This window comes from Halorubrum salipaludis (assembly GCF_002286985.1).
GTDB lineage: Archaea > Halobacteriota > Halobacteria > Halobacteriales > Haloferacaceae > Halorubrum > Halorubrum salipaludis.
Genome location: NZ_NSKC01000004.1, coordinates 57,672 through 114,678, shown reverse-complemented (window position 1 = coordinate 114,678; position 57,007 = coordinate 57,672). Strand labels below are relative to the sequence as shown.

Annotated in this window: 52 protein-coding genes and 1 other RNA gene (2 of these 53 only partly in view); 29 read left to right on the top strand and 24 right to left on the bottom strand. The window is 67.7% G+C overall.

The annotated features are described in order from the left end of the window. From CK500_RS08545 to CK500_RS17730, 3 genes are all read left to right on the top strand, one after another. A protein-coding gene (locus CK500_RS08545) for a bifunctional N(6)-L-threonylcarbamoyladenine synthase/serine/threonine protein kinase (RefSeq protein WP_095636822.1) crosses the window boundary here: on the top strand, positions 1-1,089 show its 3' portion. The gene continues 672 nt to the left of window position 1, outside the view; 1,089 of the gene's 1,761 nt are visible here — the last part of the coding sequence; the start codon falls outside the window, past its left edge; it ends in the stop codon at positions 1,087-1,089. 88 nt (positions 1,090-1,177) lie between these two features. Next, a complete protein-coding gene (locus tag CK500_RS08540; RefSeq protein ID WP_095636821.1) occupies positions 1,178-1,471 on the top strand; it encodes a DUF5808 domain-containing protein in 294 nt (97 codons plus the stop codon). 151 nt (positions 1,472-1,622) lie between these two features. Further along, positions 1,623-1,757 (top strand): hypothetical protein, encoded by a 135-nt coding sequence (locus tag CK500_RS17730; protein WP_006114415.1) that lies wholly within the window; start codon positions 1,623-1,625, stop codon positions 1,755-1,757. A gap of 62 nt (positions 1,758-1,819) precedes the next feature. Here CK500_RS17730 and CK500_RS08535 read toward each other — a convergent pair whose 3' ends face one another. The 4 genes from CK500_RS08535 to pyrH all read right to left on the bottom strand — a co-directional run bounded on the left by CK500_RS08535 (position 1,820) and on the right by pyrH (position 5,720). Continuing rightward, on the bottom strand, positions 1,820-2,839 hold the full coding sequence (locus CK500_RS08535; RefSeq protein WP_095636820.1) for a sensor histidine kinase: 1,020 nt from the start codon (positions 2,837-2,839) through the stop codon (positions 1,820-1,822). Between the two features lie 77 nt (positions 2,840-2,916). After that, a complete protein-coding gene (locus CK500_RS08530; RefSeq protein ID WP_095636819.1) occupies positions 2,917-3,249 on the bottom strand; it encodes a DUF7573 domain-containing protein in 333 nt (110 codons plus the stop codon). After that, complete coding sequence (lysS, locus tag CK500_RS08525; RefSeq protein ID WP_095636818.1) at positions 3,250-4,998, bottom strand: lysine--tRNA ligase; 1,749 nt, start codon at positions 4,996-4,998, stop codon at positions 3,250-3,252. Next, positions 4,995-5,720, bottom strand: coding sequence for a UMP kinase (pyrH, locus tag CK500_RS08520; RefSeq protein WP_095636817.1), 726 nt, complete (start codon positions 5,718-5,720; stop codon positions 4,995-4,997). The genes lysS and pyrH overlap by 4 nt, the downstream gene beginning before the upstream one ends. 112 nt (positions 5,721-5,832) lie before the next feature. On the opposite strand from pyrH, the gene CK500_RS08515 reads away from it, so the two are divergent. The 3 genes from CK500_RS08515 (at position 5,833) to CK500_RS08505 (ending at position 8,758) form a co-directional block, all read left to right on the top strand. Further along, positions 5,833-6,720 (top strand): molybdopterin synthase, encoded by an 888-nt coding sequence (locus CK500_RS08515; protein WP_095636816.1) that lies wholly within the window; start codon positions 5,833-5,835, stop codon positions 6,718-6,720. Positions 6,721-7,047: 327 nt separating this feature from the next. After that, the gene (locus CK500_RS08510) at positions 7,048-7,308 is read left to right on the top strand and encodes a DUF7123 family protein (RefSeq protein WP_095636815.1); all 261 of its coding nucleotides are present in this window, start codon (positions 7,048-7,050) and stop codon (positions 7,306-7,308) included. A 295-nt stretch (positions 7,309-7,603) separates the two neighbouring features. Then, positions 7,604-8,758, top strand: a complete 1,155-nt coding sequence (locus CK500_RS08505; protein WP_095636814.1) for a site-2 protease family protein — start codon at positions 7,604-7,606, stop codon at positions 8,756-8,758. Positions 8,759-8,776: 18 nt separating this feature from the next. On the opposite strand, the gene CK500_RS08500 is transcribed toward CK500_RS08505, so the two are convergent. The 3 genes from CK500_RS08500 to CK500_RS08490 form a co-directional block, all read right to left on the bottom strand. Beyond that, on the bottom strand, positions 8,777-10,450 hold the full coding sequence (locus tag CK500_RS08500) for an ABC1 kinase family protein (RefSeq protein WP_095636813.1): 1,674 nt from the start codon (positions 10,448-10,450) through the stop codon (positions 8,777-8,779). 3 nt (positions 10,451-10,453) lie between these two features. After that, positions 10,454-10,900 (bottom strand): Hsp20/alpha crystallin family protein, encoded by a 447-nt coding sequence (locus CK500_RS08495; RefSeq protein WP_095636812.1) that lies wholly within the window; start codon positions 10,898-10,900, stop codon positions 10,454-10,456. A 377-nt stretch (positions 10,901-11,277) separates the two neighbouring features. Beyond that, positions 11,278-12,111 carry an alpha/beta fold hydrolase gene (locus CK500_RS08490; RefSeq protein ID WP_095636811.1) on the bottom strand — a complete coding sequence of 278 codons (834 nt, stop codon included), beginning with the start codon at positions 12,109-12,111 and terminating at the stop codon, positions 11,278-11,280. Between the two features lie 198 nt (positions 12,112-12,309). Here CK500_RS08490 and CK500_RS08485 point away from each other — a divergent pair, with 198 nt between their 5' ends. Next, positions 12,310-12,561 carry a DUF7127 family protein gene (locus tag CK500_RS08485; RefSeq protein WP_095636810.1) on the top strand — a complete coding sequence of 84 codons (252 nt, stop codon included), beginning with the start codon at positions 12,310-12,312 and terminating at the stop codon, positions 12,559-12,561. Then, positions 12,558-14,825 (top strand): CDC48 family AAA ATPase, encoded by a 2,268-nt coding sequence (locus CK500_RS08480; protein ID WP_095636809.1) that lies wholly within the window; start codon positions 12,558-12,560, stop codon positions 14,823-14,825. Before CK500_RS08485 ends, CK500_RS08480 begins: the two co-directional genes overlap by 4 nt. Positions 14,826-14,895: 70 nt before the next feature. Here the strand turns inward: CK500_RS08480 and CK500_RS08475 are convergent, their stop codons facing one another. Next, positions 14,896-15,135 carry a hypothetical protein gene (locus CK500_RS08475; protein WP_095636808.1) on the bottom strand — a complete coding sequence of 80 codons (240 nt, stop codon included), beginning with the start codon at positions 15,133-15,135 and terminating at the stop codon, positions 14,896-14,898. A 442-nt stretch (positions 15,136-15,577) separates the two neighbouring features. On the opposite strand from CK500_RS08475, the gene CK500_RS08470 reads away from it, so the two are divergent. Further along, positions 15,578-18,724: an adenosylcobalamin-dependent ribonucleoside-diphosphate reductase gene (locus tag CK500_RS08470; protein WP_095636807.1), complete on the top strand. Its 3,147-nt coding sequence runs from the start codon at positions 15,578-15,580 to the stop codon at positions 18,722-18,724. 784 nt (positions 18,725-19,508) lie between these two features. After that, positions 19,509-20,342: an aldo/keto reductase gene (locus CK500_RS08465; protein WP_095636806.1), complete on the top strand. Its 834-nt coding sequence runs from the start codon at positions 19,509-19,511 to the stop codon at positions 20,340-20,342. 13 nt (positions 20,343-20,355) lie between these two features. Here CK500_RS08465 and gfo6 read toward each other — a convergent pair whose 3' ends face one another. Beyond that, the gene (gene gfo6, locus CK500_RS08460) at positions 20,356-21,459 is read right to left on the bottom strand and encodes a D-xylose 1-dehydrogenase Gfo6 (protein ID WP_095636805.1); all 1,104 of its coding nucleotides are present in this window, start codon (positions 21,457-21,459) and stop codon (positions 20,356-20,358) included. Between the two features lie 85 nt (positions 21,460-21,544). Further along, the gene (locus CK500_RS08455; RefSeq protein WP_095636804.1) at positions 21,545-22,072 is read right to left on the bottom strand and encodes a redoxin domain-containing protein; all 528 of its coding nucleotides are present in this window, start codon (positions 22,070-22,072) and stop codon (positions 21,545-21,547) included. A 172-nt stretch (positions 22,073-22,244) separates the two neighbouring features. Between CK500_RS08455 and CK500_RS08450 the strand changes: the two genes are divergently transcribed. Continuing rightward, complete coding sequence (locus tag CK500_RS08450) at positions 22,245-22,802, top strand: DedA family protein (protein ID WP_095636803.1); 558 nt, start codon at positions 22,245-22,247, stop codon at positions 22,800-22,802. 13 nt (positions 22,803-22,815) lie between these two features. Here the strand turns inward: CK500_RS08450 and CK500_RS08445 are convergent, their stop codons facing one another. Further along, the gene (locus tag CK500_RS08445) at positions 22,816-24,651 is read right to left on the bottom strand and encodes an acyl-CoA carboxylase subunit beta (protein ID WP_095636802.1); all 1,836 of its coding nucleotides are present in this window, start codon (positions 24,649-24,651) and stop codon (positions 22,816-22,818) included. A 279-nt stretch (positions 24,652-24,930) separates the two neighbouring features. On the opposite strand from CK500_RS08445, the gene CK500_RS08440 reads away from it, so the two are divergent. Further along, complete coding sequence (locus tag CK500_RS08440; protein ID WP_233138986.1) at positions 24,931-25,758, top strand: hypothetical protein; 828 nt, start codon at positions 24,931-24,933, stop codon at positions 25,756-25,758. Positions 25,759-26,006: 248 nt separating this feature from the next. On the opposite strand, the gene CK500_RS08435 is transcribed toward CK500_RS08440, so the two are convergent. Further along, positions 26,007-26,939 (bottom strand): class 1 fructose-bisphosphatase, encoded by a 933-nt coding sequence (locus tag CK500_RS08435; protein ID WP_095636801.1) that lies wholly within the window; start codon positions 26,937-26,939, stop codon positions 26,007-26,009. Then, a complete protein-coding gene (locus tag CK500_RS08430) occupies positions 26,939-27,742 on the bottom strand; it encodes a class I fructose-bisphosphate aldolase (protein ID WP_095636800.1) in 804 nt (267 codons plus the stop codon). The genes CK500_RS08435 and CK500_RS08430 overlap by 1 nt, the downstream gene beginning before the upstream one ends. A 244-nt stretch (positions 27,743-27,986) precedes the next feature. On the opposite strand from CK500_RS08430, the gene CK500_RS08425 reads away from it, so the two are divergent. After that, the gene (locus tag CK500_RS08425; protein WP_095636799.1) at positions 27,987-28,844 is read left to right on the top strand and encodes a 3-hydroxyacyl-CoA dehydrogenase family protein; all 858 of its coding nucleotides are present in this window, start codon (positions 27,987-27,989) and stop codon (positions 28,842-28,844) included. A 33-nt stretch (positions 28,845-28,877) separates the two neighbouring features. Here the strand turns inward: CK500_RS08425 and CK500_RS08420 are convergent, their stop codons facing one another. The 4 genes from CK500_RS08420 to CK500_RS08405 all read right to left on the bottom strand — a co-directional run bounded on the left by CK500_RS08420 (position 28,878) and on the right by CK500_RS08405 (position 33,218). Continuing rightward, the gene (locus CK500_RS08420) at positions 28,878-29,558 is read right to left on the bottom strand and encodes a phosphate ABC transporter permease (RefSeq protein WP_095636798.1); all 681 of its coding nucleotides are present in this window, start codon (positions 29,556-29,558) and stop codon (positions 28,878-28,880) included. 101 nt (positions 29,559-29,659) lie between these two features. Further along, on the bottom strand, positions 29,660-29,938 hold the full coding sequence (locus CK500_RS08415; protein ID WP_095636797.1) for a zinc ribbon domain-containing protein: 279 nt from the start codon (positions 29,936-29,938) through the stop codon (positions 29,660-29,662). A gap of 84 nt (positions 29,939-30,022) precedes the next feature. Continuing rightward, positions 30,023-31,339: an MFS transporter gene (locus CK500_RS08410; protein WP_095636796.1), complete on the bottom strand. Its 1,317-nt coding sequence runs from the start codon at positions 31,337-31,339 to the stop codon at positions 30,023-30,025. 106 nt (positions 31,340-31,445) lie between these two features. Continuing rightward, complete coding sequence (locus tag CK500_RS08405) at positions 31,446-33,218, bottom strand: PAS domain-containing protein (RefSeq protein ID WP_095636795.1); 1,773 nt, start codon at positions 33,216-33,218, stop codon at positions 31,446-31,448. Between the two features lie 525 nt (positions 33,219-33,743). Between CK500_RS08405 and CK500_RS16845 the strand changes: the two genes are divergently transcribed. Beyond that, positions 33,744-34,310, top strand: a complete 567-nt coding sequence (locus CK500_RS16845) for a hypothetical protein (protein WP_144049539.1) — start codon at positions 33,744-33,746, stop codon at positions 34,308-34,310. A gap of 166 nt (positions 34,311-34,476) precedes the next feature. After that, entirely contained in the window at positions 34,477-35,100 is a 624-nt protein-coding gene (locus CK500_RS08400) for a tyrosine-type recombinase/integrase (RefSeq protein WP_095637059.1), read from the top strand. A gap of 74 nt (positions 35,101-35,174) precedes the next feature. On the opposite strand, the gene CK500_RS08395 is transcribed toward CK500_RS08400, so the two are convergent. After that, on the bottom strand, positions 35,175-35,879 hold the full coding sequence (locus CK500_RS08395; protein ID WP_144049538.1) for a hypothetical protein: 705 nt from the start codon (positions 35,877-35,879) through the stop codon (positions 35,175-35,177). Positions 35,880-36,504: 625 nt separating this feature from the next. On the opposite strand from CK500_RS08395, the gene CK500_RS17200 reads away from it, so the two are divergent. The 6 genes from CK500_RS17200 to CK500_RS16835 all read left to right on the top strand — a co-directional run bounded on the left by CK500_RS17200 (position 36,505) and on the right by CK500_RS16835 (position 40,302). Further along, positions 36,505-36,678 carry a hypothetical protein gene (locus CK500_RS17200; protein WP_158224036.1) on the top strand — a complete coding sequence of 58 codons (174 nt, stop codon included), beginning with the start codon at positions 36,505-36,507 and terminating at the stop codon, positions 36,676-36,678. Between the two features lie 165 nt (positions 36,679-36,843). Next, positions 36,844-37,119, top strand: a complete 276-nt coding sequence (locus CK500_RS08390) for a hypothetical protein (protein ID WP_144049537.1) — start codon at positions 36,844-36,846, stop codon at positions 37,117-37,119. Continuing rightward, positions 37,119-37,826 (top strand): hypothetical protein, encoded by a 708-nt coding sequence (locus CK500_RS08385; protein WP_095636792.1) that lies wholly within the window; start codon positions 37,119-37,121, stop codon positions 37,824-37,826. The genes CK500_RS08390 and CK500_RS08385 overlap by 1 nt, the downstream gene beginning before the upstream one ends. A gap of 68 nt (positions 37,827-37,894) precedes the next feature. After that, a complete protein-coding gene (locus CK500_RS16840; protein ID WP_144049536.1) occupies positions 37,895-38,713 on the top strand; it encodes a hypothetical protein in 819 nt (272 codons plus the stop codon). Then, on the top strand, positions 38,710-39,021 hold the full coding sequence (locus CK500_RS08375) for a hypothetical protein (protein ID WP_144049535.1): 312 nt from the start codon (positions 38,710-38,712) through the stop codon (positions 39,019-39,021). The genes CK500_RS16840 and CK500_RS08375 overlap by 4 nt, the downstream gene beginning before the upstream one ends. A gap of 831 nt (positions 39,022-39,852) precedes the next feature. Beyond that, the gene (locus tag CK500_RS16835) at positions 39,853-40,302 is read left to right on the top strand and encodes a hypothetical protein (protein WP_144049534.1); all 450 of its coding nucleotides are present in this window, start codon (positions 39,853-39,855) and stop codon (positions 40,300-40,302) included. Positions 40,303-40,307: 5 nt separating this feature from the next. Here the strand turns inward: CK500_RS16835 and CK500_RS08370 are convergent, their stop codons facing one another. After that, positions 40,308-41,396, bottom strand: a complete 1,089-nt coding sequence (locus tag CK500_RS08370) for a tyrosine-type recombinase/integrase (RefSeq protein ID WP_158224035.1) — start codon at positions 41,394-41,396, stop codon at positions 40,308-40,310. A 63-nt stretch (positions 41,397-41,459) separates the two neighbouring features. Between CK500_RS08370 and CK500_RS08365 the strand changes: the two genes are divergently transcribed. From CK500_RS08365 to CK500_RS08350, 4 genes are all read left to right on the top strand, one after another. Beyond that, complete coding sequence (locus CK500_RS08365) at positions 41,460-42,860, top strand: DNA polymerase Y family protein (RefSeq protein ID WP_095636788.1); 1,401 nt, start codon at positions 41,460-41,462, stop codon at positions 42,858-42,860. 85 nt (positions 42,861-42,945) lie between these two features. Further along, entirely contained in the window at positions 42,946-43,374 is a 429-nt protein-coding gene (locus CK500_RS08360; protein ID WP_095636787.1) for a hypothetical protein, read from the top strand. Between the two features lie 104 nt (positions 43,375-43,478). Further along, positions 43,479-44,042 (top strand): NUDIX hydrolase, encoded by a 564-nt coding sequence (locus tag CK500_RS08355; RefSeq protein WP_095636786.1) that lies wholly within the window; start codon positions 43,479-43,481, stop codon positions 44,040-44,042. 41 nt (positions 44,043-44,083) lie between these two features. Next, a complete protein-coding gene (locus CK500_RS08350; RefSeq protein ID WP_095636785.1) occupies positions 44,084-45,025 on the top strand; it encodes a CPBP family intramembrane glutamic endopeptidase in 942 nt (313 codons plus the stop codon). Between the two features lie 414 nt (positions 45,026-45,439). Here CK500_RS08350 and rnpB read toward each other — a convergent pair. After that, an RNA gene (gene rnpB / locus CK500_RS08345) (RNase P RNA component) lies at positions 45,440-45,752 on the bottom strand. 227 nt (positions 45,753-45,979) lie between these two features. On the opposite strand from rnpB, the gene CK500_RS08340 reads away from it, so the two are divergent. Further along, positions 45,980-46,582, top strand: a complete 603-nt coding sequence (locus CK500_RS08340; RefSeq protein ID WP_095636784.1) for a TIGR00296 family protein — start codon at positions 45,980-45,982, stop codon at positions 46,580-46,582. A 110-nt stretch (positions 46,583-46,692) separates the two neighbouring features. Here CK500_RS08340 and CK500_RS08335 read toward each other — a convergent pair whose 3' ends face one another. Beyond that, positions 46,693-47,757, bottom strand: a complete 1,065-nt coding sequence (locus CK500_RS08335; RefSeq protein ID WP_095636783.1) for a Brp/Blh family beta-carotene 15,15'-dioxygenase — start codon at positions 47,755-47,757, stop codon at positions 46,693-46,695. A gap of 102 nt (positions 47,758-47,859) precedes the next feature. On the opposite strand from CK500_RS08335, the gene CK500_RS08330 reads away from it, so the two are divergent. Further along, on the top strand, positions 47,860-49,398 hold the full coding sequence (locus tag CK500_RS08330; RefSeq protein ID WP_095636782.1) for a phytoene desaturase family protein: 1,539 nt from the start codon (positions 47,860-47,862) through the stop codon (positions 49,396-49,398). 30 nt (positions 49,399-49,428) lie between these two features. On the opposite strand, the gene CK500_RS08325 is transcribed toward CK500_RS08330, so the two are convergent. After that, positions 49,429-50,604, bottom strand: a complete 1,176-nt coding sequence (locus CK500_RS08325; RefSeq protein ID WP_095636781.1) for a nicotinate phosphoribosyltransferase — start codon at positions 50,602-50,604, stop codon at positions 49,429-49,431. Positions 50,605-50,732: 128 nt separating this feature from the next. Continuing rightward, the gene (locus CK500_RS08320; protein ID WP_095636780.1) at positions 50,733-52,493 is read right to left on the bottom strand and encodes an Hvo_1808 family surface protein; all 1,761 of its coding nucleotides are present in this window, start codon (positions 52,491-52,493) and stop codon (positions 50,733-50,735) included. A 619-nt stretch (positions 52,494-53,112) separates the two neighbouring features. Between CK500_RS08320 and CK500_RS08315 the strand changes: the two genes are divergently transcribed. Both CK500_RS08315 and CK500_RS08310 read left to right on the top strand, forming a co-directional pair. Then, complete coding sequence (locus CK500_RS08315) at positions 53,113-55,161, top strand: DUF460 domain-containing protein (RefSeq protein ID WP_095636779.1); 2,049 nt, start codon at positions 53,113-53,115, stop codon at positions 55,159-55,161. Positions 55,162-55,248: 87 nt separating this feature from the next. Then, positions 55,249-56,235, top strand: coding sequence for a tyrosine--tRNA ligase (locus CK500_RS08310; protein WP_095636778.1), 987 nt, complete (start codon positions 55,249-55,251; stop codon positions 56,233-56,235). 45 nt (positions 56,236-56,280) lie between these two features. Here CK500_RS08310 and CK500_RS08305 read toward each other — a convergent pair whose 3' ends face one another. Further along, positions 56,281-57,007: the 3' portion of a topoisomerase DNA-binding C4 zinc finger domain-containing protein gene (locus tag CK500_RS08305; RefSeq protein WP_095636777.1), read on the bottom strand. 29 nt of this gene lie beyond the right edge of the window; only the last 727 of its 756 coding nucleotides appear in the window; the start codon falls outside the window, past its right edge — the gene reads right to left on this strand; it ends in the stop codon at positions 56,281-56,283.

Sequence of the window (57,007 nt, the reverse complement as noted above, 5' to 3'; positions counted from 1 at the left end):
GTTCCGGTCGACGAGATCTGCTTTTCGCTGCAGGAGCACGTGTTCGCGATGCTGACGGAGGTCTCGGAGCGCGCCCTCTCGCTCACGGGCGCCGACGAGCTCGTGTTGGGCGGCGGGGTCGCGCAGAACGACCGGCTCCGCGAGATGCTGGCGTCGATGTGCGACGCCCGCGGCGCGCGGTTCCACGCTCCGGAGCCGCGGTTCCTCCGCGACAACGCCGGGATGATCGCCGTGCTGGGCGCGAAGATGGCGGCGGCCGGCGACACGCTCCCCGTCCGGGAGTCCGCGATCGACCCGAACTTCCGCCCGGATCAGGTGCCCGTGACGTGGCGGCACGGCGAGTCGGTCGCTCGCGGGCGCGCTCCCGGGAGCGACGACGGGACGGACGCCGACCGGCGAGGCGCCGAGGCGACGGTGGAGATCGTCGCGGCGGGGGGAGACAGCGGCGAGGCCGGGGCCGGCGCCGAGGACGGTGACGCCGCCGACCGCCGCGTGATCAAGCGCCGCGTCCCCAAGGAGTACCGCCACCCCGAGCTCGACCGGACGCTCAGGCGCGACCGGACCGTCGCGGAGGCCCGGCTGACGAGCGAGGCGCGCCGGGCGGGGGTGCCGACCCCGCTGGTGTACGACGCCGACGTGCCGAACGCGACGCTGACCCTCCAGCACGTCGGGGACTGCGACCTCGCCGCCGCGCTCGACGACGGGACGGAGCGCGCCGCCGCGGTCGGCCGGCACCTCGCGCGGCTCCACGACACGGGGATCGTTCACGGCGATCCGACGACGCGGAACGCGCGGGTGTGGACCGACGCGCTTGGGGAGAGATCGACGACCGAGGAGAGGGCGACGACCGGGGAGGAGGTGTCCGCCCCCGACGACCGGGCCGCGCTCATCGACTTCGGCCTCGCCTACCACACGGGTCACGTCGAGGACCACGCGATGGACCTCCACGTGTTCGAGGGGTCCGTTCGGGCGACCGCGACCGATCCAGACCCGCTGATAGAGGCGTTCGAGGCCGGCTACGCCGAACTCGGCGACGACGATGTTCTCGACCGGCTCCGCGACGTGCAGGGCCGCGGACGGTATCGGTGAGCGGTCGGCGGGGGAGCTGGGTGGCCGGCCCTCCCGACCGGCGCGGTGTTGCGCCACGCTTTATATGCCCGGCGGGCGATGTGCCGGTATGGCAGACAAACCGTCTTCGGGGGAGATCCTCGGGATCCCGTACAACTTCGAGCGGCCGAGCCTCGGTCGGCTGCTCTCGTCGTACTGGCAGCCCGGCAAGGGGATGTTGGTGGAGAAGCCGTTCGGCATCGGCTACACGCTGAACCTCGCGAACTGGCGGTCGTGGATCGTCCTCGCCGTCGCCGGCGGGCTCTACTACCAGCAGACGCAGTCGGCCGGAGCGGGCGGCGCGTCCGACGACGACGCGGCCGCGGACGACGAGCCGGTCGAAGTGATCGTCGACGACGACTGAGCGTCACCGACCAATCGCTACCGCCAACTGATCGCCGCCACCGGGCGATCGCCGTCGGTCTCCGGCGATCGGATCCGGTCGCGCCACACCGATTTTCAGACGCGATTTTGAGACGGGTTCTTTTAAATACTAGTACGCGCTATTGGAAGTAATGAAAGTTCAGTTCGAGTGTTCGTGCTCGGAGGAGATCTCCGAGTTCACCCGCGGCGAGACGAGCCGCGGGGTTCACGTCGAATGCGGGAACTGCGGCGCGGTGTACGCGGTGACGATCACGGAGCTCGACTAGCGTCGCGGCTCGCCCTCCCCCGTCTCACCGTCCCTCCGTCTTGGCCCGACTGCGTTTCCTCCTCAGTCGTCGTCGGCTGCCCCTTTACCGATTCCGTCCGCGACGGCGTCGCCCTCGGGGGTTCCGCTCGCTCGCGATCCCTCTCGCCCACTCTCTCTCGCAGGCGCGCTGTCGGCTCCCGCCCCCGTCGGACCGTCGAACGACTCGAACCGGAGGCGGACCGTCGTCCCGCCGTCGCTCGTCTCGAACCCGACGGTGCCGCCCTGCGTCTCGCACATCCACTTGACGAGCCACAGCCCGATGCTGCTCGCGTGCGACAGCGGCGTCTCCTCCTCGGCACGCAACACTGCCCGCTCGTCCTCGGGGATCCCCGGTCCGTTGTCGCGGACCTCCAGACAGACCGTCGACCCGGTCTCGGTGATCCGGACGTCGACCCGACGCACCGACTCGTCGTTGTGCGTGACGGCGTTCTCGAACACCTCGCGGACCGGGTACTCGATCGACTCGTCCGCGTGGACCCACGCCTCGGCGGGCGCGTCGACGGTGAGCGCGACGTCGGCGCGGTCGATCTCCGCGGCCGCCTCGTTGACCGTGTCGACGAGGTCGACCCGCCCCTCCGGTGCGGCGGGCGACGCGTCCTCGATGACGCGCAGCTTCTCGCTGATCTCGACCACATCGTCGGTCGTCTCCCGGATCGTCTCCAGGCACTCTCGACTCCGCTCGTCGTCGACCCGGTCGACGAGCAGGTCCGTGTACCCCTGAATGATGTTGAGGTCGTTCCGCACGTTGTGTCGGAACACCCGGCTCAACACCTGGAGCTGCTGGTTCGACGTCTCGAGATTGCTCCGGGCGGTCGCCGCTCGCCGTCGGTGATGCGCGGTCGCGCCGTAGACGACGAGCGACGAGGCGGCGACGACCGTCCACCCGCCGACGGCGCGGACCGGCGTCCACGCCGACAGCGTCCCGACCGCCGACGCCACCGCGAGATCGGCTGCGACGACGAACGACGCCCCGAGACACAGGTAGGCGACGGCGATCTCTCGCGGGGAGCGGTCGAAGACGAGAGCGGATTCTAGTTTCATTTATATTTCACTAATCCTCGGCCGATTTTTAGCGTACGTAACGGCAGTCTCCGAGACGTATTAAACTTTGACAGGAATCACCACGACTTGCAGTCGGGGCAGACGCGGTCCCCGTCGTCGAGCCAGCGCCGCTCGACGCGGTCGCCGCACCGCTCGCAGTCGGCGCCCCCGGCGGTCCACGTCGCGGTCGCGGTCGCGGGCGTCACCTCGTCGCCGTCGCCGCCCTCGTGGCGGTCACTACCGTCGTCTCCATCACCGCCCTCGACCGCGTCGCCGTCGGACTCCGCGGCCGCCGAGTCGTCGTCCGCGGGTTCGGTTTCGCCGGGATCGGTCTCCGCGGGTTCGGTTTCGACGCGATCGGTCGCCGCGTCCGACCCCCCGAACTCGTCGAGTGAGCGGTCCTCGGGCATCTACGCCTCCCGACGGAGCCGGGCCACGACGTAGTCGCGCTCCAGTTCGCCGAGGAACTCGCCGAGCCGCGGCCCCTGCGTGTCGTCGAAGAAGAGCCGGTAGCCCGCGGCGAAGAAGTCGCTCACCTCCACGTCGTGCGCGCGCGCCGTCTCGTACATCTCCGACTGGATCGCGTCGCCGTCGTGGCCGGCCGCGACGAAGTCGGCGAGGTCGTCGAGCGCGGCCGCAATGTCGTCGTCGAAGTCCGCGTCGGGCAGCTCCGTTTGGAGCCGGTAGTCGTACTCGTTGCCGGTTCGCTCCGCCCAGCTGCGCGCCTTCTCGACGCGGGCCAGGGCGGCCTCGACGACCTCGTCCGAGGCGTCCTCGGGGATGTGCCCCTCGTCGCGGGCGAGCCGCTCGCGGAAGTCGGGGTCGTCGACCATCCCGAGCACGGCCGCGAAGGTGTACGGGAGCCGCACGGGCTTCTCCTCGGGCGGGTCGTCGGCGCGGCCGACGACGAACGGGTAGGCGCGCTCGGCGAAGGCGGTCAGATCCTCGTCGTCGACCTCGCCGAAGTACGCGCGCTCGAACCGGTCGAACCGGTCGACGAGCTGGTCGAGCCGCTCGATGTCCAGGTCGCGGGCCTTCTTCGGGTGGAGCGCGAAGAAGTACCGGAGCACCGCGGGTTCGAGCAGCTCCAGGAGTTCGGGGACCGTGACGATGTTCCCCGCGGACGAGGAGAGCGGCTCGCCGTTGAGCGTGAACCACTCGTACACCATCGGCACCGGCGGCTCGGTCCCGAAGACCCTCCGCGCCACATCGACGCCGGAGGGCCACGAGCCCTCGGCGTGGTCCTTCCCGAACGGCTCGAAGTCGACGCCGAGCACGTCCCACTGGCCGGGCCACTCCAGCCGCCACGGGAGCTTCCCCTCGCGGAACGTGGCCGTGCCCTCGTGGCCGCAGCCCTCGATGGTGTTGTCGCCGACGTCCATGTCGGTACAGACGTACTCGACGGTCTCGGCGTCGAGGTCGACGCTCGTCACCGTCTCTGTGATCTTTCCGCACTCGGAACACACCGGGTTGAACGGGACGTACTCGCCGTCGACCTTGTCCTGGTACTCCGAGAGCACCTCGCGGACGCCGTCGAGGTCAGCGAGGACGGTCCGGGTCACCTCGTCGAAGGCGCCGTCGGCGTACAGCTCCGTGTTCGAGACCATCTCGACCGGAATCGACAGCCGGTCGGCGTCGGCCTTCAGCAGGGCGGCGAAGTGGGCGGCGTACGACTCGCGCTCCCCGAACGGGTCCGGGATCGCGGTGTACGGCTTCCCGAGGTTCCGGCCGAGCGCGCCGGCGTCGACCTCGCCGAGGCCGACGATCTCGCCGTCGGCGTTCGCCAGCTTCCGCGGGAGCTTGCGGAGCGGGTCCTTGTCGTCGGAGGTGAACACCTGCCGGACCTCGTGGCCGCGCTCGCGCAGCACCGCCGCGACGAAGTAGCCGCGGATGATCTCGTTGAAGTTCCCGAGGTGCGCGACCCCGGAGGGGGAGACGCCGCCCTTGATCACGATCGGCTCGTCGGGGTCGCGGGCCTCGATCTCGTCGGCGACCACGTCGGCCCAGAAGGCGTGGAATCCCTTACCGCCGCCGTCGCCGGTCTCGTCTCCGGCGCCCACCTCGCCGTCGGCCCCGCGCGCCTGCTCGGAGAGGATGTGGGGCGAGTCGGCGGGCGTCGAGTCCGCTTCCGCGTCCGGGGCGTCGTCGTCGGCGCTCACGCGTCGCTCGCCCCCGTCCAGTAGGTCGGCTCGTCCGTGCCGGTCGGAATCACGTCGGTCCCGGTGTGTTCCCCGCGGAGCACGGCGTCGACGACCGCGCTCGGGTCGGTGCCGTCGAGGACGATCGAGCGGATCCCGGCGCGGTCGATCAGCTTGGCCGCGAGCAGGTCGACGGGCGCCGACGACCCCGCGTCCCGACTCATCGGGAGCACGATGTCGACGAGCTCCGACGGCGACAGCGATTCGAACTGGGTCGCGTCCGGATCGGCGTTGGGGTCGGCGTCGTACACGCCGTCGGCGCTCGTGGCGTAGACGAGCAGATCGGCGTCGATCGACTCCGCGAGGGCGGCGGCGACCGCGTCCGTGGTCTGGCCGGGAGTCACGCCCCCCATCACCGACACCTCTCCGCGGCGGAGGGCGGCGGCCGCCTCGTCGTACCCCGTCGCCGGCGAGAGGTTCGCGGCCCCGTCGAGCGCGGCGATCAGCAGCCGGGCGTTGAGCCGGGTCGTCCCGATGCCGAGCTGGTCGAGCTCGACCTCGTTCGCCCCCAGTTCGCGCGCCGTTCCGATGTACTCGCGCGCGACGCCGCCCCCGCCCACGACGACGCCGAGCTCGCAGCCGTCCGCCGCCAGCCGCTCGATCGCCTCGGCGTACGCGGCCACCCGGCCGGAGTCCAGATCGGGCGCGAGCACGCTCCCGCCGACAGAAACGACGACTCTCATTACGGTCGAATACCCCTGTCGCGCTCTTAAGGATTATCAAGCGGAACCGGGCTCTCCCGGCTGCCCGCGGCACCCGGGAAACGCCTAAGCCCCTCGCAGCCCGCGTTCGGGTATGCAACCGATATCGATCGTCGGCCCGGGGGCGACGGACCTCGCGGGACCCCTCGCGGACCGGCTCGACGGGCGGGTGGCGGTCGTCGACTGCGAGGCGGCCGGCGCGGGAGACGGAGCCGCCGGCCGCACGGCCGATTCCGAGGCGACCGACGGGGGCGTCGCGCTGGAACGAGACCCCGACGGCGAGGAGCGAACGGGGCGGACGGCGACGGCCGCCGACACGACGCTCGCGCTCGGCCCCGACGGCTCGTGGACGGGTCGGGGGCGCGTCGACGGGCTCGACGACCTCCTCGACGGGCTCGCGCCCGAGCACGACTACCTCGTCGCTGTCGGCGAGTCGCGTCTGCGCGTCCCGACGGTCCTGCTCGGCGCGGACGCGGAGCCGTCGGACGTTCCCGGGTCGGTCCTCGCCGCCGCCGACGCGCCCGACGGGGTCGAGCTCGACCGGCTCGTCGCGGACTTGGCCGACGCGGAGCCGTGGATCACCCGGGAGACGCTCGTGCGGCGCGTCGAGGCGTCGGCGGACGCGGACCGGTCGGGTGCGATAGCCAGCTTCACCGGCCGCGTTCGCGCGCGGGACGCGCCCGACGACGACCCGACGACGCACCTCGCGTTCGAGAAGTACGAGGGCGTCGCCGAGGACCGGCTGAACGCCATCGCCGACGAGATCACCGACCGCGACGGGGTGTTCGACGTGCGGATGCACCACCGGACCGGCGTGATCGAGGCCGGCGAGGACATCGTGTTCGTCGTCGTGCTCGCGGGGCACCGCCGGGAGGCGTTCCGCGCCGTCGAAGACGGAATCGACCGCCTGAAAGACGAGGTGCCGATCTTCAAAAAGGAGGCGACGGAATCGGAGACGTTCTGGGTCCATCGCCGGGACTGAGGAGCCGCGATCCGTTGGCGCGCGAGACGAGATTCTCGGCCGCGGGGGCGGCGTCGTCGCGTGCGGATGCGCGCGACTCCGACATGATTGTGTCAAAAATTGCCGGATCAATGGGCTGACCGTCGGTGACCGTTCGAAGATTCGACGCCATCCAGAAACTCTTTAGAATCAATTATAAAACGTCTAGCGGTTTCTGAGGGTTCTATGAAACGTCTGTCAGACATGTTTTAGCCCGCCGACCGACCGTGAAACGCCCTGAAACCCCCTGAACGTCACCCAACGGTGGTACCTTTATAACACCCTCCGGCGGCAAGCGGTGAGTGTACCATGAGCGCGACTGCGAACCCCTCCACGACCGCGACACCGACCGACGACCTCAGCAAGGAAGAGCGGCTGAAGCGGTACCTGCTCGACCGCGCGGAGGACGGCGAGATGTACTTCAAAGGGAAGTTCATCTCCGAGGACGTCGACCTCTCGCCGAAGGAGATCGGCGCCCTGATGGTGAAGCTCCGCGACTCCGCCACGGAACTCACCGTCGAGAAGTGGTCGTACACGGGCGCGACGACCTGGCGCGTCGAGCCCGCCTGACCGCCCGAAGCGCCGCTAGCCCCCCTGACCGCCCGAAGAACCGCCGCTTGACGACGCGCTCGCGCGTGTCCCCGCACCGCTCCGCCGACTCCCGCTTGCATCGGCCCACGACTCCCACTCGAACCGGCCCACGACTGCCCTCCGGTCCCCTTCTCTCCGCTGACGACCGGCCCCTCCGTCCGGTCTCGCTGACGGACAATACCTTGCGATCCGCGGGTCGGGCTCTCGTCCGACGCGATCCGCGGGCGCTTCGCCCGACGCGGGGTTTATACTCGCCGACCAGCTACGACCGACGATGCCAGAACACGAGGACGGGGAGCTGTCGGGGGGATCCGACGTTCCGCGTCCGGAGCCGCTCCGGACGTTCTTCCGGATCGACGAGGTCCGCCGGGAGAACGGCCGCGTTCGGTACGTCGGGGAGTCGTACGTCCCGGAGCGCACGCTGTTGCGGAAGCTGGTCCCGAAGTTCCGCGACGCCGGGTACGACGTCGACGTGGAGACGGTCGAAGACGGCCACGTCGTCGTCGCGACGCCCTTCGACCGCGGGCGCGAGGGGATCCCGTGGGTCAACGCCGCCATGTTCGCGGCGACGGTCCTGTCGACGCTGTTCGTGGGCGCGTACGGGTGGTACTACATCGGCTGGGAGGAGATCGCGGCGAACCCGCTGGTCATGCTGCGGGCGTGGCCGTTCACGGCCGCGGTGTTGGGCGTCCTGATGACCCACGAGCTCGGCCACTACGCCGCCGGCCGGTACCACGGGGTCGACGTCTCCCTGCCGTACGTCATCCCGTTCGTCTTCCCGTTCGGGACGCTCGGGGCGATCATCCGGATGCGTGGGCGGATGCCCTCCCGGCGGGCGCTGTTCGACATCGGCGTCGCCGGCCCGATCGCGGGGCTGGTCGCGACCGTCGCCGTCACCGCGATCGGGCTCTCGCTCGACCCGCTCCGGGTTCCGGCCGAGATCGCGAACGCGTCGGGGGGGACGATGATCCGGTTCAACAACCCGCCGCTTCTCGGGATCATCGCCGATCTCCTCGGTCAGCCGACGGCGTACGACGACCCGAGCCTCACCGCGCATCCGGTGGTGATCGGCGGCTGGGTGGGGATGTTCTTCACCCTGCTCAACCTCCTGCCGGTCGGCCAGCTCGACGGGGGGCACATGGTCCGGGCGATGGTCGGTCCGCGACAGGAGACGATCGCGGCGCTGGTCCCGGGCGCGCTCCTCTCGATCGCCGGGTACCTCTACTTCTGGCGCGGCTTCGGGCTCGACCAGTCGGTGGGGCTGTGGGCGTTCTGGGGCGTGTTCGCGCTCGTGATCGCGTTCAACGGCCCCGCGGACCCGGCCGACGAGGAGCGGCTCGGCTGGCCGCGGCTCGCGATTGGGCTCGGGACGTTCGCCGTCGGCGCGCTCTGTTTCCTCCTCGTTCCGATCGAGGTCGTCTCGGCGTGAGCGGTGCTGACAGCAGCGTCAGTCCTCGCGCCGCTTTTTCATCCCCTGTCTGGTGAACTGGGGCGTCGCCCGGATCCCGCGCTTCTTCCGGAACGACCGGTAGAGCGCGACGGCGAGCGGGGCGGCGAGCAGGAGCACGATCGCCGCGAGCCGCCACGACTGGGCGAACGAGTAGAGGATCGTCGCGGAGAGCACGCCGACGGCGAGCAGCACCGAGTAGGCGATCCGCATCGCGAGCTTATCGAGGACGTTCGAGCCGTCGTCGATCGTGACGTCGACGTGGAGGTCGCCGCGGTTCGCCCGCTCGAGGAAGTCGTCGGCCTTCGGCGGGACCGTGAACAGCGCCTCCGCGGTCTTCTGGGCCTGCCGTCCGGCGTCCTCGGCGAGGTTGCGGGCGGTCCGCTCGTAGTACCCCTCCTCCTTGAGGTACTCCGTCGCGGTCGAGATGAAGTCGAACTCGGGGTCTAAGGTGACACAGACCCCCTCGACGACGGTGGCGACGCGCAACACGAGCGCGAGGTTCGGCGGGAGCCGGAGAGGGAACTCGTAGATGGTTGACTCCACCTGCTCGATGATCTGGTTCACCTGGTACTGCTCGATGTCCTCGCCGCTGGCGTCCGCGATGGCCAGCTCCATCACGTTGCCCATCACCTCGCGGTCGGCCTCCGGCGAGAGGGTGCCCATCGCGATCAGCGTGTCGAGGATCCCATCGATGTCCTGGCGGGCGACCGCGACGTAGAAGTCGACGATCTTCTCCTGGATGAACGGGTCCACCCGGCCCGCCATCCCGAAGTCGTAGAAGATCACGGCCCCGGCGTCGTCGACCGCGAGGTTTCCGGGGTGCGGGTCGGCGTGGAACACGCCGTCCTCGATGATCATCTGGAGGTACACCTCCTGGAGCGTCTCGGCGATGGCGTTCCGGTCGTGCCCCGCCTCGTCGAGGGCGTCGACGTCGCTGATCTTGGTCCCCGGGACGTACTCCATCGTGAGCACGCGGGGCCCGGAGACCGCCTCGAAGGCGGTCGGGATCCGGATCCGGTCCTCGTCGGCGAAGTTCGCGCGGATCTCCTCGAGCATCTCGCGCTCGCGCTTGTAGTCCATCTCCTCGCGGATCGTCTTCGCGAACTCGTCGGCGAGGTTCTCTAAGGAGAACGCCCGCCCGCTGCCGATGAACTGGCGGACCAGCGGGATCGACCACCGGATCGTCCGGAGGTCGGCCTCGACGAGCGATTCGATCCCGGGACGCCGGACCTTCACCGCCACGTCCGTCCCCTCGTAGCGGGCGGTGTACACCTGCCCGAGGCTCGCGCCGCTTATCGGATCCCGGTCGAAGTCGTCGAACGTCTCGTCGACCGGGCCGAGCTCGTCTTCGAGGACGGTCTTCGACTCCTCCCACGGGGCGGGCGGCACGTCGTCTTGGAGCCCCTCCAACACCTCGATGTAGGCCGGCGGGAGGATGTCTGGGCGGGTCGAGAGGATCTGGCCGAGCTTGATGAACGTGGGCCCGAGCGTGAGCAGGATGTCGAGGAGGACGGCGGCGCGCTCACGCTGGGTCTCGGCGTCGACCTCGCGGCCCCCGCCGAACAGGAAGTACCGCTTCCGGTCTCGCCAGTAGGCGACGATCAGCGGCGAGAAGCGCCGCATGACCACGAAGAATCGCCAGTAGGCGCGGAGGTTGACCAGCGTGACCACCCGTCAGGCGCCGGCCTCGTCACCGTCGCTCGGCGTCCCGTCGTCGTCCCGATCGCTCTCGGCCGCGGCGCCGCCGTCGCCCTCCGTCCCCTCCTCGGCCTCGTCGACCGGGATCGTGCGGGAGGCGCCGCCGGTCCGCTTGGGGATCGTCACTTCGAGCACCCCGCGGTCCATCTCGGCGTCGGCGCCGCTGCCGTCCGCGTCGCCGGGGAGCGGGAGCTCCGCGTCGAGGAACAGGGGCCGGTCCTCGCGCACGTACCGGAACCCCTCGGGGACCTCCTTCTCGCGGCGCCCCTCGATGACGATCCGGCCGTCCTCCGCCAGGACCTCGGTGGTCTCGGCGGTCGCGCCCGGGAGGTCGACGACGAGCACGTACCCCTCGTCGGATTCGAGCAGGTCCGCAAACACCGCGTCCGGGAGGTCCCGGAGCGCGTCGCGTAACGCTGACATGGACACGGATACGGTCGCCGCGGCGAAAAAGGTGTGGAAAGGGGGGACGCTCCCGCTCGGTCGGGATCCGTCGTCCGCGGTATCGACGCCGGTCGTCTCGGGTACCGACGCCAGCGATCGCCGAACGATTTAAGTACTGTCGTGTGTTAACGCATAACACGAGGTGAGTACAGCAGACATCGAGGACCGAACCCGACAGCGGCCGACGACCGAGTCGCATCGAATCGAGTTCTGTCCAACCGGCTTCCAGGCACGGGTCGCGTCCCCGTCTCGGGACGCGCCTCGGACGACCGCTTCGCTCGCCGCAGCTTTTTAAACTGACGTGGATCGGCGGAGCGACCGAAAGCGCACGACGCACAACGCGCGACGAGTGACCGCTACGTCGACGTCGTCGAGAGCCGCGAGCAGAACGCCGCGAGCGCCGCGTTGAACGCCGCCGGCCGCTCGAGCATCGCGAGGTGCGCCGCGCCCTCGATCGCCGCGCGCTCGCAGTCGTCAATCCCGTCAGCGAGGTAGTCGTGATACTCGACGGGCGTGAGCGCGTCGTGCTCGCCGACGACCGCGAGCGCCGGGACCGCGATCTCGCCCAGCCGGTCGCGCACGTCGAAGGCGTGGCACGTGAGGAAGTCCCGCTCGGTGACCGCCCGTCCGCAGTCGCGCATCCCTGCGCGCGACAGCTGTACGTACTCGGGGGGCGCGTCGTGGAACAGCCGGTCGGGCTCGTGGAGCAGGTCGATCGCTTCCGCGAAGTCGTTCGCGAGCGCGTCGCGGAGGGGCTCGGCGACCGCCAGCTTCGCGCCCGTCCCGGCGAGCACGAGCCCGTCGAGCGCCAGGTCGCGCTCTAAGGCGACCCACAGTGCGACGGCCCCGCCGAGCGAGTTGCCGCAGAGCACGGTCGCGCCCGTCTCCTCGGCGACCGCGACCACGTCGTCCGCGTACGCGTCGAGCGCTCCGGGGGCGGCGGTGGTGTCGCTGTCGCCGGTGTCGCTCTCGATGTCGTCGAGATGGCTGCTGTCGTCGAGATCGCCGCTGTCACCGTGGCCCGACAGGTCGAGCGCGACGACCGGGAACCGGTCGCTCACGCGCGCCTGCGCCTTCCAGATGTCCTTGCTCCCGCCGCTCCCATGGACGAAACAGACGGTCGGACCGTCGCCGCCGCGGTCGGAGACACGGTAGGCGGTGTCGCGGCCGTGGTGGGTGACCCGTTCCATGGGCGTTGCTCCCCCGCGCGAGCTCATAAAGGTCGCCGCCGCACCGCGATCGCTTCCGCCGCTTTCCGCCGTCCCGCGAGCCGCCGCTTCCCGTCGCCTTCCCCCGAACCGCAACACCACCGATACGCTGCCGGTATCTCACGTCATGCGATTTTTGGCGACAGATTTATATACTCTCGCGCCTAACTTGTAGTTAGCATGAATCACCAACAGACCCGATCGACCGGCGACGGCGCGCTGCTCCGCCGGTACGAGTACGAGGACGGGTGGGTCGTCGCCGCCGATCTGGGCGCCGACGCCGAGAACGTCTCCGTCGACACCGTCGGCGAGACCGCGATCGTCGTGATCGAGGGCGAGGGCGAGCCCGTCGAGTCGGAGTTCGAGCTCCCGGGCGAGGCCGACGCGGTCGCCGTCGAGAACGGCGTGGTCACCGTGGAGGGGCAGCGATGAAGCTCACGGTCAGGCCCCTCAAGCAGAAGGACGCCGGGCGCCGCCTCGCGGCGATCGACCGCGTCGCCGCCGAGGAGCTCGGGCTCTCCGGCGGGGACATCGTCCGCGTCGAGGGACCGGACGGGGCCGCGATCGCCCGCGTCTGGCCCGGCTACCCCGAGGACGACGGGACCGGCGTCGTGCGTATCGACGGCCGCCTCCGTCAGGAGGCCAACGTCGGGATCGACGACCGCGTGACCGTCGAGGACGTCGACGTCTCGCGGGCGGAGTCGGTCACTATCGCCTTCCCGAGCCAGCTCCGCGTCCGCGGGCAGATCGCCCCGTTCATCCGCGACAAGCTCTCCGGCCAGCCGGTGACCGAGGGACAGACCATCCGCACGTCGCTCGGCTTCGGGCTGATGGGCGGCCAGTCGCAGGCGGTGCCGATGAAGGTCGCCTCGACGACCCCTTCGGGGACCGTCGTCATCACCGACGACACCGAGATCGAGATCTCGGAGGTCCCGGCCGAGGAGCTGACCGAACGGAGCGAGGCCGGCGAGGGCGCGAGCGAGGGCCCCGACGTGACCTACGAGGACATCGGCGGGCTCGACAGCGAGCTCGAACAGGTCCGCGAGATGATCGAGCTGCCGATGCGGCACCCGGAGCTGTTCAAGCGGCTCGGCATCGACCCGCCGAAGGGCGTCCTCCTGCACGGTCCGCCGGGCACGGGGAAGACGCTGATCGCCAAGGCCGTCGCCAACGAGATCGACGCGAACTTCCATACGATCTCCGGTCCGGAGATCATGTCGAAGTACTACGGCGAGTCCGAGGAGAAGCTCCGCGAGGTGTTCGAGGAGGCGTCCGAGGAGTCGCCCGCGATCATCTTCATGGACGAGCTCGACTCGATCGCGCCCAAACGCGAGGAGGCCGGCGGCGACGTGGAGCGCCGCGTCGTGGCCCAGCTGCTCTCGCTGATGGACGGGCTCGAGGAGCGCGGCGAGGTCGTCGTCATCGGGGCGACGAACCGCGTCGACGCCATCGACCCCGCGCTCCGGCGCGGCGGCCGGTTCGACCGCGAGATCGAGGTCGGCGTCCCCGACCGCGACGGCCGCAAGGAGATCCTGCAGGTCCACACGCGGAACATGCCGCTGGTCGAGGAGATCGACTTGGACGAGTACGCCGAGAACACTCACGGCTTCGTCGGCGCGGACTTGGAGTCGCTGGCGAAGGAGTCCGCGATGCACGCGCTGCGGCGCATCCGCCCCGAGATCGACCTCGAATCCGACGAGATCGACGCCGACGTGCTCAACAGCATCCAGGTCACCGAGACGGACTTCAAGGAGGCGATGAAGGGGATCGAACCCTCCGCGCTCCGCGAGGTGTTCGTCGAGGTGCCCGACGTGAGCTGGGACCAGGTCGGCGGCTTGGAGGACACCAAAGAGCGGCTCCGCGAGACGATCCAGTGGCCGCTTGAGTACCCCGAGGTGTTCGAGGAGCTCGACATGCAGGCCGCCAAGGGCGTCCTGATGTACGGCCCGCCGGGCACGGGGAAGACCCTGCTCGCGAAGGCGGTCGCCAACGAGAGCGAGTCGAACTTCATCTCGATCAAGGGGCCCGAGCTGCTGAACAAGTTCGTGGGCGAGTCCGAGAAGGGCGTCCGCGAGGTGTTCAGCAAGGCCCGCGAGAACGCGCCGACGATCGTGTTCTTCGACGAGATCGACTCGATCGCGACCGAGCGCGGCCAGAACTCCGGCGACTCCGGCGTCGGCGAGCGGGTCGTCTCCCAGCTGCTGACCGAGCTCGACGGGCTCGAATCGCTGGAGGACGTGGTCGTCATCGCGACGACGAACCGCCCGGACCTGATCGACTCGGCGCTGCTCCGCCCCGGCCGGCTGGACCGCCACGTGCACGTCCCCGTGCCCGACGAGGACGCGCGCCGGAAGATCCTGGAGGTCCACACCCGGAACAAGCCGCTGGCCGACGACGTCGACCTCGACGCCATCGCCCGGAAGACCGAGGGCTACGTCGGCGCCGACATCGAGGCGGTGGCCCGCGAGGCGTCGATGAACGCCTCCCGGGAGTTCATCGGCAGCGTCTCGCGCGAGGAGGTCGGCGAGTCCGTGGGCAACGTCCGCGTGACGATGCAGCACTTCGAGGACGCCCTGAGCGAGGTGAATCCGAGCGTCACTCCCGAGACGCGGGAGCGCTACGAGGAGATCGAAAAGCAGTTCCGGCGGTCGGAGGTCGACCGCGCGGAGACCGAGCCCGGCACGGCGTTCCAGTAGTCGGAGCGACGGACCGCCGGTAGCGGTCGGATCGCCGGCCGGAGTCGAACCGGTGCGGCCGCGGTTTTTTTCAGATGAGTCCCGCCGTCGACAGCAGGTAGAGCGCGGCGACGACGACGATCCCGATCGTGACGAGCCGCCACGCGAGCTTCAACACGAACTTCCCGAGGACGATCACGACCGCGACGGCGACCAGTGCGACGAGCAGCTGTCCGGTCGGGCTGGCGAGGATGCCGGCCTGAAGCGGTACCGACGCGGCGAGCGCGGCGAGCGAAGCGGTCATGTCCGGGCCCACGGTGAGGCCGGGCATAAGCTTGTGGGAGGGCGGAGCGGACGCGGGGGGCGCCGACCGGTTCTCGAATTTTGATAGGTTCACGGCAAGAACCGCGGCGAAGTCAGACGATCGATCACCGGCGCGATCGCCCCGAGGGCGCCGACGCCCGCGGCTGCCGCCCGAATCGCCGCCGATCGACCCCCCCTTCTGTTCCGGTGGGGAGACGCCTCTGTGATGCGGTTTCGTCGATCAGCGATCAGTTTCACTCCGGTCTGGCTACGCTTATGTGTCCGGAGTCCGTTCGTTGCCGACGTACCGGAATCCAGCGTCAGACGCGCGGAACCGACGTTGCATAACGAATCGTACATATAGACGCCTGTCGGGTCCGAACATCCGAACGTACAAGGGCCCGCCTCGCCAGTACACCAACACTACAGATGATCCGTATCCCACGCAAACCGAGCGGGGTGGCCGTCGAATGAGCAGCGACGGCGTCGCCGCCGACGAACTCGAACTGCCGATCAAACGCACCACGGGCGAGACGATGGAGGAGCGCCTCACGGCCAACGCCTACCACAACATCCTGCCCGCGCGCTACCTCCGGAAGAACGCGGACGGGGAGCCGATCGAGGACCCCGAGGAGCTGTTCGACCGCGTCGCGCGCAACGTCGCGCTCGCGGAGGCGGTCTTCGAGGCGGAGAAACAGGACGTCGAGGTCACGGTCACGCCCGACCAGCTCAAGCCCGATCACCCGCGGCGCGACGAGCTCGCCGCGGAGGTCTTCGGCGCGGGGACCACCGCCGACGACGACGCGGAGACGACGCTCACGGAGCGGAACGTCAACAAGTTCGCGTACGACACGGTCGTCCCCGAGCTCCCCGAGAGCGTGCGCGAGCACGTCGAGGCGACCGCGGACCGGTTCCGTGACGGGATGGAACGGCTCTCCTTCATGCCGAACTCGCCGACGCTGATGAACGCGGGCGACGAGCTCCAGCAGCTCTCCGCCTGCTTCGTCGACTCCCCCGACGACGACATCACGGATATCCACCAGACCGCCAAGGAGGCGGCCGAGGTCTTCCAGTCCGGCGGCGGCATGGGGTACGCGTTCTGGAAGCTCCGCCCCTACGGCGACTCCGTCGGCTCGACCGGCGGCATCGCCTCCGGCCCGATCACGTTCATGCGGACGTTCGACCAGATGTGCGAGACGATCGCGCAGGGCGGCGCGCGCCGCGGCGCCCAGATGGGCGTCATGCGCGTCTCGCACCCGGACGTGATCCAGTTCATCCACGCGAAGAACAAGGACGTCTCGCTGGCCCACTCGCTGCGGCTGAACGACCCCGACGACTTCACGCACAACTCCTTCGCGGACGCCTTAGAGGAGGCCCGCGACCTCATCGACGAGGACGGGAAGGTCCCCGAACACCTCCGGAACGCGGTCGAGGGCCACCTGTCGAACTTCAACATCAGCGTCGGCGTCACCGACGACTTCATGGAGGCGCTGTACAACGACGAGGAGTTCACCTTCACCAACCCGCGCACGGAGGAGCCCCACATCGCGACGCCGGAGACGAAGGAGATCTACGACATGTTCGGCCTCGGCGAGCACGTCGAGGTCGGCGAGGAGCTGTCGATCCCGGCCCAGGAGCTGTGGGACGACATGATCGAGGGCGCCCACGAGAACGGCGAGCCGGGCGTCATCTACCTCGAACGCGTCAACAAGGAGCACTCGTTCGACGTGGAAGAGAACCCGGACCACCGGATCCTCGCGACGAACCCCTGCGGCGAGCAGCCGTTAGAAGAGTACGAGGCGTGTAACCTCGGTCACATCAACCTCTCGACGCTCGCGGCGCAGGACGCGCCGGACTGGCGGGTCTGGTCCGCGGAGCACGCCGACGAGTACGACTCGCAGGAGGCCGCCATGTCGGCGTTCTTAGAGGAGGCGATCGACTTCGAGGAGTTCGACGAGCGGATCGACTACGGGACCCGCTTCCTCGAGAACGTGGTCACGATGTCGGACTTCCCGGTCGACAAGATCGAAGAGAAGGTCCGCGACATGCGGAAGATCGGGCTCGGCGTCATGGGGCTCGCGCAGCTGTACATCCAGCTCGGGATCCAGTACGGCACCGAGCCGGGCAACGAGGTCGCCCGCCAGCTGATGACTCACATCAACCACGCGTCGAAGCAGACCTCCCACGAGCTCGCGCAGGAGCGCGGGACGTTCAACGACTGGGAGGACTCGAAGTACGCGAACCCCACCGAGTACCGCGAGTGGTTCGAGCACTACACCGGTCTCGACGCCGACGAGTGGGCGGACGGCTTCCCCGTACGCAACCACAACACGACGACGATCGCGCCCACGGGCACGACGTCGATGATCGGCAACACCACCGGCGGCTGCGAGCCCATCTACAACGTCGCCTACTACAAGAACGTCTCCGACGATGTGCAGGGCGACGAGATGCTCGTCGAGTTCGACGACTACTTCCTGCGCACCCTAGAGGAGAACGACGTCGACGTCGACGCCGTCAAGGCGGAGGCCCAAGAGCAGATGGCGGAAAACGAGTTCGACGGCGTGGACGGGCTGGAGACGGTCCCGGACGCGATCGGCGAGCTGTTCGTCGTCACCGGCGACCTCTCGGGCAAGCAGCACGCGGCGGTCCAGTGCGCCTGCCAGGAGGGCGTCGACTCCGCCATCTCGAAGACGTGTAACTTCCCGAACGACGCCACCGCCGAGGAGATGGAAGAGGTGTACCGCTACATCTACGACCACGGCGGGAAGGGCGTCACCGTCTACCGCGACGGCACCCGCTCGAAGCAGGTGCTCACGACGCGCGCGAAGAACACGGAGTTCGCCGACGAGAGCGAGGCAGCCGAGGCGATCGTCGAGCAGATCGGCGAGGTGTTCGGCGGCATCGAGTCGTTCCTCGACAACGAGGACGTGCAGGCGGCGATCGACGCGGAGATCTCGGACCTGCTCGAAGCCAGCGAGCAGCCCCGGATCGACTACAGCGAGCGCAGCCCGCGCCCCGACTCCCTGAACGGCGTCACGCAGCGGGTCGAGACGGGCTACGGCAAGCTGTACGTCACCATCAACGAGGACGACAAGGGGCTGCCGTTCGAGCTGTTCGCGAACATCGGCCACTCCGGCGGCTACACCAACTCCTTCACGGAGGCGCTCGCGAAGGTCATCTCGACGGCGCTCCGCTCCGGCGTCGACCCCGAAGAGATCGTCGACGAGCTGCAGGGCACGCGGAGCCCGAAGGTCGCGTGGGACAAGGGCGAGCAGATCCAGTCGATCCCGGACGCGATCGGCACCGCGCTCCGCCGCTACCTCGACGACGAGATCGACAAGGGGATCCCCCAACAGCAGAGCCTCGACGACGTCGAGGGCGCCGTCGACACGCCGAGCCAGACCGACGGCGGCGCGGTCGACGCGGGCGCCGCGACGGACGTCTCGGGCGCCGGCGGCCCCGACGCCGCGGACGACGCGGCCGGCGCCGACGACGCAATGCAGGAGCTGATCGCGGCGGGCGAGTCGCCCGAGTGTCCCGAGTGCGGCGGGATGAACCTCTACTACTCCGAAGGCTGCAAGACGTGCGAGTCGTGCGGCTGGTCGGAGTGTTAGACGGGCCGGATCGGCGTCGATAACGAGCGATCCGCGACGCGGCTTTTTCGGTGCGATACGGACGTACAGGTGAGCGATATCGCGAGTAGGTGAATCATTTCGGTGGGTCGGTTGTTTATAAGTCGGATTGTGGTGTTTCTGGCGAGTGTTTATACGTGATCGACGGATCTGGGGTGAGAATCTGTAAAGCCCCAGTCGTTTACTTATAAACGGTTGACTGCGGATCGACGGTGAACGCCTCCAAAGCCCCAGCCGGGAGGACGGCTTACGCTTGCTGTCGTTCGAAAGGCGCAAAGCGCCTTTCGTGATGTCGTCAGAACGCGAAGCGTTCTGACTGCTAGCCAGAAATCTCCGATTTCTGGCGATGACGAGACGCCGGAGGCGTCTCGAACCACGCTCCTCACTCGGTCGCTACCGCTCCTTCGTTGTGGTGCTTGCGTCGCCTAAGCCGTCCTCCCGGCTGCCCCTTTGAGTCCCTCCCACCCGGAACCGCACAGCACCTCACACCTCCCCAGCCTCGTCGGCCGGCGCTTATAAGCGCCGGCCGACTCCCTCGCGCGTGCTGTCTCGCGGCGCTTCCGCGCCGCTCGCAGGCACGCGCCACCGCCCGGTTTTATAAGCGATCGTCGCCGCCGCTCACGCCCGTTTAAATACTATCTGACCACCACCGATCTGCAACACTCACTCCCGCTCCCGATCGCTGCCGGGTCCGTATCGAGGGATCCGACAGCGGCGTGGTTCCCCGACCGGTACTTTCAATCGGCGATCCGCCGAACCGTGCGGTGTGACCGTTCCAACGAAGACGCTCCCGAGCGGCGCGGAGCTACCGGCGCTCGGGCTGGGCACGTACGACTTGGGCGACCAGACGGCAGACAGCGTCCGCGCGGCGCTCGACGCCGGGTACGCGCACATCGACACCGCCGAGGGGTATCACAACGAGGCGGCGATCGGCGAGGCGCTCGCCGAGTACGACCGCGACGACGTGTTCCTCACCTCGAAGGTGCTCGCGAAGAACCTCAACTACGAGTCGGTGATCGAGTCGTGCGAGGCGTCGCTCGACCGGCTCGGCACCGACTACCTCGACCTGTACCTGATCCACTGGCCCAACCCCGCGATCTCGCTGCGCGAGACCCTCCGGGCGATGGCCGAGCTCCGCGATCGGGGGCTCGTCCGCGACGTGGGCGTCTCGAACTTCAGCGCGTACCAGCTGAGCTGCGCGCACCACGTCTCTGACGTGCCGATCGCGGTCAACCAGATCGAGTACCACCCGTGGTTCCAGCGCCCCGACCTGGTCGACTACTGCCGCGAGTCCGACACCGTGATCGAGGCGGCGGCGCCGCTCGCGCGGACGGACGTGTTCGGCGACGAGGTCGTCGCCGAGCTGGCCGAGACGTACGACAAACATCCCGCGCAGGTCGTGCTCCGGTGGGCGCTCGACAACGACGTGGTCGCGCTGCCGCGGTCGTCGACCCCGGACCACGTCCGGGCCAACGCCGACCTCGACTGGGAGCTCGACGCGGCCGACCGCCGGCGGCTCGACGAGCGGGACCGGAACGAGCCGGTGTACGACACGCCGGCCCGCGACTGGACGAGCGACGTGTACGGGATCGAACAGTAGCGACCCCCGTTCTTCAGGCCGCGTCGCCGTCCCCGAGGTCGACCGGCCGCCCGGTCTCGGCCGACTCGTAGATGCCGTCGAGCGCGCGAGCGTCCGCGAGGGCGTGCTCGCCGTCCGGGTGGAACGGCTCGCCGGCCAAGAGCTGGTGGCCGAAGTACGCGAACTCCTCTTCGATCTGGTGGACCTGGTCGAAGTCGACGTCGACGCGGGTGCCGTCGCGGACGACGGCGAACCCGCGGTCCTCGCGCTCGTAGAAGGCGGGGTCCAGAATGAGTCTGGCGTCGGTGCCGGTGACCTCCAGCCGGCTCGCGTGCTGGGCGTTCTGGCTCACCGAGCACAGCGCGTCGACGCCGCCGGGGAACTCCAACCGGAACGTGGCGTGCTCGTCGACGCCGGCGAACGCCTCGTGGTTCGTTTGGGTCCGACCCGACACGCGGACCGGGTCGGCGCCGAGCACGAACCGGGTCGTGTTGAGCGGGTAGACGCCGAGGTCCATGAGCGCGCAGCCGCCGGACAGCTCCGGGTCGAGGCGCCACTGGTCCGCCTCGCCGCCGAGCTCGCCGAGCATCGTCTGCGACATCGTCGCGTGGACGCCGATCACGTCGCCGGCGACGCCGGCGTCGAGGAGCTCGCGGAGCCGCCGGACGGCGGGGTCGGTCTGCATCCGGTAGCCGACCATCAGGGGAACGTCCGCGTCCCGGCACGCGGCCACGAGCCGGCGAGCGCGGTCGAGGGTCGCCTCGAGGGGCTTCTCGCAGAGGACCGCCTTCTCCTGTTCCGCGGCGGCTTCGACGTACTCCAGGTGGGTCGCGTTCGGTGTCGCGACGTACACCGCGTCGTACGCGTCCGCGGCGGCGCCCGACCGGAACTCGTCGGGGGTGACCCCGGTCAGGTCGCGCTCGGCGGCGACCGCCTCCACCGCGTCGTCGTCGATGTCGGTGACGACGGTCGCCTCGGTGTACGCCGACCGCGCGATCCCCGGGAGCGCCCAGTCGCGGGCGAACCAGCCGAGGCCGACGACCGCGACCCGGACGGGGTCGGTGACGGCGTCCGGATCGAGCGTCTCCCAGTCCCGCCGCGCGAACTCGTCGAGGTACTCCGCGAAGTCGGCTTCCATGCCGACCCCTCGGCGCGGGGGCGTCAAATAACCCCGGCGACGCCCGCGGTCGGATCGTCTCGGCCGGCCGACCCCTCGCCCGGCCTCACCACGGGCCGTCGTAGTTCACCCGCGGCCGGTCGGCGTCGACCCCGATCTCGCGGAGCGTCGCGGTCGCGTTTTGGACGGGCGAGGGCGCCGGGCGATCGAGGGCGTCGGTCGTCGCCTCCGCGAACCGAACGTTCCAGTCGCCGTCGATCGCGACGACCGCCCGGCGCGGGATGTCCGAGTGCCCCTCCCACGAGTCGGCCAGCAGGTCGTACGACTCCGCGACGCCCCCGTGGAAGTCGGAGACGATCGGGAAGGGGAGGTCGAACCGGTCGGCGTAGGCGAACCCCGCGTACAGCGAGTCGCCGGTGAGCCCGACGACGGCGAGGTCGTCGCGGTCGTGCCAGCCCGCGTCGCGGACCGCGGCGAACGCGGCGGTGCAGGTCGGGACGAAGTTCGCGGGCGCGAAACAGCAGACGACCGCCTCGTGTCGGTCGACTAGCCGGAACAGCTCCAGTTCGGTGGCCGTGCCGCCGACGACCGCGGGCGCGATGAAGTCGGGGGCCTTGACGCCGACGTTTATCATGCGTGACACATGCGCGTGCGACCGGTAAATACCCACCCCCGGCGGGGTGAGCCCGACGGATCGCTCCCGACGGGACACGCACGGGAAACAAAATCCGATTAAATCTCGTTATGGGGGCTGAGAGCACGTTTCACGGTGTAAACGTTTTACGTGGTGACGACCGAGGAGAGGCGTGTTCGGTTCCCACGCCGCGACCGCGCTCGCCCTCGTCGACAGCTACGGCGCCCTCGCGGTCTTCGTGGTGTTCGCGCTGGAGGGCGCGCTCGTCGGCAAGGTGCTCCCGGCGCGGACACTGTTCGTCGCCGCGGTCGTCGCCGTCGGCGTCGAGGCGGTCGCGGTCCTCCCGGTGTTCGCCGCGGCGGTGATCGGCGCGACCGTCGGCCAGTCGGCGATCTTCGCGGCCGTCCGTCGGTTCGACGTGGATCCGACGTCGCTCCCCCTCGTTCCGGTCGGCGACGGGGGGCTCGACGGCGCGGGACGCTGGTTCGACCGGTGGGGGCTCCCGGCGGTGGCGGCCTCGAACGCGGTCCCCGGGACGCGTGGGTGGCTCGCCGTCCCGACCGCGAACGCCTCCTCCGTCTCCGCGCCGCGGTTCGCCGCCGCGTCGCTCGTCGGCTCCGCCGCGTACGTCGGCGCGCTCGCGGCGATCGGCGTCGCGGTGGCGCTCGGGTTCGGCGGCGCCCTCGGGCTGCTGGGCGCCGAGGCGCTGGCGACGCTGGCGGCGCTGTGAGGGCGGAGTCGGCCTACAGGACCGTCCCGTGTTTCTTGTCCGGTAGATCCTTTTCCACGTCCTCGTAGAACGCAAACCGGGCGGCCAGCTCCTCGCGGAGCGTCGAGGGTGGGACGATCTCGTCGATGACGACCTCGCTGGCCATTCGATGGATATCGATGTCCTCGCGGTACTCCTCGCGCAGGCGCTCCTCCTCGGCCGCCCGCCCCTCCGGGTCGTCGATCTGGGCGAGCTTCCGGGCGTACACCGCGTTGATCGCGGCCTCCGGGCCCATGATCGCGATCTCGCCGGAGGGGAGTCCGATCACGCTCTCGGGGTCGTAGGCGGGCCCGCCCATCGCGTAGATGCCCGCGCCGTACGCCTTCCGGACGACGACGGTCTGTTTCGGGACCGTCGCGGAGGAGGTGGCGTAGATCATCTTCTTCCCCTTCTCCAAGATGGCGTCCGTCTCCACCTGCGAACCGGCCATGAAGCCGGGCGTGTCACAGAGGTACAGCAGGGGGATCTCGTAGGCGTCGCAGGTCCAGATGAACTCGGCCGCCTTCTCGGCCGCGTCGGGGAAGATGGCGCCCGACCGGACCGCGGGGTCGTTGGCGACGACGCCGACGGGCCGCCCGTCGATCCGGCAGAACGCCGTGAGAATCTCCTCGCCGTACCCCTCCTTCAGCTCGAAGACCGACTCCGCGTCGGCGATCCGGTCGAGCAGGTCGCGCACGTCGTAGGGGCGGTTCGGCGACGCCGGGATCAGCTCGTCGATGCCGTCGGGCGAGTACTTTGGGGGTTTCGTCTCGCGTTTCGGCGGCTTCTCGCCCGCCCTGTCTGGGAGGTAGCCGATCAGGTCGGCGACGAGCTCGCGGGCGTGCTCCTCGTCGCGGGCGACCAGGTCGGCGGAGCCGGACTCCTCGGCGTGGACCCGCGGGCCGCCCAGCTCCTCCAGTTCGATCTCCTCGCCGGTGACCATCTTCACCATCCGCGGGGAGGCGATCGCCATCGCGGACATCCCCTCGACCATCACGGTGAAGTCGGCGAAGACGGGGGTGTAGGCGGCGCCGGCGATACAGGGCCCGTACAGCACGCAGATCTGCGGGACCGCGCCCGACAGCATCGAGTGGTTGTAGTAGTACTTCCCGATCCCCTCGCGGTTGGCGAAGAAGCCGGTCTGCTGGTCGATCCGGCCGCCGGAGGAGTCCATCAGGTAGAGCACGGGGTTGCCCGTCTTCAGCGCGCGCTGCTGCATCCGGAGGAACTTCTCGACACCCTTCGCCGCCATCGACCCCGCCTTCACGGTGAAGTCGTTGGCCATGAAGTGGACGTCGCGCCCCTCGAACTCGGCCGCGCCGGTGAGGAGGCCGTCACCGGGGAGGCGGTCGCCGGAGCCGTCGCCCCCGCCCTCGCCGTCCTCACCGTCTTCCCCCCGCCCGGCCCGCCCGGGCGCGTTCGGGTGCCAGTCGTCGAACGCGGCGAACTTCCCGTCCTCGAAGTGGAGCCCGGCCGGGTCGCCCTCGGCGGCGCTCGCGTCGCCCGCGCCGCGCGTTCCGCCCTCCCCGCCGAACCAGAGGTCGAGGCGGTCCCGGACGAACAGCTTCCCCTGCTCGGGGAGGCGGTCGCGGTACTTCTCGGGGCCCCCCTGCAGGATGTCGTCGATCTCGGCCTGCAGATCGCGCTCCCGGTCAGTCGGCCCGAGGTCGTCGTCGAGGGGGTAGTCGACTTCGGGCGGGGACGCGCTCGCGGCGGGCTCCGCGCTCTCTCCGACGTGGACGTCGACGTCGACCCCGAGGTGCTCCGCGAGCGACTTCGCTATCGCCTCGGCCTCCTCCGGCGTCGCCGCCGCGCCGACGTGGACTTTCATGGACGCAAGATTTGCGGTAGATCCTAAACAGTTTTCCATGTGGGTTTGGGCGATACAGATCTGTTGAGGTCCGGAGGGACGCGTTCGCCTCCCCTGTGGTCAGTACAGAGGACTCACGGATCGCTCAACACGGGGAACTCAGGAATCGCTCAGTACAGAATAGGCAGTTGACATCCAACCACTTAACCAAACCTTCGGAAATTAATTCTCTATGGATGTCCGCCGTGCCCTCCTCGGCACCCCGACGTACGCCGCCGTCTCGCTGCCACTATCGGCATTATGTTCGTCTTCTCATTCCTACTCTATGCCGCCTATTGGCGGTCAAACGCGGCCTATGGTGCGAGTACGGAGATTATCTCCCAATCCAGGGCTATCCGGGCGGTCACTCCAAAAATCAGTGGTATCGGTCACTCCAATGCTGCCGTCATCCTCTACCTGCCCGCAGCGGCGATCGCTATTCTCGTCCAGTATCACGGTGGCGCTATACTCTACACGCTCGCGGCCGGGCCTCTCCTACCAGTCGCGTCGGCCCTCGCACGAGTAGTATTCAGCCCGTTGCCAGACGTCTTAGAGATCGATGTCTTCACTGTCGCGCTTCCGACCCACATCCGGCTCGGCCTCGCCGTCGGCGCTCTCGCCGTCGTCGTTGGGTCCGTCTTCCGCCGATGGAGGCCGCCGAGCGAGCGTTCAGTGTCGGAACACTTCTTCGGTCGGCCGGAGGACCGCTACAGAGCGCTCGCCGTCATTGTTGTCGCCGCCGTTCTCTCGGTCCCGTTCACGTTCTGGCTGTACGCCTCGTATCCAGCCTACCAGCCCTTCACGTATGCCGTGTTCGGCGTCCCGATTGCAACGTTCATCTACTTGTACTGGCGCGGGATTGTGCTCGCGTGGCTCGGCAACGCTGCGGTTGTCTTGGGACATACCACCGCATTCGCGTTCATCGCCGCTAACCCTGACTACATCCTCGATCCGGGCTGGTCCGTCCCCGCACTCGTGGTTGCAACCGCACTCGGGTCGCTCGGTGCGGCCGCCGCCGTCGTCATCCGAGAGCTGTATGTGGTCGTCAGCCGCTGCGCCGTCATAGCGTCGAGGTCACTCGGAAAATAGGTCGAGAGACACGGTTTCAAGCGGCTGCTTTCTCGGAATGAACTTCGAAGACCCTGTCGTAACTCGTAGTGGAGACAACAGTGGCATGCCGGATACGCGCGGTGTATCGCGCACGACGATTGGAACACCTCTCCGGTGGAATTCTCGGCACTCAATACGCAGCCTTCAGCAATCGGCTGTTTCAGCGTATTTTGTGTCTAAAAATCGGGTTTAAGCGGAGCCGCCGACGTCGAACCCGCCCGCTCCGCTCAGTCCAGCGCCGCCTGCAGCCGCTCGATCAGCGCCTCGTTGCCGACGTACAGCGGCACGCGGTCGTGGACGCCCTCGGGCTCGACGTCGAGGATGTCGACCTCCCCGTCGGTCGCGGCCCCGCCAGCGCGCTCAATGATGTAGGCGATGGGGTTCGCCTCGAAGGAGAGCCGGAGCTTCCCGTCCGGTGCGCTGTTCAGGGCGGGGTACGCGAAGATCCCGCCGTAGGTGAGTACCTGGTTCACGTCGCCGACCATGGCGCCGCCGTACCGGAGCTTCAGTTCGTCTTCGATCTCGCGGGCGTAGGCGGTGAAGTCGTCGGGCCAGTCCGGGACGCGGCCGCCGAACCCGTAGACGAGGGGGTCGTCGGGGAGCCGGAGGTCGTCCTCGACGACGGTGCGGGAGACGGATCCGTCGGCGTCGGCCTCGACCACCTCCTCGCGGACCCCGGCGTCGTCGGCGACGACCATCGTCGTGATCGGGCCGTAGAGCACGTACCCGGCGGCGACGAGGTCGCGCCCGGTCGCGGGGAGGGGAGCGTCGTACACCCCGACGACGGTCCCCATCGCGTTGTTCGACCGGAGGTTCGAGGAGCCGTCGAGGGGGTCGATCGCGACCGCGTACGGCGGCTCCCCGTCCGCCTCTCCGACCGCACCGCCGGCGTCGACGGCGGTCTCGCGCTCCTCGCTGACGAACGACCCGACGCCGTCGACCGCGGTGATGGCGTCGCCGAGCAGCTCGTCGGCGTACAGGTCGCCGGCCATCACGCTCTCGCCGGAGGGGTTGTCGGTCCCGCTCTCGACGCGCCGGCCGGGGAGCGCGGCGCGGATCTCGGGTGCCGTGGCCGCGACCGCGTCGAAGATCGCCTCAACGGCGGGATCGGTGCCTCCCGGGGCGACACCGCCGTCGGCGGCGGGGTCCGCGTCGGTCATCAGTCGTCGCTCTCGGCGATCGCCAGCGCCTCCGCCGGGTCGACCTCCTGGAAGACTACGGCCTCGAGGGCGTCGAGGATGCGCTCGGGGTCGTCCCGCTGGAAGACGTTCCGGCCGACCGCGAGCCCGGTCGCGCCCGCGTCAATCGCGTCCGCGACGTTCCGCAGGAACGCCTTGTCGTCGCGCATCGTGCCGCCGGACATCACGACCTTCGTGGGGCCGGCCATCCGGACGGCCTCGCCCATCGCCTCGGCGGAGCCGGGGTACTTCACCTTCACCACGTCGGCGCCGAGCTCCAGCCCGAGCCGGGCCGCGTACGAGATGGTGTCGGGGCTCGTGTCGTTCTTGACGCCCTGCCCGCGGGGGTACGACCACATGACGACGCCCATGTCGTGGTCGCGGGCGCCCTCCTGCGCCTCGCGGAACTCCTCGGCCATCTCGACCTCGTGGTTCGAGCCGCCGTAGAGCGTGAACCCGATCGCGTCGGCGCCGAGTTCGGCGGCGTACTCCGCCGAGCAGTTGACGGGGCTGTCGGGCTCGCCCATCCAGAGGTTCGAGGTCCCGTTCAGCTTCAACAGGAGGTTCACGTCGTCCTCGTAGTCCGGATAGTACGCCTCCGCGACCCCCTTCTGGACGGCCAGCGCGGTGACCGCGTCGTGGGTGGCGAGCTCGAAGAGCCGCTCCGGGTCGGCGGTCGACGGGTTCGGCTCGAAGTCGACCGGCCCGTGTTCGAGCCCGTGGTCGTACGCGAGGATGAGCGTCTTACCGTCCCGCGAGATGGCGTCGTCGGCGTGAGGAAGCATCAGTTCGTACTCCCGTTACATCGGTAAAAAACACTATGGTAACTCGGAGGGTCGCCGAGATCGATATCGGGTGTGTAGCGCCCGCGTCGACCGCCCCAGCGACCGATCCGAGATCCACTAGTATTACTACTCAAATAGTTAATTCTCTCCGCGGACCGACGAGCGCGGACCCGCTTCCCAGATCGGTCGCGGGGCCGCCACCGGAGTCGCAATACTTACCACCGCCGCCGCGGCAGCGTCTCGCATGCGGGAGCTATCCGACATCGAGACCGTCGGCGTTGTGGGGGCCGGCACGATGGGCAACGGGATCGCACAGGTCGCGGCGACCGCCGGCTACGAGGTCGTGATGCGCGACATCGAGCCGGAGTACGTCGAGCGCGGGCTCGCGAGCATCGACGACAGCCTCGCCCGGCTCGACGGGAAGGATCGGCTCGACGAGGATCCCGAGGCGATCCGCGACCGGATCGAGGGCACCACCGACCTCGACGCCCTCGCGGCCGCGGACGTGGTCGTCGAGGCCGCCGTCGAGGACCTCGACGTGAAGCAGGACATCTTCGCCGACCTCGACGCGGTGACCGACGACGACGTGACCCTCGCGACCAACACCTCGACGCTGTCGATCACGAGCATCGCGAGCGCCACCGACCGCGCGGGCGACGTGATCGGGCTCCACTTCATGAACCCGGTTCCGATCATGGACGGCGTGGAGGTCGTCGTCGGGGAGCGCACCGCGGAGGGGGTCGTCGACTTCGCGCACGCCTTCGCGGCGGCCCTCGGCAAGGAGACGTGGGAGTCGGACGACAAGCCCGGCTTCGTCACGAACCGGATCCTGATGCCGTGGATCAACGAGGGCGTCCGCGCGTACGACGAGGGCGTCGCCGACAGGGCGGACATCGACCGCGGGATGAAGCTCGGGACGAACGTCCCGATGGGTCCCCTCGAACTCGCCGACCACATCGGGCTCGACGTGGTCTTGGACGCCAGCGAGACGCTCCACGAGGAGCTCGGTGACCGCTACAAGCCGGCCTACCTCGTCAAGCGCAAGGTGGAGGCCGGCGACCTCGGCAAGAAGACGGGGAAGGGGTTCTACGAGTACGAGTAGCGCGCTCTCGCCGAGGCGGCGCCGTCGGACGCGTCAGGCGCCCTCTGCGCCTTTGTCGTCGTCGTCGCTCGCCGTCCACCGCCGCGCGCCGGGGAGGAGGGCGACGAGCTTCGTCACGTAGCCGAACTTGAACAGCCCGAGCTGGGAGAGCGCGCCGAGCGCGAACACGGCGAGGAACGCGGGCGCGGTCACGTCGAACAGGAGCGGCTGGACCGTCGTCTCCGCGGCGGCCGCGTCCAGCGTCGCGGGCGTGATCGACCGCGACGCGAACGCCGCGCCGATGAAGGCGGTGGAGACGACCAGCGTCGTCCGGCTCATCACGAACCCGAACAGCGCGCCGACGGCGACGCCCGCGAGGGTGGCGCCGACGAGGAGGAGCGTCCCCTCGATCCCGGCCGCGTCGGCCGCGTACATCGGGCCGACCGCGAACCGCCCGGCGAAGCCGCCGACGAGCCCGCCGATGGCGACGACCGCGAAGGAGAGCCCGGCGTACGCGAGGAACCCGCCGACCGCGGCGCCGATCGCGGCGGCCGCGCCGGTCAGCACCAGCCCGTCGACCGCGATCAGTCCGGCGAGGTTCGGCGCGGCGAGGTACCCCGCGCCGGCGCCGACGAGGACCCCGGTCAGCGTGACGGCGTAGACCGACACCGCGGCCCCGACGAACGCGAGGAGCAGCCCCGCGACGACGAGCCCGGCGGAGAGTGGCGTGATCATGTCTCCACGTGCTATGCGGTCCGACTTAAAAGGTCGCGAGACGAGAACGACGACAGCCGCGGCGGGCCGGTCGCCCCCGCGTCCTCACCGCCTCCGCGTCCTCACCGCCCCCGACGCCCGGCCTGCCGGTCGATGTACCTGGTGTAGCCGCCGACGGCGAGGCCGAATCCGACCACGATCAGCAGGAACCCGAGCATGCGGGTCGTTCCGAGGGTCATCAGCGCGAGGATCGCGCCGAAGACGAACGCGAACACGCCGGCGACGACGACACCGACGTCGAGGAGCGGCGACGGCTGGACGGTCTCGCAGTGGGGGCAGATCCGCGCGTCGCTCGGGATCGGCTCCCGGCAGTCGACGCAGTGGACGCGGTCGCGGGGCACGGGCGCCGGTTCGGCCGTCGGGGACTTATAGGGTTCAGTCCGCGGGGGTCGTCGGCGCCCGCCGATCGTGGGTACCGGCGACCGTCAGTCCGCCGCGGACGAGGCCGGGGCCTCCTCGCCGGCCCCGAGCGTCTCCTCGACCTGCGTCACGACGCCGACGAGCGCGACGACGGCGAGCCCGGCGCCGACCGCGAAGGGGACGACGAAGCCGAAGCCGACGAGCCAGCCGGACGCCAGCGGCCCGACCGCGACGCCGAAGCCGAACCCCATGGTGAGCACCGACAGCGTCGTGCCGGACTCGCCCTCCCGCGCGAGGTCGCCCGCGAGCGCCAGCGACGGCGCGAACACGCACGCGACGGCGACCCCCTGTCCCAGCCGGACGAGCGTCATCACGACCGGGTCGGTGACGATCCCCTGTAAGAGGGTCGTGGGCGCGAGCAACACGAATCCGGCCAACAGGAAGGGACGGCGCCCGATCCGGTCGCTGGCCTGCCCGACGGGGACCTGGAGGAGCACGTTCGCGATGGTGACCGCCGCGAACTGGAGCCCGAACCACACCGGCGCCTGATCGAGCCGGACGTTCACCTGGTTCTGGAGGGTCGCGAACAGCGCGATGCAGATCCCCATCGCCACCGTCGCCAGCCCGAGCGCGAACACCGGGTCGAGCAGGCGCCCCTCGCCGCGGACCCGGATCGAGAGGTCGTCGCTCGCCTCGCTCGACTCGGCGGCGTCGCGAACGAGGAGGAAGACGAGGGCGAAGCTGAGGTACGCGCCGAAACAGGCCGCCGCGAACGCGGCGTCGAACCCGTCGAGGATCGGGAGGCCGACCGCGGAGAGGTCGTACGGACCGCGCTCCACGACGGCGCCGGCGAGGACCGGGCCGAAGCCGAACCCGATCAGCCGGAAGGTGTTGTACACGCCGAAGTTGCCGCCGCGGTCGTCGTCGCTCGCGGCGTACTCGTTGACCAGCGCGACCGTCGCCGGGATGATGAGCGCCGCCCCGAACCCCTGGGCCGCCCGGAGCGCGATCAGCTGCCAGTAGGCGTCCGCGACCGTGTAGAGCCCGCTGGCGGTCCCCAGAAGGAGGATCCCGATCAGCACGAAGGGTCGCCGGACGCCGATCCGGTCCGAGAGACGCCCCGTCAGGGGCTGCGAGAGGCTGTTGAGGAACCCGAAAAGCGAGAGTACGAGCCCGATGAGCAGCGGTTCGGTGAGCGTCACCGACGCCGCGCCGACGCCGACCGACGCCCCGAGGAGCGGCTCGATGTCGACCAGGTCGCTGGCGACGTACAGCGGGAGGACGACGATGAGAAAGGAGTTGCCGGCGGCGCCGACCATCCGGGCGAGCGCGAGCACGATCACCCGGCGGTCGGTGTCGACGATGCCCGAGAGAACTCCCATCGAGGGCGGATTCGCCCGCGAGCACAAAGGCGTTTGCGAACGGCGGGGATCGATCCGGTTCCGTCGCCGGGCGCCCTCAGCCGTCGGAGGGGCTCGACTGCTCCGGCTACGAGGGCCGCTCGACCCCGCGGATCTCGAACCGCGCGCCCCCGTCGGCCGCGTCGACCGCCTCGACGGTCCACCCGTGGGCGGTGGCGATCTCCTGGACGATCGCGAGCCCGAACCCGGTGTTGCCTTCGATCCCGCTCTCCCCGGGCTCGAAGAGGGCGTCGCGGATCGAATCGGGGATGCCGGGGCCGTCGTCCTCGACGAAGAACCCGTCCGGGAGGTCGCCGACGCGGATCCGCACGTCGTCGCCGGCGTGTTCGACGCTATTGCGGACGAGGTTCTCGAACAGGTTCCGGAGCCGGTCCGGGTCCGCGAGCACCTCGCCGTCCGCCTCGTTCGACAGCGACGCCGACCCGGTGTCGACCGTCTCCCAGCTGTCGGCGGCGATCCGCCCGATCGCGACCGGCTCCGGGTCGCCGACGGTCTCGCCCTCCCGGGCGAGGGTGAGGGTGTGCTCGACGATCGACTCGATGCGGTCGAGCGCGTCGGCCGCGGCGTCGAGGTGCGACGGGTCCTCGGCCAGCTCCCGCGCCATATCCACGCGTCCCTGCGCGACGTTGAGCGGGTTCCGGAGGTCGTGCGAGACGATGCCCGCGAAGGCGTCGAGCCGCTCGTTCTGGCGCTGGAGCGCCGCCTCGCGCTGCTTGAACGCCGTGATGTCCTCTTGGAAGCCGACCCACTCCGAGACCGACCCGTCGTCGTCGCGGATCGGCGCGACGCTGACGCGGTTCCAGAACGGCGTGCCGTCCTTCCGGTAGTTCAACAGCTCCACGCTCTCCGGCTCCCCGGCGTCGATCGCCTCGCGGAGCCGGGCGACCGGCTCCTCGTCGGTGTCGTCTCCCTGCAGGAACCGGCAGTTGACGCCGACCGCGTCGCCACGGTCGTAGCCGGTCATCTCGACGAACCGGTCGTTGACGTACACCATCGGGTTGTCCGGCAGGTCCGGGTCGGTGATCGTGATGCCGACCGGCGCCTCGTCGAGCGCCCGCGTCTTCGTCTCCAGCTCCTCGCGGCGCGCGCGCTCGTCGGAGACGTCCCGGAGGATCCCGACGCTCCCCTCGAAGCACTCGCCCTCGTACGGCAGCGCGGCCATGTGGTCCCGGCAGGGGATCGGCTCGCCCTCCTTCGGGACGATGTCGACCGAGAAGCGCTCCACGTCGGGGCCGTCGCTCGACAGCACCCGGCCGAGCCGGTGCTCGGCCTCCGCGACCGCCTCGTCGTCCTTGATGAACCCCGGCTTGCTGCCGATTATCTCCTCGCGGTCGTAGCCGGTCAGCTCCGCGAACGGCTCGTTGACGAACCGGAAGACGCCGGTCTCGTCGACGACGTACACGGGGTAGCCGAGCGCGTCGATGACCGTCGAGTAGCGGTCCGCGATCTCGCGGGTCCGGTGCTCGTCGACCGCCTGCTGGACGCGGTTCGCGAGCCGCCGGAGCTGCTCGGGGCCGCCCTTCTGGAAGTAGCCGGTGACGCCCGCGTTGAGCGCCTGACTGGCGATCTCTTCCGACCCCTTCCCGGTGTAGAGGACGAAGGGGAGCTTGCGGTGCTCCGAGTGGATCGTCTCGAAGAGCTCCAGCCCGTCCGTGCCGGGCATGTCGTAGTCGCTGACGACGCAGTCGAACTCGCCGTCGTCGAGCCGGTCGAGCGCGGCCGACGGGTCCGTGACGCTCGTCACCGCGACGGACGCCAGCTCGCGTTCGAGGAACGCCTCCGTGAGATCCAGCACGGACGGGTCGTCGTCGACGTGTAACACGTCGATCCGTTCGGACATGACACGGTCTTGGTCCCCCCCGGATAAACGAATACCGCCTCCGATATCAGTTCTGAGGACGTGAGCGCCGCTGCCGCTCCGGCGTCCGCTCACGACGGGGGTGATTCCGGGTGGTTCACCACGGGATGATTCCGGGAGATTCCACTACCGCCGCGCGTGGCTGATTCTTAAGGCCGCGCGGCGCGGAGCCTCTGGCGATGGCGGGCGGAACCCTCCCCGGGACCGACGCGGACGAGGACGCGGGGAGCGACCGCGTCGTGTTCCATGTCGACATGGACTGAATCGAAGCCTTTGCTCGCCGCACAGTGTTCCGTACACCGTGACGCCTTCGGGCGGTTATGGCGTCTTGATTTTCGACAACGAGGGTGCGGGTCCATGTGCATGACGCGTGTTTTTGTCTGAGACCAACGCCGTCCGTGACTTCACGTGTGTCTACAGATTTGACCGTATAGAAACTTTCTCCGTCGCAACGTGAGTGGACTTCGGCACTCCAACTATTAAATTAGAATAGGCACTACTTGATATATGGACAAGAGTCCTCGTTCAGTTCTGCGGACCATATTTAATGACTTGTTTCCCGTAGAGTCAATAAAAGCATCTAAAAAGTCTCTGTCTACGAAAGATTGGGCCGTTTTTACAAGGATATTCTCTCTGGTCGGATTCATAATTCAAATAATAGCAGGATTGCTCATATTTTTCTTTTTCTTTTTAAGTGAGGTTTTGGTGGCACCAACAATTATTGATGCATTATCTTTGCTATTGAGTAGAATTGTCTTTATTGCTATATTATTGTTTATTGGAACATGGATGATTTCACCTCCACTCGATGAGATTACTGGCGAAAAAGAACCTCAAACTGAATTTAATGCGGGCTCTCCAATTGAATTGATGTCATATGGTATTTTTTGGGGGGGCTTATCAATCGCTTGGAGATATGGAATATATATTATAGAAGTTGACATCTTCTCAGGAGGTGTAGCATTCTCAGTAGGCACATTTATTGGTCTTATACTATCAGACAGCGTTTATTTTGGCGGACTAATGGTAGCAGTTGGTTTTGTCACACAAGCAGTCTTGTGGATGAGAGAGTAGCAGTTCTCTGGTGTAATTCCACCCCCTATTCCGTGGAGTATGGGACCCGTCCCAAATCTAATTTCGACGGGGGGAGTAGTAGCATATTGAGTTTGGGATTATATTTGTAGACTCCAAAACTCATTAGTGGATGGGGTGTATTCATTTATATACGAAGGTGTCCCACATGTCCGAATCTACAGATTCCCAAACTCAAGACCCGAAGGCTCGCGTCTGGCTAAAGCCCGAACAGATAGACGCCATGCGGAACGCCACAGTGGAGAACAGCGCGGACTATCTCGCCACGCGGAACGACGCGCTGATAGCCCTCTTGGCAGACACGGGGCTACGCGTTGGTGAGGCGGTCGCCGTCGACGTGGATATGATTGATTTTGAGGACGGCGTATTGATGCTACCCGCGGATATTCAGAAAGACTATCCGAACGACAATAGCCCCGACTACACCGAGATTGAACTGGCGGGCGAGACGGTTCGCACGCTACGAACGTATCTCTCGAATCGCTGGAAAGAATCTGACGCGCTCTTTCCGTCTCGTCAGTCCGACCGCATGACTACCGAGAGTGTCCGCAACGTCGTTCGAGACGCCGCCACTGACGCCGACATAGAACCCTACACTCTCGAAGGACTTGGCGACCCAACGGACGTTAGCCCGCACGCACTACGCCACAGCGTCGCCTACCGCATGATGAACCGCGAGAATGGAAACACACTGTATGACGTTCGGAACCGCCTTCGTCACCGTTCGATTCAGACGACGGAACGGGTCTATGACCACTTGGACCGAGTGTGAGGAACAGCGACCGCGTGTCGGGAGCGGTCCCTTCGGTCCCTCGCTGTCCGCGTTCGGACTACGCGCATTAATCGCTAATTCTGGAAAGTAATCGGTTCCGCCACGTCGGACAGCGACAGCCCAACGCTGTCGAGTAGTTCAAGCGCGTCGTAGTGTGGTACAACTACTACGTCGTCATCGTAGTGATAGCGACACGTCGGGCTGTCCTCCGCATAGCCGTCGCCGTTGTGCTCCGCGGTCGGAACGCCACGTTTCGAGAGTAGCCCGCGGAGGTGGTCGCCAGACACGTCCCAACCTCGAACGTCGAGGTGGAGTGACCCGAACAGTAGTCCGACCCACTCCCCCACTGTAGAGACGAGTAAGCGAAGCGTGAGCGGGCGTAGTTCCTCCACGTCCGTTGGTCCGCCGTAGTCCAACGACGGGTGTGGGACCGTTGTGAACGCCCACAAGTCGCTACAGTCGTCTACAGCAACGTCGACGTTGTACCGACGACTCGAACGGTCGGCTACGTCGCTGGCGGATTGCTGAACCCAAGGGTCGCCCGCAACCCACCCAAGGGTGTCCGAAACGTCGGTAATCCACGCCTCTGACGTTGAATACACCTCTAATCGGGATTTTGCGTTTTCGTCACGGACAGTCGCGCCGCGGAGTATCAGATAGTCTATGATTCCGTGCTGGCGGTCGGACAGTTCGGGACGGTGGTCGGGTCGCCACTGAAAGTGATTCCCGAGTTTATCGTATTCGTCGCTACAAGTTGGACAAGTGGTTGTCATGGTCACGTAAGCGTCCGATAAATCGCCCGCATAGAAGGCGCATCTTCGCCTATTTGACCGCTTTCGCAATCCCATCTCCCACCATACTCGTTGAACGCGATTCGTTGAACGCCAGTCCGCCACGTCGCGGATGGACAGCGGAATATCTGAACGATTCGCTCGAAAGAAGTCGCCATATCAATAGCTCGTCAAAGGTCACGGAAAAGAGAGAATCAGCATAGAACGGACTGACGCCCGATTATCGGCGGGCGTGGTAGATAGACGTACGCTGATAAATCGCCAGCAAAGTCCCTTTTTTCAACGGACAGTCCTTGAACCGTCCGTTCGGGTCCCGCCCCGTTGAAGTCCCGCAACCCCACGGCGGTTCTCCTACTATCTCACCGCAACCCATACCACTCTCCACTACCTCCCTATCTAAAGTACGTTGAAGGTGGATATATAAAGGGGTGTAGTGAGGACCGCGGGCTGTCTCTCAAGCTGACTACGATAGAAGTAGGGCGAGCGTTGAACGAGACGACGAACTTCGAGAGAACCCAGATAGCGAAATCGGGCGGTAGAGCGGCTAATTCTAACTTGTCAGTACGTACTATACGAAGGGGGAGAAGTTGAACGCCCCGTTCAACGAGAAGAGATGACCGACGAAACGAGAGAACACGCTATTCGCGTGAACGACACGGACGCACAGATGTTGAAATCAGCAAAAGCACAGTTCGAGGCGGACGTTCCGCTCGGCTATGTCGCCCGAGTAGGAGCGCGGAAAATTATCGAGGACAGCGACGACAGCAACGAGGTGACTATCGCTTGAGCGAAATCGTAGAGGATTGCGCGCATGGCGGATGTCACCAGTTCGGGGAATTTCCAGACGAGAACGGCTATCTTCACTGTCGAGACTGTTACACTGGCGACTCCGAGTTTTCCCACGTTCCCGACGACGAACGTCGAATCGAACTGACCGAGAGGTACAGCAATCATGAGTAACGAGATTCGAGTGGTTGACCGACAGATTAGCGCGTTCGACACTGTGGAGGTGTCCGAATCTGCGACGCCGACCTACGACCGCGACGACGGACGCCTTCGAGCGGCGTATACCGCCAACGCCGACGACGAGCGAGAGTACGTGTTTTCCATCTACCGCTACGGTGACGCGGACACGTTCTCTGTCGCGGACGGGGCGAAGATTCTCGACTATGGCGAAGGCGTCGCTCACGTTCTGACGCCAGCGGACGCCTACGAGGGTGAGAACTGATGTACGATATTGAGAACGCCCGACAGCGTAACGGCGACGCCGCAGAGGACCGTAGCGACCGAATAGACGAAATCTTGAATCGCCCGCGTCTCGGCTACAAAGAATCGGACCCTCTCGTCGGTGACAACTACGACGAGTATCCAGAACAGCCCGACGACTTGACGACGCCCGAAGCACGAGAGTTTGTCACGGACTTGTTCGGTCACGACTTGGTGAGTAGTATTGACGACGCAATCGCGGAGACGACGCCAGCGACGGGCGACCGTATGATTGTCCGTGAGTGGCGTGAGGCGTTCGAGAAATCGATTCAGTTATTCAGTGGAGAAAGCCCCGACAATGATGACGAGAGGGAACAGCGACTGACTGACGAACGTCTCACGGAACTGACGGACGACTATCCAGACGACATGGTGACGCCGACGAACCCGCTCGTTGTTTCGAACCTATATGCGGGACTCGGTCTTTCGGCTGACGAAATCGCGGATGTGTTCAGCGACGACAGCAACCAACGGGTTAAGCCCGAACAAGTCCGCCGTGTTCTCCGCAACGTTGGGCTGATTGAGGCGACCGAGAACGACGACAACGAACCGTCCCACAAGTTGGGCGGAGCGTCGCTGAATTTCTCTGAAAGCGGAAACGTCGGAACGAATATCGACACCGAAGCGGTCGCCCGTGACCCGTCAGTCACGGTCGAACGCGACGAATAGACGAACGACTACGCGATTCTGAACACCGCCTCGGCTTCCCATCGGGGCGTACCACACAATTCAAATTTATGAGCAGTACGCACCCAAGCGACAGCAACAGCAGTATCGTTTTCAAACAGCGACCAACGACGTGGATTGACGACGGTTTAGACCGTAGTCCCGCCAGTGCGTCGCCGTTCTCCCGTCCGAACGAAAACAGTGGAACAAAAATCCGCGGACGAGAGTACGACACCAGTACGACCGACGGTCGGAAACTCTCGACCCGTGACAGCCCGAAGCGTGGCGAGAACAGCGGACGCCCACTCGGGTCACAAATCAGTAAGAACGATTGCGACACTGAACAGTGGGAACGCCTCCGCAAACGCGACGAGGAGATTCTGACGTTCGACAGCGACCGCTACGACTCCGAAGGTGAGGACTATCTGAACCTCCACCGCGGCGCTGGCGTTGAGACGAACGGGAACGACCGAATAAGAAGTATGACACTTATGGCGGTCGTCTCGAACGTCGCGGACGAATTGAACACCGACGGGGCGACCGAGAATGAAGCGCGGACTCTCGTCGCCTCACTTGACGAGAGCGAAACGAACGGGCGGAAATTCGAGGCGACGGCGAGCGCGGCGCTTGTCCTCGCCCGCGACGAGTTTGTTTCGACGAGAATCCGCGGTATTAGCGCCGATAGCGACGAGATTGAACAGATACAGAATACTCTTGAACGCGCCACGTCGCCCGCTGAACGGTTCCGTGTTCTGAATAATTTACACCACGTCACTGACGACGAACGGATACAGCGCGTTCTACAGCGCCGCCTTGACGCGGAGAACGTCGCGGAGAAACACGGATTTGTTCTGAAAACCGCGGTCGAAAATGTGGGGTGGTCCGCATGACGGACTACACTGCGGAGGACCACGAGTATGATTGCGACGTTCCAAGTGACGAAATCACGAGGTTGTTAGTCGAACTTGATAGTCCGTGGAAGTCGAAGCGTGTTCTCCAATATTTCCACGAGGAACTGAAATACTCCACGAGAGAGATAGCGGACTTGTTCGGCGTCGCCCGCCAGACGCTTCAAGGCGTTGTGTATGAGTTTGACAATTTCTCGTTCCATCAACGGAACGGGAAACTGACGGCGATGGACTTGGAACAGCGTGAACTTGGTGACTACGAACCCGTCGGGCTGGAACAGTTCGTATAGCGCGCCACCCCACTCTCGTTTAAGTATCCCCTTTCACGTTAGTTGTATAGGGAAGTAATGGAGACGGGTGTTTGATAGTTGGATGGTTCATCACAAGGAGAATAGTATCCTTAGTGAAAATCCAACAACAACGCAGAGGAATCCAAATATTGAATCTCCTACATTTAGTACGTCAAAATAGGATTTACGACGTGAGGGACTGGCGAATCGGTCATCGCGGCGCTCTACAAAATCAAGTGCGTGGACCCTCATTCGTAGTGCTACGTATGCTAATGTCGATGCACCTAACCCGACGATAGCAATCCCTACGGAATTGGTATTTTGAAAGACTAAGACGAGAACGCAAACAAGTGAAATATTTCTAACGACACTACTAATCAAGGCCTTTTGCATTAGACGCAAACGCCCCATATTTTGATAAAATGATATTCCTTGGTACAACTGTCCAAGTACCGTATCTGAGATAATTTGCTTGAAACGGTTCATATCCGTTGAAAAGTGGGACAATGGAAATAACCTATTCCTTGAGAAGGTTGCAACCGCTAAATCCCTGCTATCCCCTACTTTGCTCCTACTGTATTCAAAATCGGATAGCAACGGCTACGCACATTTGGAAAACGTAGAAAGGGAGACGTGGCGGAGGGTCCCACCCCACCGACTATGAGCAGTCGCCCCAAGAAAGGAGATTGACTTTGACATCCCCCACCTCTCGGTGGAGAGTGGGCGGTCATTGACCGACAAATCTCGCGCCCTATACTAACGAGCGCAAAAGGTCATACTTAAAATAGACTTTGGGGGAGATTCAAGAAAACCCGTTCACATATCCCCAATATGGTAAATGTAGCCGCGATAGTAGGACCGATTCTTGGCGGTCTAATTAGCGGTCTCGTCGGTCTCGGAATCGAGGAATACAGACATAAAAAATCAGAGGAACGAGAGATTAGGTCTTGGTTCGATACAACAATTCGTCTTACAGAACGAATAGATAACTCTCAACCCCTTACGATGACCCAACAAGCCAGAAAAGAACAAGCACCTATTATTAGAAGCACCTGTGCGGGAGTTCAAGCCAACTTGTCTAACCATTTAGCGGAAGCTCCTCTTTCTGTCAGTGAGGACCTTGTTGCAGACTGCGAAAAATTGGTAGGAGATTGTCAGACTGTTAAGGAATACTCTATTGGTCGAAGTATCCCAAATGGGTTTTTTGATGACGCACGTGACGCCCGAGACCAAGCAGAAACAGTGAAAGAGAAAGCGGAAAAAGAGCGAGAAAATTTATAGTAGCTCTATTGAGCGAAGAAGTCTCTCCGCTGTTCCGCTTTTTCCTCTTCACTCCGCTCGTCGTAGTGTCTATCCAGTGTTTTCATCGAAGCGTTGACCCTATCACCAACGGCTTTTTTCGGAACGTCGTTCCGTAGCCAGTAGGTGATAGAACCGCCCCGAATCGCGTGTGGTCGCGTGTTATATGGACACGTGACGTAGTTGTCATACGACCCACTGTGTTCACAGTCAAGTGGGTCCTTATCAGCGGGACATCCGCGTGAGGTGTAGCACGGCGTTGTTACCCGATAGATGCGCTTGTTGAGGTTTTGCTTGTTCATCCGCCCGTATTTTGAACTGAAAAGTGGGTCTCGCCCGTGGTCATCCGTCACGCCGACACGTTGATACTCAATGTAATCAGCGACAATCGCCGCCGTCTCCGCATCAAGCGTGACGACGCGTTCACCGTCGTCACCGTTTTTCAAGCGGGTCCCTTTCTCGGGGCGATTAGTGACTGAGAGGGTTCCGTTCTCAGCATCAAAATCCCCCACGTCGAGACTGTGGAGTCCGCCCATACGCATGGCGGTGGTCCATTGAAGCTTGAACAGTACGTGGTCCAGTGAGGCGTACTCAAAGCGGTTCAGATACTCAAGAATCGCCTCAGCTTCGGACGCATCAATGTGTTCGTCGTTGTGGTTCGCACCACTATCCAGCTTCGGGACGTTCACTTTCTCTGGCATGGCGTGAGAGACCGCGTCAACGGACACACAGAATCGCATGAACGTCCGTAGTGCGGAGAGGTTAGTGCGGAGCGTGACCTTGTTGATTCCCTCACTCCGCCAGTTCTTGAATCGGGTCACGTCTCGCCCCGTGATGTTATTCAGATTCTCCACTCTCGGTTCGTCAGTGTCCGCACCTTCGCACCATTCGACAAATTTGCTTAGTTGATACCGTTTGGCGCGAACCGAGTTTGGTGATAGCTCGCCGTCAATGTCTTCACAGTACAATTCTAACGCTTCTCGTGGCGTGATGGGTTCCAGTTCGGTCATCGTTGGTTTGGGAAGCCCGAACGCCGTGTGGTCCGATACGTGTCTTTTCACGCCGTGCGTCGACACACACCGTCGTTGGATGCTGAGACGGGGTGCGTCACCGTGACTTTGGACACATTTACGCGTGACATGCGCGACGCGGGGAGCGACCGCGTCGTGTTCCATGTCGACATGGACTGCTTTTACGCCTCCTGCGAGCGCCTGCGCCGCCCCGAGCTGGCGGGCGAGCCCCTCGTCGTCGGCATGGGCTACGAGGCGGGCGAGACGATCGGCGCGGTCGCGACCGCGAGCTACGAGGCGCGCGCGTTCGGCGTCGAGAGCGCGATGCCGATCTCGGAGGCGCTCGACCTGCTCCCCCGGCGGGCCGACGCCGACCCCGACGACCCGGACGCGCCCGACCCGGAGGAGGCGGGTCGCTACCTCCCCGTCGACCTCGACTACTACAAGGAGGTCGCGAGCGACGTGAAAAGCGTCCTCCGCGACTGCGCCGACACCCTCCGCGAGGTGAGCGTCGACGAGGCGTACCTCGACGTCACCGACCGGACCGCGTGGGACGCCGCGGGGGGCCCGACCGATTCTGGCGACGACACCACCGACCCCCCGCCGAGCGCCGCGGCCGGCCCCGCGGAGGTCCGCACCCTGGCGGAGGGGTACGCCCGGCACGTCAAGGAGCGCATCGAGCGCGAGGCCGGCGTGCCCGCGAGCGTCGGCGTCGCGCCGAACATGTCGACCGCGAAGGTCGCCAGCGACGCCGACAAGCCGGACGGGCTCGTCGTCGTGCCGCCGGGCGAGGTCGAGTCGTTCCTCGCGCCCCTTCCGACCGCGGAGATCCACGGCGTCGGCCCGGTGACGGAGCGGACGCTGGCTGATCTGGGGATCGAGACCGCGGGCGACCTCGCCGCCGCCGACCCCGACCGGCTCGGCGACGAGCTCGGGGACCGCGGCCGGGAGCTGTACCGGCGGGCGCGGGGCGAGGACGACCGGGAGGTCACGCCCACGGGACTCCCCAAGAGCCTGTCGCGGGAGTCGTCGCTGTCGGCGACCGCCGACGAGGCGGCGAAGCGGGAGACGGTGCGCGCGCTGGCCGCCGACGTGGCCCGCCGCGCCCGCGAGCGGGGGTGTCTGTACCGCACCATCGGGATCAAGGCGGTCGAGCCCCCCTACGAGGTGAACACCCGCGCCCGGAGTCTCCCCGGTCCCGTCGACGACCCCGACCTCGTGGAGTCGACGGCGCTGGACCTCCTCGACGAGTTCGCCGGCGACCGGGTCCGCAAGCTCGGGGTGCGCGTCTCGAAGCTCGACTTCGCCGAGAGCGACCAGGCGACGCTCGGCGGGTTCGACGCGGCCGAGGGGGAGGAGGGCGGGACGGCCGGAGGACGCTCGGCGCCCGCGGCCGGCGACGGCGGAAAGCTCACCGACTGGGTCGGCGGCGATCCGCGGGCGAACGACGGGGACGAACCGGACGAGAACGGGAGCCGACGGACGGGCGAGCGCGGAGACGGCCAGGCGTCGCTCGGCGACTGGGCCTGAGGGCGTCCGCCGCCGATCCCCGGGACGGCCGGCGGCGCCGCGACCGGCGACCGGTTTTATTGCCGTATCGCGACCATCGGGAGGCATGTCCCTCGCTCGCCGCGTCCTCCTCGGCTCGGAGCGGACCCGCTCGCACCGACGACGGCTCCTCGTCCCGCCGCTGGTCTTCCTCGCCTCGTTCGCCGCCTACGCGGTGGGCCTGTTCGCGGTCTCCGGCGGCGTCGTGTTCCTCCCGGTCGACGCCGCCGCGCTCGGCGTTCTCGCGGCCGCGGCCCTCGCCTCCCGACGGAGCGGGCTGGTCCTCGCGTGGGCGAGCGTCTACGGCGCGCTCCTCGGCTCCACCGCGGACCACTACCTGCTCGGCCTCTCGGGGCGGTCGCTCGGCGAGCGCGTCGTCGCGTTCCTCTCGCCCGACGGGCTCGTCTTCCTCGGCGTCGAGGCCGTCGCGCTGGGGACGATCGCGTGGGTCGTCGGGACGCTCGCCGCGATCGCGGTCGAGCGACTCCGCGTGTGACGGTCAGGCGGCCGCGGGCGCCCACGGAGCGACGCCGGAGCCGACGTCGGCCCCGGCGCCGGCCGAGTGCGGGGATTTAGGTCCCCGAGCGCCGACCCCGACGCATGGACGACGCCGACTCCGCCGACGAGCTCGCGTGGGAGACGCTCGACACCGAGATCGACTACCGCTGTCCCGGCTTCGACGTGCGACGCGACGAGGTCCGCTTCCCGGACGGCGAGACCGACGGGTACCACTACGTCGACGAGGCGCCGGCGGTCGTGGTGCTTCCCCTCACCCCCGACGGCGACGCGGTCGTCATCGACGAGTGGCGGCAGGCGGTCGGGCGGGTCAACCGCGGGCTCCCCGCGGGGTCGGTGGAGCCGGAGGACGCGGACGACCTCGAACGCGCCGCCGCCCGCGAGCTCGCCGAGGAGACGGGGTACGAGGCCGACGCCTTCGAGCGCCTGACGACCGTCGAGCCGACGAACGGGATGGCGGACTCGGTCCACCACCACTTCCTGGCCACCGGCTGCGAGCCGACCGCCGAGCGGGACCTCGACCACAACGAGTCGATCGCGGTCGAGACGGTGCCGTACGACGACCTCCTCGAGGCCGTCGTCGACGAGGGGCTCCGCGACGGCCGGACCGTGACCGCCGTGCTGTGGTACGAGCTGCTGTATCGCTGACGACGGACAGGCCTTTGACCGATCGGTTCGAACGAGGGGCAATGAGCGATCCCTCCGAGTTCGACGCCGACGCCGGCGACGGCGCGCGAGACCGCGACGACCCGGTAGACACCGCCGCCAGCGACGGGGGCGAGCCCGGCGAGGCCCGTTCGATGGTCGACGCCGCCGACTCGCCGGACGGGCGGGAGACGGGGTCCCCGCTCCGAACGGTCGGCGTCGCCTTCGGGCTGGGGATCGCGGGCATCCTCGGGCTTCTCGCCGTCACCACGATCGCCGGGGCTGTCGTCTACCTCGTCTCGACCGTCACCGGACGGGAGCCGTCGCTTCTCGGTTCGTTCGTCGCGCCGTTCGTCGTCGGGCAGGTCGTCGCGTTCGTCGGCGTCAGTCTCGGGTACCTTCGGTACCGGGGGCTCGACCGCGACGCGATCGTGGCGTACCTCGGCGTCCGGCGGCCGAGCATCGTCGAGTCCGTGATCGCCCTGATCGGCCCGATACTCGTGATCGTCACGGTGCTCGTCGTTAGCTCGGTCGTGTTGCTGGTCGGACCGGAGCCGGCCCAGAACCAGGGCGCCCAGACCACCCTGGAGAACCCGTCGATCATTCCGATCATGATCGTCGCCATGCTGCTCGTCGTGGGACCGTGCGAAGAGCTCCTGTTCCGCGGCGTCATCCAGAGTCGCGCGCGGGAAACGCTCTCCGCGGTTCCGGCTATCCTCCTCGCGGCCTCCGTGTTCGCGCCCGCTCACATCGTCTCGCTGTCCGGGGGCGTGAGCGCGATGCTGACGACGATCAGTCTCCTCTTCGTCCCGAGCCTGATCTTCGGCGCGGTGTACGAGTACACGGAGAACCTCGTCGTCGTCGCCGTGATGCACGGGCTGTACAACAGCCTCCTCCTGACGATCGGCTACATCGTCATCACGTACGGCCCCGAGATGGAGGGCGCGGGACAGGCGACCGCGGCGCTGTCGCTGCTGCCCTTATAGATACCTTATAAAGAGGCGGTGGCGCGTGCCTGCGAGCGCCCTGATAAGGGCGCGAGACAGCACGCGCGAGGGAGTCGGCCGGCGCTTATAAGCGCCGGCCGACGAGGTTGGGGAGGTGTGAGGCTGCGGTGCTGTGTGGGGTGGGACTCAAAGGGGCAGCCGCGAGAGTGGCGCAGACGACGTAAGCACCGCAGCGAGTGAGCAATGCGAACGAGCGAGGCGCGCAACGAGTGTGCGCCACTCTCGCGGCTGGGGCTTTGGAGATCTTCACCGTGAACCCGCAGATAACCGCTTATAAGCGAACTGCTGGGGCTTTGGCGGTGTTCCCCGCCGATCCACTGCCATCCGAATATCGAGGATCGAACTCGAAGAGCCGACACAACACGATGTACCGGTCGCTACCGAGTACAAGCGGACTGAGGGGAGTAAGCCCCCTTCGGTTCGTCCCGACATTCGGCTGAGCGTCCGCGCCGTGGCCGGACTACCTTGTGGCGCGGACTTGCACCGGCGAGGATTCGCCGTTCCATCCGTTCCCACCCGTCGATCCTCATCGGGTTAACTCCCTTCCCTTGCGGGTCGGTTCGCGCGAATCACGGGTCGGGGTGGGGGGTGTCGTTGCTGTTCCAGAGCCAGCCGTCTCCGACTCCGGGCGTGTGCCCGGTCGCCCGTCCGGCCGGTGGGGGGACTTTCCTCATGCCAGAGGCACGGGAGTCGGGCTCCCTCTGTCCGGTCGCGCCTAGCCGCCGCCCGCGAATAAGGGGTTCGGTCGGGAAGGGCGTGACCGCCTCTATCCCGATCGCTCGCCAGCCCAATCACCCTCGCCCGCCGGCCCGATCGCCTTCACCTGCCGGCCCAATCACTCTCGCCCGCCGCTCCGATCCCCCCGGCGAGCGGGGGCGAGCGGCCGGGTTCGCAAGGGAAGCGTTCAAGTCGTCAGCAACGTAAGGGACTATCATGTCCGAGGCTCAGACCGTTCAGCTGTCGTACGACGACGGTGCACGAGCGGTCGAACTCGCGCGGGAGGCGGTCGAGTCGTTCGTCCGACACGGACAGCGCGAACAACCCGGGAGCATGCGCGAGGCGTTCTACGCCCGAACCGGGGCGTTCGTCCGGCTGGAGTCCACGAGGGGGCGGGGGCGGCTCCGCGGCTGCGCCGGCGCGTGGGAGACCTCCGACCAGCTCGGTCACGCCATCGTCGAGGCCGCCATCAAGGCCGCCTCCGACGACTCCTGCGGCTCCGAGGTCGAGCCGAAGGAGCTCGACAACATCACCGTCTCCGTGTTCGTCGTCTCGAACACGGTGCTCACCAACGACCCCCTCGCCGACCTCGAGGTCGGCACCCACGGCGTCGCCGTCGACGGCGGCAACTCGCACGGCTGGCTCTACCCGACGGTCCCCGTCGAGAACGGCTGGTCCGGCGCCGAGTTCCTCTCGCGCGCCTGCCGGAAGGCCAAGCTCGCGCCGAACGCGTGGGAGGACGAGGAGACGATGGTGACGCTCATCGAGGGCCAGGTGTTCCGAGAGCGCGCCGACGGCGGCGCCGTCGAAGAGCTGTAGCGGGCGGGACGCGCGACCGATCGGGTTTCCGGTCGCCGACGGATCGACTCGCTTCTCACCTCGAGCCTCGCCGACGGATCCCCGAACTCGGGGTCCGTCTCCGCGACGCCTCACGGGACGTACCAGATCCCCCGCTCTCGGTCGAGCAGCTCCCCGACGACGACGTGCGGGAGCGCGATGATGCTGATCGCGACGCTCCAGAACGCCACCGCGCCGGGGAGCAGCCCGGACGACGCGAACGGGTTCGGGAACGCCCAGTAGAGCGCGGCGACGACGGCGAAGGTGGCGAGCGCGCCGGCAACCATGAGCTCCCACGCCCGCAGCGCGGTCGCCGAGGCGGAGTCACCGCCCGCGAGGTCCCACTCGTCGTCGCCGACGGGGGCGGCCTCGACGGTCGCCGTCCGGGCGACCTGCCTGGCGGAGTACCAGAACGGGAAGTAGAGCCCGACGGCCACGAGCACTGGGACGACCGCGAAGTACGCGGCGAGGAGGACGCTCTCGCCGGCGTCGACGAGCCACGACCGCCCGCCGCCGCGGACGTACCCCAGCGCGACGTGCGCGGCGAGCGCGGCGCCGTAGCCGACGAGAACCGCGGTCCGGATCGCATCGAGGTGCTCGCCGACCCCCGCCAGCGCCCCCGCGTCGACGAGGCCGACCATGAGCGTGCTGAACGCGTAGAACGTGTCGGTGTGGAAGGCGATCGGGACCAGCATGACGGCCCCGCCGCGGACTGCGGCGGCGAGGGCGCGCTGGGGTCGCGTCCGCAGGTGCTCGGTCCCGACGGTCGCGTCGAGGACGCTGAGCCCGCCGATCCCGCCTTTCGCCATCGCCACGACCAGCGCGAGCGCGAGCCCGGCGGCCGGCGCGAGCAGGAACAGCCCGACGAACCCGGCGATCGCGGCCAGATAGGCGGCGACGTACCGCCCCCGGAACGACGGGCGACGCCGCCGGAGGTTCTCGAAGTGCTCGTACCCGCCGTGGGGGAGGTTCAACGCGATCATCCCGACGAGGTATATCGCCATCTGCGCCTCGATCGGGACCGCGACCCCGGCGAGCGCGAGCGCGCCGAACCCGACGACGAGCGCCGCGAGCGCCGCCCGCGAGAGCCCGAGCGAGGGGTGAACGCTCCCGCCGCCGACCGACCGCCACACGCGCTTCCGAACGGGCAGGGACATCGCACGGCACCTACGGCCCCCGTGACAAAACCCGTCGGGGCGGAATCTCACGCCCCGGGAACGCGACCCGTTGACAAGGCCCGAGAGCCCCTCGGGATCGACATGGCGGACCAGCCGGGCGACGACCCGACGATCACCGTCGTCGGCGGGGGGTTCGGCGGCCTCGCGGCGGCCGCGTACCTCGCCGACGCCGGCGGGGAGGTGGAGCTGCTCGAACGCCACGACCGGGTCGGCGGTCACGCGGGGGTCATCGAGCGGGACGGGTTCCGGTTCGACGCGGGGCCGTCTTGGTACCTCATGCCCGACGTGTTCGAGCGGTTCTTCGGGCACTTCGACCGCGAGCCGGAGGACTACTACGAGCTGGAGCGGCTCGACCCGCAGTACCGGGTGTTCTGGAAGGACGGGGACCGCGTCACGATCGGCCCGAACCGCGAGAACGTTCACGAGGTGTTCGAGTCGTACGAGGCGGGCGCCGGCGACGCGCTCGCCGAGTACCTCGACCGCGCCGAGCGCAACTACGAGCTGGCGATGGACCGAGTGGTGTACGAGGGGCGCGACCGGCTGCGCGACTACGTCGACACGGACCTGCTCCCGATGGCACCGCGGTACCGCCTGTTCGGGAACATGGACGACTACGTCGGGCGGTACGTCGACCACCCGAAGCTCAAGCAGCTCCTGGAGTACACGCTCGTCTTCCTGGGCGGATCGCCGTACAACACCCCGGCGCTGTACAGCATCATGAGCCACGTCGACCTGAACATGAACGTCTTCTACCCCGAGGGCGGCATCGCCGGGGTCGTCGACGGGCTCGCGGCACTCGCCCGCGAACGGGGCGTCGACATCGAGACCGGCGTCGAGGTGCAATCGATCGACGGCCGGGTCGGCGCGTTCGAGCTCGCGACCGACGCCGGGACGCGCCGCACGGATCTCGTGGTCAGCAACGCGAACCCGGCGTACGTCGAGCGGGAGCTGCTTGACCCGGACGACCGCGACCGCGATCCGGGCTACTGGAGCGACCGGACGTATGCCCCCTCCGCGTACATGCTGTACCTCGGGGTCGAGGGCGACGTGGACCCGCTCGCGCACCACTCGCTCGTCCTGCCGGCCGACTGGTCGGACCACTTCGAGGCGATCTTCGAGGAGCCGCGCTGGCCCGACGACCCCGCGTACTACCTCTCGGTCACCTCCGAGACCGACGAGACGGTCGCCCCCGAGGGACACCACGCCGTCGTCGCACTGGTCCCGATCGCGCCGGGGCTCGACGACGGGCCGGAGGTGCGCGAGCGCTACCGCGAGACGGTGTTGGAGGACCTCGCCGCCAACGCCGGCGTCGACCTCCGTGGGCGGATCGTCTCCGAGACGACCGCCTGCGTCAGCGAGTTCGCCGAGCGCTTCGGCGACCCCGACGGCACGGCGCTGGGGCTCGCGCACACCCTCTTCCAGACGGGGCCGCTCCGCCCCGGCCACCGCGCCGGGCTCGACGGGCTCTACTACGTCGGCTCGTACACTGGACCGGGAATCGGAATGCCGATGTGCCTCATCAGCGGCGAGCACGCGGCGGCGGCCCTCCGGGAGGACTACCCCGAGGCGCTCGGCGGCGGGCGCCGGCAGAAAGAGACAGGAACGACGGCGGGGCAGTAGGCCGTCCCGGTCCCCGCCCCGGTCCCCGTCCTACTTCCCGTCCCCTTCCGCCCCGTACCCCACCGCTTCCGCGTCCGCGAGGGCGCGCTCCGCCGCCGCGTCGAGGTCGAACGCCGACGCCGCGCCGTCGACCACCTCGCCGTCGCGGATCACCGGTTCCATGAGCGACTCGGCGCCCGCGGGGCCCTCACGCTCCGCGAGCCCGACCGCGTGGGCGCCGTCGGCGGTGCGGTAGACGGCCTTCGCGCCGGAGAGCTTGCCCCGCTTGGCGGCGGGCTCCCCGTCGACTTCGACCACGTCGAGCGCGAAGTCGACCGGGTCGGCGTTCGAGACGTAACCGCCCACGCCGAAGCCGTCGACCACGTCGCGGAGCGCTCGGAGGTCGTCCGGACCGAGCCCGCCGGAGACGTACACGTCGACGTCGGCGTGGCCGCGGGCGTCCAGCTCCCACTGCACCTCGCGGACGATGTGTCTGAAGTCGCCGCGCCGCGAGCCGGTGGTGTCGAGCCGGACGCCGTCGAGCCGGTCGCCGAGCGTCTCGACCGCGCGGAGCACCTCGTCGACCTCGTCGGAGTAGGTGTCACAGAGCGCGATCCGCGGGACCGACTCGTCGACGGCCTCGTCGAAGGCGCGCCACGCCGCCTCCTGCTCGCCGCGGCCGAAGCAGATGGCGAGCGCGTGGGGCATCGTCCCCGACGCCTCCCGGCCGATCAGGTCGCCGGCGGCGACGTGCGAGAAGCCGTCGAACCCGGCCACCAGCGCCGAGCGCTCGACTGCCGCGGTCATCGAGGGATGGACGTGGCGCGCGCCGAAGGAGAGGACCTGCGAGTCCGGCGCCGCGACCCGGGCGTCGAGGGCCGCGGTCGCCATCCCCGAGGCGTGCGAGAGGAAGCCCAGCAGGGAGGTCTCCAGCCGGGCGAACGCGAGGTACGGCCCCTCGATCCGCATCACGGGGCCGCCGTCGAACAGGCGGCCCTCCGGGACCGCGTCGACGTCCACGTCGCGGCCCTCCAGGAGCGCGACCGCGTCCTTCAGCCCGGCGAACAGCTCGAAGTCGCCGTCGGGGAACTGGTCGGCGGTGACCTCGGCGACGACGCGGGGGTTCCGCCCCGCGTGTTCCAAGGCGGCCTCGGTCCGCTCGAAGTACGCGTCGGTCGCCCGCCCCCCGCGGATCGCGGGCGCGTCGACGATGTCGAACTCGGTCATACCCGACGGTTCGGACGCCGGGGAGGAAAAGCCACCCGAGTCGGGCGGGATTTCGCTTCGACCGCTGTGCGGTCGCCTCCGGCGGATGCGCGGTCGTCGCCAAAAGGTATCTGTCGTCGCCCGGCGGTTCAGGACCGCACGCGACGCGCGACGAGGGCCGCCCCGAGCAGGGCCCCGACCGCGACCGGGACGCCGAACCCGGGCGTGCCGTCGTCGGTGGCGGCGTCGGGGCCGCCGGAGCCGTCGGAGCCGGTGTCGCTCCCGTCGTCGGTCTCGTCGGTGTCGTCGCCGTCGGTCCCGTCACTTTCGTCGTCGCCGTCGGTCCCGTCAGTCTCGTCGCCGCCGTCAGTCTCGTCCCCGTCACCGTCGTCGGTCGAGGGGAGGTCGAACCCGGCGTCGGGGCGGAGTTCGAGCACGTCCGCGGGCTCGGGGCCGTGCACGACCGTCACCGTGGTCCCGTCGCGCTCGACGCCGTACGCCCCGCGGAAGTCGCCGTCCTCGATCTCGTACACCACGCCGTCGGCGTACTCGTCGTCGCCGTGGGCGGTCAGCATGCGCAGGTACGCCTCGCGGAACTCGGCCGCGTCCGCGGTCGTCTGCCACTCGGTCACCCAGACGTAGCCGTCCTCGCCGTCGGTCGCGTTCCCGCCGTTCCGGTACGGATACAGCTCGTCGCCCGCCCAGCCGTCGGTCGACTCGTGGGCGTAGTTGTAGTTCATGCGGGTCCGGAGCCGCTCGTCCGTCTGCGTGTGGATCTGGACGTTCTCCCGAATCGTCGCGTCCGGGTCCAACACCGCGTGCCGGTACTCGTAGCTCTGGTACCAGAACATCACGAACATCGACGCCTCGCCGGCGGTGTCGGCGCCGTCGACGCCCTGGTTCGGGTACGTCTCCCAGCCGCCCTCGGCCGCGTCTTCGAACGACACCTCGCGGGTCTCGTAGTCGGGCTCCCGGTGGATCACCTCGGAGGTCGCGGCCGGCGGCTCGTTCATCGTCTCGTTGACGGCGCTCCACCCGCCCTCGTCGACGAGCCGTTCGACGTAGAGCGCCCCGTCGCCGTAGGGCTGGAGCACGGTCTGGAGGATGCCGAAGTTGTAGTCGGGCGTCGTCCCGCCGCCACCGCCGGAGTCGGGCGGCGCGAGACAGCTCCAGTTGGCGGCGCAGCGCTCGTCGTATCGCTCCTCGATGTGGACCGCCTCGCCCTCGACGACCCCGTCGACCGCGAGGTCGGCGTCCTGCGTGGCGCCGACGTAGCGGGGGTTCGAGAGGTCGTGGTACTGGTCCTGCATCGCGTGGACCAGCTCGTGTGCCAGCGTCGACGGGTCGATCTGCGGGTCTTCGCCCTCCGGGACGACGAGGACGATCCGGTCCTCCGCCGGGGAGTAGAACCCCGAGACCGCGCCGCCGAAGACGCCGTCAATCGCGTCCGAGGCGTTCTCGTCCTCGCCGACGACGAACAGCGCCTTCCACACCTGGTCGTTCCAGCGCTGGAACTCGGCGCCGGAGCCGCCCGCGCCGCCGCCCGCGGAGTCGTTCATGAACTCGGAGCGCGCGACCGTCTCGACCGGCACGTCCTCGCGGAAGGGGCGCTCGCGGACGTGCTCGACGCGGGCCATCGTCAGGTCGGTCAGCGCTTCCAGCTCCGCCTCCGTCAGGCCGTCAGACTGGTTGAACGAGAGGTCCTCCTCGTAGTGAGTCCCGTTCCAGCAGCCGACGAGGTCGGTTCCGGCGCCCGCGTCGCACTCCGCGGCGGTCGCGCTGGCCGGCGCGTCACTCGAAATTGCCACCGACGGTCCGGTCGCGGGCCCGGCGGCGACCACCCCGCCGACGCCGAACGAGAGGAGGGCTATCGCGGCGACGACGACCGAGAACGTGAGAACCCGTCGCATAGGTGCGATTACGGCCGACCCGATAAGTAGTTTGTCGGTGTGACGGGGAGACGGTGACGGACGATAGTGGGAGTGGGTCTCGCAGATCGGCGGTGGTGATAGAGTATTTAAACAAGTGTGAGTGACGGCGCAGCACTACTTATAAACAAAATTGCGGTGGCGCGTGCCTGCGAGGCCGCCCTGCGGCCGAGCAGCACGCGCGAGGGAGTCGGCCGGCGCTTATATGCGCCGGCCGACGAGGCTGGGGAGGCGTGAGGCTGCGGTGTTGTGCGGGGCGGAACTCAAAGGGGCAGTCGCGAGGCGGGCGCAGGCGTTCACGAGAGCGGAGCTCTCGTGAGCCAATCAGAACGCTTCGCGTTCTGATGACGATGTAAGCACTGCAGGGAGCGAGTAACGCGAGCGACCGAAGCGCGCAGCGAGCGTGCGCCGCCCTCGCGGCTGGGGCTTTGCAGGTCTTCACCGCAACATCGCCAATCGCTTATAAACACCCGCCAGCACCACCACAATCCGACTTATAAATAACACCTCCACCATCTTACGAGGCTCACTCCCGCTGTCGATCAGGATCAGTCTCAGTCCCGTCGTGGGGTATATACGCGCCAACGGCCTACGTGAGTGTGTGACAACCCGGACCATCCGCGCCCGCGACCGGCCGGTGTTCGGCGTCGACGTGCACAGCGGCGACGTTCGCGGCGACGACCCCTCCTACGCCCTCGTCATCTTGGACCCCGTCGACGAGGACGATCCGGACGCCCCCGACGCGGACGGCCCGATGGCGCGGGTCACCCGCGACGTGGTGTCGTTCCGGAAGCTCTGCCGGCTGATCGACGGCCGCGAACCCCTGTACGTCGCCACCGACAACGCCTACGAGCTGGCGGCGGACAAGGGGGAGCTCGTGGGGTTCCTGCGGTCGCTCCCCGACGGGACGCGGCTCGTGCAGGTGACCGGCGCGGAGCGCCCCGAACCGCTCTCGCGGGTCGCCTCGCGCCACGGGATCCCGTACGGGAAGGATCCGATGAAGGAGGCGGAGGCGTCGGCCCGGCTCGCGGCCGCCAACGTCGGCCACGAGGTGACGGCGTTCACCGACGAGACGCGGGTGAAGGTGTCCCGCGGGCGCTCGACCGGAAAGGGCGGGTGGAGCCAGGACCGCTACACCCGGCGGATCCACGGGAACGTCCGGAAGCGGACCCGACAGGTCCAGTCGAAGCTCAAGGAGGCGAACCTCGACTTCGAGCGCGACGTGACCGAGAAGTACGGCGGCTACGCGAACGCGACGTTCACGGTCGAGGCGCGCCCCGAGGAGATCCCGGTGTCGAACTCGCGGGCCGGGGACGTGCGCGTCGAGGTCGAGCGCGAGCGCCGCGACGGGATCGAGTACGAGCCGCTCGTACAGCGGCGCGACCGGGTGATCGTCGGCATCGACCCGGGGACGACCACCGCGGCCGCCGTCGTCGGGCTCGACGGCACCGTCCACGCGCTCTACTCCTCGCGGACCGCCGACACCGCCGACGTGACGGAGTGGATCATCGAGCAGGGCCGCCCGATCATCGTCGCCGCCGACGTGGAGCCGATGCCGGAGACCGTCGAGAAGTTCCGGCGGTCGTTCGACGCCGCCGGGTGGCGCCCCACGACCGATCTCCCGGTCGACGAGAAGCTCCACCGGACCCGCGAGGCGAGCTACCAGAACGACCACGAGCGCGATGCGCTGGCGGCCGCGCTGTACGCCTACGACGACCACGAGGACCAGTTCGAGCGCATCGCGGCGAAGACCCCGCCGCGGCTCGACCGCGAGGCGGTGATCGCGGGCGTCGTCGCGGGTGACGCATCCGTGGAGTCCGTCATCGCGGATCTGAGCGACGACGGCGGTGACGGCGGCGACGGCGAGGACGGGACCGACGAGACCGATCCCACCGAGCCCGAGCGCACCGAGGAGGAGGAGACGATCCGGCGGCTCCGCGAGCGCGTCGAGCGGTTGGAGTCGCACGCGGAGTCGCTGGAGGCCGACCTCGCCGAGCGCGACGAGCGGATCGCGGAGCTGGAGAGCGAACTTGAGGAGGCGCGGCGCGAGGAGCGAATCGAGGCGCGGAGCCGGCGGGCCGTCTCGCGGCTCGAACGCGAGACCGACCGGCTGGAGCGCGAGCGCGACGAAGCCCGAGAGACCGTCGCGGAGCTCGAGGGGAAAGTGGAGACGCTGAAGGAGCTGTGGCGGCTCGACCACTCGAACTTCGACGACGTGGCCGCGGACCAGGGGCTCGCCAGCGTGAAGGTCGTCGAGCAGTTCACGCTCGACGCCATCGAGGCGGCCGACGAGGCGTACGGCCTCGTCGCCGGCGATGTGGTCTACCTCCGCGACGCCTCGGGCGCGGGCCGGAGGACCGCCGAGCGGCTGGCCGAGACGGAACCCCGCGCCGTGATCCGCGACGGCAACCTCTCGGACGTGGCCGATCAGGTGCTGTTCGACCACGACGTGCCCGTGGTCCCGGCCGACGCGGTCCCCGTGCGCGAGGTCGACGAGCTGGCGGTCGCGAGCGAGGAGGAGCTGGAGGCCGCGCTCGGCGACTGGGAGCGCCGCGCCGAACGCCGGCGGAAGGCCGAGAAACAGGAGCACCTCGACCGGATCATCTCGGAGCACCGGGCGGGGCGGACCCTCCCGGAGACCGAGGAGTAAGTCGATCGGCCGCGCCGGCCGCGCGCCCTCGTCACGTCACAACACGCTTCCAGAAGTCATATGACCGACAACCGCGCAGTCGTGCGTATGGACGCCTACGAGCGGATCACCCGGAACGCGGCCGAGGTGGTCACCGAGGAGGAGATCGAGGCGCTGGCCGACGACCCCGACGGGAAGCGGGCGTACGTCGGCTACGAGCCTTCGGGGGTCCTCCACATCGGGCACATGCTCACCGCGAACAAGCTCATCGACCTCCAGGAGGCGGGCTTCGAGGTGACGGTCCTCCTGGCCGACGTGCACGCCTACCTCAACGACAAGGGGTCGTTCGAGGAGATCCGCCACACCGCCGAGCGCATGCGCGACCAGTTCATCGCGTACGGGCTCGACGAGTCGAACACGCAGTTCGTCCTGGGCTCCGACTTCCAGCTCGACGACGACTACACGCTCGACCTCCACTCGCTGGAGCTGGAGACCACGCTCGCGCGGGCCGAGCGCGCGATGGCAGAGATCACCTCTGGCGACTCCGTGAAGGTGTCGCAGGCGGTGTACCCGCTGATGCAGGCGCTCGACATCCCGTACCTCGGCGTCGACCTCGCCGTCGGCGGGATGGAGCAGCGCAAGGTCCACATGCTCGCGCGCGACGTGCTCCCGAGCATCGACCGCGAGCCCCCGACGAGCCTCCACACCCCGCTCATCGCCGATCTGGGCACCGGCCGCGGGAAGATGTCCTCCAGCGAGGGCGTCACCATCTCGATGGAGGACTCCCGCGAGGACATCGAGTCGAAGGTGAACGACGCGTACTGCCCGCCGACGGCCGACCCCGAGCCGACCGACGACGGCGAGGCGCGGGAGAACCCGGTCCTCCAGGTGTTCGAGTACCACGTGTTCCCGCGGTTCGACGCCGTCGTCGTCGAGCGGCCCGAGGAGTACGGCGGCGACTTAGAGTACGAGTCCTACGACGCGCTCGAAGCGGACTTAGAGTCCGGCGAGCTCCACCCCGCCGACGCCAAGGGCGCGCTCGCGGAGTACCTCGACCGGCTGATCGCGCCGGGACGCGAACAGCTCGCCGAGTAACGGTTCGACCGCGGCTCGCGCGTTTCTACCCGCGGTCGCGCTCTTCTACCCGTCGGCCGCCGTGTGGCCGCTCAGCTCGCAGCTCCCGTCGAGGCAGCCGCGGCCGGCCGCGGTCTCGAACACCGGGAGCCCGCAGTCGCAGTCGTCGACGACGACCCCCGAGGGGATCGAGACGGTGGTCTCGCAGTCGGGGTCGTTCTCGCAGGCGAGGTAGACGCGGCCGGGCGCGGACTGGACGGTGAGGTCGCCCTCGCAGTCCGGACACCCCCAGACGCGGTCGAATCGGTCGCTGACGGCGGCCTCCATCGGGTCGCACGCGGGGTCGAGACAGAGGTGGAACGGCTCGCCGCGCTCGATCCGGATCTTCGGGAGCCCGCAGTCGTCGCAGACCCCGTCGGTGACGCTCGCGCCGGCCGGGAGCCCCCATCGCTCCTCGCAGTCGAGACAGGTCACGTCGCCGCGCGAGCGCACGAGCACCCCGCCGTCCTCGGGGCAGGTCCCGACCGGGAGGCCGGCCTCGGTGACGGGGAGCGCCCTGCTCGCGGTCGCCTCCTCGGCGACGACCCGGAGCCGGCGGGCGCCGTCACGGGCGGTGATCGAGAACCCGTCGCCGTCCCCCTCGACAACGACCGAGTCGGGGCGGGTGAGCCACGCGACCGGCTGGTAGCCGTCGGCGTCGTGGACGAGCGTGGTGTCGTCGGGCTTGATCAGGACGACGACGCGCCCGCGGTGGGTGCGGGAGCGGTCGCCGCGTTCGGTCACTCGGCAGTCG

Coding starts and splice junctions, on each gene's coding strand:
- CK500_RS08320 (WP_095636780.1), bottom strand. CDS start 52,493: ATGCGACGGGTTCTCACGTTCTCGGTCGTCGTCGCCGCGATAGCCCTC.
- pyrH (WP_095636817.1), bottom strand. CDS start 5,720: ATGAGAGTCGTCGTTTCTGTCGGCGGGAGCGTGCTCGCGCCCGATCTG.
- CK500_RS08390 (WP_144049537.1), top strand. CDS start 36,844: ATGAGTAACGAGATTCGAGTGGTTGACCGACAGATTAGCGCGTTCGAC.
- CK500_RS17730 (WP_006114415.1), top strand. CDS start 1,623: ATGAAAGTTCAGTTCGAGTGTTCGTGCTCGGAGGAGATCTCCGAGTTC.
- CK500_RS08435 (WP_095636801.1), bottom strand. CDS start 26,939: ATGACCGACGCGGACCCCGCCGCCGACGGCGGTGTCGCCCCGGGAGGC.
- CK500_RS08535 (WP_095636820.1), bottom strand. CDS start 2,839: ATGAAACTAGAATCCGCTCTCGTCTTCGACCGCTCCCCGCGAGAGATC.
- CK500_RS08335 (WP_095636783.1), bottom strand. CDS start 47,757: ATGTCCCTGCCCGTTCGGAAGCGCGTGTGGCGGTCGGTCGGCGGCGGG.
- CK500_RS08440 (WP_233138986.1), top strand. CDS start 24,931: ATGTTCGTCTTCTCATTCCTACTCTATGCCGCCTATTGGCGGTCAAAC.
- CK500_RS08355 (WP_095636786.1), top strand. CDS start 43,479: ATGGACGACGCCGACTCCGCCGACGAGCTCGCGTGGGAGACGCTCGAC.
- CK500_RS08410 (WP_095636796.1), bottom strand. CDS start 31,339: ATGGGAGTTCTCTCGGGCATCGTCGACACCGACCGCCGGGTGATCGTG.
- CK500_RS08400 (WP_095637059.1), top strand. CDS start 34,477: ATGTCCGAATCTACAGATTCCCAAACTCAAGACCCGAAGGCTCGCGTC.
- CK500_RS08505 (WP_095636814.1), top strand. CDS start 7,604: ATGCCAGAACACGAGGACGGGGAGCTGTCGGGGGGATCCGACGTTCCG.
- CK500_RS16845 (WP_144049539.1), top strand. CDS start 33,744: ATGGACAAGAGTCCTCGTTCAGTTCTGCGGACCATATTTAATGACTTG.
- CK500_RS08470 (WP_095636807.1), top strand. CDS start 15,578: ATGAGCAGCGACGGCGTCGCCGCCGACGAACTCGAACTGCCGATCAAA.
- gfo6 (WP_095636805.1), bottom strand. CDS start 21,459: ATGGAAGCCGACTTCGCGGAGTACCTCGACGAGTTCGCGCGGCGGGAC.
- CK500_RS08325 (WP_095636781.1), bottom strand. CDS start 50,604: ATGACCGAGTTCGACATCGTCGACGCGCCCGCGATCCGCGGGGGGCGG.
- CK500_RS08540 (WP_095636821.1), top strand. CDS start 1,178: ATGGCAGACAAACCGTCTTCGGGGGAGATCCTCGGGATCCCGTACAAC.
- CK500_RS17200 (WP_158224036.1), top strand. CDS start 36,505: ATGACCGACGAAACGAGAGAACACGCTATTCGCGTGAACGACACGGAC.
- CK500_RS08360 (WP_095636787.1), top strand. CDS start 42,946: ATGTCCCTCGCTCGCCGCGTCCTCCTCGGCTCGGAGCGGACCCGCTCG.
- CK500_RS08495 (WP_095636812.1), bottom strand. CDS start 10,900: ATGTCAGCGTTACGCGACGCGCTCCGGGACCTCCCGGACGCGGTGTTT.
- CK500_RS08405 (WP_095636795.1), bottom strand. CDS start 33,218: ATGTCCGAACGGATCGACGTGTTACACGTCGACGACGACCCGTCCGTG.
- CK500_RS08455 (WP_095636804.1), bottom strand. CDS start 22,072: ATGATAAACGTCGGCGTCAAGGCCCCCGACTTCATCGCGCCCGCGGTC.
- CK500_RS08420 (WP_095636798.1), bottom strand. CDS start 29,558: ATGATCACGCCACTCTCCGCCGGGCTCGTCGTCGCGGGGCTGCTCCTC.
- CK500_RS08375 (WP_144049535.1), top strand. CDS start 38,710: ATGACGGACTACACTGCGGAGGACCACGAGTATGATTGCGACGTTCCA.
- CK500_RS08475 (WP_095636808.1), bottom strand. CDS start 15,135: ATGCCCGGCCTCACCGTGGGCCCGGACATGACCGCTTCGCTCGCCGCG.
- CK500_RS08530 (WP_095636819.1), bottom strand. CDS start 3,249: ATGCCCGAGGACCGCTCACTCGACGAGTTCGGGGGGTCGGACGCGGCG.
- CK500_RS08485 (WP_095636810.1), top strand. CDS start 12,310: ATGAATCACCAACAGACCCGATCGACCGGCGACGGCGCGCTGCTCCGC.
- CK500_RS08330 (WP_095636782.1), top strand. CDS start 47,860: ATGGCGGACCAGCCGGGCGACGACCCGACGATCACCGTCGTCGGCGGG.
- CK500_RS08310 (WP_095636778.1), top strand. CDS start 55,249: ATGGACGCCTACGAGCGGATCACCCGGAACGCGGCCGAGGTGGTCACC.
- CK500_RS08425 (WP_095636799.1), top strand. CDS start 27,987: ATGCGGGAGCTATCCGACATCGAGACCGTCGGCGTTGTGGGGGCCGGC.
- CK500_RS08445 (WP_095636802.1), bottom strand. CDS start 24,651: ATGAAAGTCCACGTCGGCGCGGCGGCGACGCCGGAGGAGGCCGAGGCG.
- CK500_RS16835 (WP_144049534.1), top strand. CDS start 39,853: ATGGTAAATGTAGCCGCGATAGTAGGACCGATTCTTGGCGGTCTAATT.
- CK500_RS08340 (WP_095636784.1), top strand. CDS start 45,980: ATGTCCGAGGCTCAGACCGTTCAGCTGTCGTACGACGACGGTGCACGA.
- CK500_RS08430 (WP_095636800.1), bottom strand. CDS start 27,742: ATGCTTCCTCACGCCGACGACGCCATCTCGCGGGACGGTAAGACGCTC.
- CK500_RS08385 (WP_095636792.1), top strand. CDS start 37,119: ATGTACGATATTGAGAACGCCCGACAGCGTAACGGCGACGCCGCAGAG.
- CK500_RS16840 (WP_144049536.1), top strand. CDS start 37,895: ATGAGCAGTACGCACCCAAGCGACAGCAACAGCAGTATCGTTTTCAAA.
- CK500_RS08490 (WP_095636811.1), bottom strand. CDS start 12,111: ATGGAACGGGTCACCCACCACGGCCGCGACACCGCCTACCGTGTCTCC.
- CK500_RS08515 (WP_095636816.1), top strand. CDS start 5,833: ATGCAACCGATATCGATCGTCGGCCCGGGGGCGACGGACCTCGCGGGA.
- CK500_RS08480 (WP_095636809.1), top strand. CDS start 12,558: ATGAAGCTCACGGTCAGGCCCCTCAAGCAGAAGGACGCCGGGCGCCGC.
- CK500_RS08365 (WP_095636788.1), top strand. CDS start 41,460: ATGCGCGACGCGGGGAGCGACCGCGTCGTGTTCCATGTCGACATGGAC.
- CK500_RS08510 (WP_095636815.1), top strand. CDS start 7,048: ATGAGCGCGACTGCGAACCCCTCCACGACCGCGACACCGACCGACGAC.
- CK500_RS08350 (WP_095636785.1), top strand. CDS start 44,084: ATGAGCGATCCCTCCGAGTTCGACGCCGACGCCGGCGACGGCGCGCGA.